General features: G+C 61.7%; 52 protein-coding genes and 1 tRNA gene (2 of these 53 cut by a window edge). 35 read left to right on the forward strand and 18 right to left on the reverse strand.

The features are described 5' to 3' along the window. Both GCN75_RS15725 and GCN75_RS15730 read left to right on the forward strand, forming a co-directional pair. Positions 1 to 730 carry the 3' end of a DHA2 family efflux MFS transporter permease subunit gene (locus GCN75_RS15725; RefSeq protein ID WP_152257518.1) on the forward strand. It extends 869 nt beyond the left edge of the window, so 730 of the gene's 1,599 nt are visible here — the last part of the coding sequence; the start codon falls outside the window, past its left edge; it ends in the stop codon at positions 728 to 730. 40 nt (positions 731 to 770) lie between these two features. Next, positions 771 to 2,234, forward strand: a complete 1,464-nt coding sequence (locus tag GCN75_RS15730; RefSeq protein WP_193317528.1) for an efflux transporter outer membrane subunit — start codon at positions 771 to 773, stop codon at positions 2,232 to 2,234. An 8-nt stretch (positions 2,235 to 2,242) separates the two neighbouring features. Here the strand turns inward: GCN75_RS15730 and GCN75_RS15735 are convergent, their stop codons facing one another. Further along, positions 2,243 to 3,160: a LysR family transcriptional regulator gene (locus GCN75_RS15735; protein ID WP_152283321.1), complete on the reverse strand. Its 918-nt coding sequence runs from the start codon at positions 3,158 to 3,160 to the stop codon at positions 2,243 to 2,245. A 112-nt stretch (positions 3,161 to 3,272) separates the two neighbouring features. Between GCN75_RS15735 and GCN75_RS15740 the strand changes: the two genes are divergently transcribed. The 5 genes from GCN75_RS15740 to GCN75_RS15760 all read left to right on the forward strand — a co-directional run bounded on the left by GCN75_RS15740 (position 3,273) and on the right by GCN75_RS15760 (position 8,900). Continuing rightward, positions 3,273 to 3,872: a short chain dehydrogenase gene (locus tag GCN75_RS15740; protein WP_152283322.1), complete on the forward strand. Its 600-nt coding sequence runs from the start codon at positions 3,273 to 3,275 to the stop codon at positions 3,870 to 3,872. A 111-nt stretch (positions 3,873 to 3,983) separates the two neighbouring features. Further along, positions 3,984 to 5,708: a dipeptidyl-peptidase 3 family protein gene (locus tag GCN75_RS15745; protein ID WP_152283323.1), complete on the forward strand. Its 1,725-nt coding sequence runs from the start codon at positions 3,984 to 3,986 to the stop codon at positions 5,706 to 5,708. A 156-nt stretch (positions 5,709 to 5,864) separates the two neighbouring features. Next, positions 5,865 to 6,557 (forward strand): hypothetical protein, encoded by a 693-nt coding sequence (locus GCN75_RS15750; RefSeq protein ID WP_226941417.1) that lies wholly within the window; start codon positions 5,865 to 5,867, stop codon positions 6,555 to 6,557. Between the two features lie 104 nt (positions 6,558 to 6,661). Further along, positions 6,662 to 7,393 (forward strand): BON domain-containing protein, encoded by a 732-nt coding sequence (locus GCN75_RS15755; protein WP_152283324.1) that lies wholly within the window; start codon positions 6,662 to 6,664, stop codon positions 7,391 to 7,393. Between the two features lie 214 nt (positions 7,394 to 7,607). Further along, positions 7,608 to 8,900: an MFS transporter gene (locus GCN75_RS15760; protein WP_152283325.1), complete on the forward strand. Its 1,293-nt coding sequence runs from the start codon at positions 7,608 to 7,610 to the stop codon at positions 8,898 to 8,900. A 62-nt stretch (positions 8,901 to 8,962) separates the two neighbouring features. Here GCN75_RS15760 and GCN75_RS15765 read toward each other — a convergent pair whose 3' ends face one another. Then, entirely contained in the window at positions 8,963 to 11,122 is a 2,160-nt protein-coding gene (locus tag GCN75_RS15765; protein ID WP_152283326.1) for a dipeptidyl-peptidase 5, read from the reverse strand. Between the two features lie 173 nt (positions 11,123 to 11,295). Here GCN75_RS15765 and GCN75_RS29585 point away from each other — a divergent pair, with 173 nt between their 5' ends. Beyond that, positions 11,296 to 12,342: a lysozyme inhibitor LprI family protein gene (locus GCN75_RS29585; protein WP_226941418.1), complete on the forward strand. Its 1,047-nt coding sequence runs from the start codon at positions 11,296 to 11,298 to the stop codon at positions 12,340 to 12,342. 3 nt (positions 12,343 to 12,345) lie between these two features. Continuing rightward, positions 12,346 to 12,849 (forward strand): hypothetical protein, encoded by a 504-nt coding sequence (locus GCN75_RS15775; protein ID WP_152283327.1) that lies wholly within the window; start codon positions 12,346 to 12,348, stop codon positions 12,847 to 12,849. Between the two features lie 3 nt (positions 12,850 to 12,852). Here GCN75_RS15775 and GCN75_RS15780 read toward each other — a convergent pair whose 3' ends face one another. From GCN75_RS15780 to GCN75_RS15810, 6 genes are all read right to left on the reverse strand, one after another. Then, on the reverse strand, positions 12,853 to 13,263 hold the full coding sequence (locus GCN75_RS15780; RefSeq protein ID WP_152283328.1) for a hypothetical protein: 411 nt from the start codon (positions 13,261 to 13,263) through the stop codon (positions 12,853 to 12,855). Between the two features lie 191 nt (positions 13,264 to 13,454). Next, complete coding sequence (locus tag GCN75_RS15785; protein ID WP_193317529.1) at positions 13,455 to 15,917, reverse strand: BACON domain-containing protein; 2,463 nt, start codon at positions 15,915 to 15,917, stop codon at positions 13,455 to 13,457. Between the two features lie 669 nt (positions 15,918 to 16,586). Beyond that, positions 16,587 to 16,662 (reverse strand) — tRNA-Lys (locus GCN75_RS15795). A gap of 68 nt (positions 16,663 to 16,730) precedes the next feature. Then, the gene (locus GCN75_RS15800) at positions 16,731 to 18,488 is read right to left on the reverse strand and encodes a GspE/PulE family protein (RefSeq protein ID WP_193317530.1); all 1,758 of its coding nucleotides are present in this window, start codon (positions 18,486 to 18,488) and stop codon (positions 16,731 to 16,733) included. 47 nt (positions 18,489 to 18,535) lie between these two features. After that, a complete protein-coding gene (locus GCN75_RS15805; protein WP_152283331.1) occupies positions 18,536 to 19,324 on the reverse strand; it encodes a spermine/spermidine synthase domain-containing protein in 789 nt (262 codons plus the stop codon). 123 nt (positions 19,325 to 19,447) lie between these two features. Continuing rightward, positions 19,448 to 19,960: a glycine zipper 2TM domain-containing protein gene (locus GCN75_RS15810; protein ID WP_034747447.1), complete on the reverse strand. Its 513-nt coding sequence runs from the start codon at positions 19,958 to 19,960 to the stop codon at positions 19,448 to 19,450. 401 nt (positions 19,961 to 20,361) lie between these two features. On the opposite strand from GCN75_RS15810, the gene GCN75_RS15815 reads away from it, so the two are divergent. The 6 genes from GCN75_RS15815 (at position 20,362) to GCN75_RS15840 (ending at position 27,946) form a co-directional block, all read left to right on the forward strand. Further along, positions 20,362 to 20,760: a barstar family protein gene (locus GCN75_RS15815; protein WP_071322292.1), complete on the forward strand. Its 399-nt coding sequence runs from the start codon at positions 20,362 to 20,364 to the stop codon at positions 20,758 to 20,760. 156 nt (positions 20,761 to 20,916) lie between these two features. Continuing rightward, complete coding sequence (gene purN, locus GCN75_RS15820; protein WP_152283332.1) at positions 20,917 to 21,525, forward strand: phosphoribosylglycinamide formyltransferase; 609 nt, start codon at positions 20,917 to 20,919, stop codon at positions 21,523 to 21,525. Between the two features lie 21 nt (positions 21,526 to 21,546). Continuing rightward, positions 21,547 to 22,866, forward strand: a complete 1,320-nt coding sequence (locus GCN75_RS15825) for an RsmB/NOP family class I SAM-dependent RNA methyltransferase (RefSeq protein WP_152283333.1) — start codon at positions 21,547 to 21,549, stop codon at positions 22,864 to 22,866. Positions 22,867 to 22,985: 119 nt separating this feature from the next. Next, positions 22,986 to 24,344 carry a mechanosensitive ion channel family protein gene (locus tag GCN75_RS15830; protein ID WP_152283334.1) on the forward strand — a complete coding sequence of 453 codons (1,359 nt, stop codon included), beginning with the start codon at positions 22,986 to 22,988 and terminating at the stop codon, positions 24,342 to 24,344. A gap of 172 nt (positions 24,345 to 24,516) precedes the next feature. After that, positions 24,517 to 25,686 (forward strand): DesA family fatty acid desaturase, encoded by a 1,170-nt coding sequence (locus GCN75_RS15835; RefSeq protein ID WP_405002819.1) that lies wholly within the window; start codon positions 24,517 to 24,519, stop codon positions 25,684 to 25,686. A gap of 124 nt (positions 25,687 to 25,810) precedes the next feature. Further along, on the forward strand, positions 25,811 to 27,946 hold the full coding sequence (locus GCN75_RS15840; RefSeq protein ID WP_152283336.1) for a PKD domain-containing protein: 2,136 nt from the start codon (positions 25,811 to 25,813) through the stop codon (positions 27,944 to 27,946). Between the two features lie 126 nt (positions 27,947 to 28,072). Here GCN75_RS15840 and rpmG read toward each other — a convergent pair whose 3' ends face one another. From rpmG to radC, 3 genes are all read right to left on the reverse strand, one after another. Beyond that, positions 28,073 to 28,240, reverse strand: coding sequence for a 50S ribosomal protein L33 (rpmG, locus tag GCN75_RS15845; protein ID WP_010400929.1), 168 nt, complete (start codon positions 28,238 to 28,240; stop codon positions 28,073 to 28,075). 22 nt (positions 28,241 to 28,262) lie between these two features. Then, positions 28,263 to 28,499 (reverse strand): 50S ribosomal protein L28, encoded by a 237-nt coding sequence (gene rpmB, locus GCN75_RS15850; protein WP_010400928.1) that lies wholly within the window; start codon positions 28,497 to 28,499, stop codon positions 28,263 to 28,265. Positions 28,500 to 28,746: 247 nt separating this feature from the next. Next, entirely contained in the window at positions 28,747 to 29,421 is a 675-nt protein-coding gene (gene radC / locus GCN75_RS15855) for a RadC family protein (RefSeq protein ID WP_152283337.1), read from the reverse strand. A gap of 245 nt (positions 29,422 to 29,666) precedes the next feature. Between radC and GCN75_RS15860 the strand changes: the two genes are divergently transcribed. From GCN75_RS15860 to GCN75_RS15890, 7 genes are all read left to right on the forward strand, one after another. Beyond that, complete coding sequence (locus tag GCN75_RS15860; RefSeq protein WP_193317531.1) at positions 29,667 to 31,514, forward strand: LamG-like jellyroll fold domain-containing protein; 1,848 nt, start codon at positions 29,667 to 29,669, stop codon at positions 31,512 to 31,514. A 134-nt stretch (positions 31,515 to 31,648) separates the two neighbouring features. Continuing rightward, positions 31,649 to 32,104, forward strand: a complete 456-nt coding sequence (locus GCN75_RS15865) for an FKBP-type peptidyl-prolyl cis-trans isomerase (RefSeq protein WP_152283339.1) — start codon at positions 31,649 to 31,651, stop codon at positions 32,102 to 32,104. Positions 32,105 to 32,114: 10 nt separating this feature from the next. After that, on the forward strand, positions 32,115 to 33,062 hold the full coding sequence (gene ispH, locus GCN75_RS15870; protein ID WP_152257499.1) for a 4-hydroxy-3-methylbut-2-enyl diphosphate reductase: 948 nt from the start codon (positions 32,115 to 32,117) through the stop codon (positions 33,060 to 33,062). 297 nt (positions 33,063 to 33,359) lie between these two features. Then, positions 33,360 to 34,289: a branched-chain amino acid ABC transporter permease gene (locus GCN75_RS15875; RefSeq protein WP_034785168.1), complete on the forward strand. Its 930-nt coding sequence runs from the start codon at positions 33,360 to 33,362 to the stop codon at positions 34,287 to 34,289. A gap of 22 nt (positions 34,290 to 34,311) precedes the next feature. After that, positions 34,312 to 35,529, forward strand: coding sequence for an ABC transporter permease subunit (locus GCN75_RS15880; RefSeq protein WP_152283340.1), 1,218 nt, complete (start codon positions 34,312 to 34,314; stop codon positions 35,527 to 35,529). A gap of 11 nt (positions 35,530 to 35,540) precedes the next feature. After that, positions 35,541 to 36,314 carry an ABC transporter ATP-binding protein gene (locus GCN75_RS15885; protein ID WP_152283341.1) on the forward strand — a complete coding sequence of 258 codons (774 nt, stop codon included), beginning with the start codon at positions 35,541 to 35,543 and terminating at the stop codon, positions 36,312 to 36,314. Next, a complete protein-coding gene (locus GCN75_RS15890) occupies positions 36,311 to 37,030 on the forward strand; it encodes an ABC transporter ATP-binding protein (protein WP_152283342.1) in 720 nt (239 codons plus the stop codon). The genes GCN75_RS15885 and GCN75_RS15890 overlap by 4 nt, the downstream gene beginning before the upstream one ends. 132 nt (positions 37,031 to 37,162) lie before the next feature. Here GCN75_RS15890 and GCN75_RS15895 read toward each other — a convergent pair whose 3' ends face one another. Beyond that, complete coding sequence (locus GCN75_RS15895; RefSeq protein ID WP_046685995.1) at positions 37,163 to 37,729, reverse strand: phasin family protein; 567 nt, start codon at positions 37,727 to 37,729, stop codon at positions 37,163 to 37,165. A 349-nt stretch (positions 37,730 to 38,078) separates the two neighbouring features. On the opposite strand from GCN75_RS15895, the gene GCN75_RS15900 reads away from it, so the two are divergent. From GCN75_RS15900 to pbpG, 3 genes are all read left to right on the forward strand, one after another. Then, positions 38,079 to 39,005, forward strand: a complete 927-nt coding sequence (locus GCN75_RS15900) for a DMT family transporter (RefSeq protein ID WP_152283343.1) — start codon at positions 38,079 to 38,081, stop codon at positions 39,003 to 39,005. 40 nt (positions 39,006 to 39,045) lie between these two features. Continuing rightward, positions 39,046 to 39,765 carry a nitroreductase gene (locus GCN75_RS15905; RefSeq protein ID WP_152283344.1) on the forward strand — a complete coding sequence of 240 codons (720 nt, stop codon included), beginning with the start codon at positions 39,046 to 39,048 and terminating at the stop codon, positions 39,763 to 39,765. A gap of 176 nt (positions 39,766 to 39,941) precedes the next feature. Beyond that, positions 39,942 to 41,015 (forward strand): D-alanyl-D-alanine endopeptidase, encoded by a 1,074-nt coding sequence (gene pbpG / locus GCN75_RS15910; protein WP_152283345.1) that lies wholly within the window; start codon positions 39,942 to 39,944, stop codon positions 41,013 to 41,015. 153 nt (positions 41,016 to 41,168) lie between these two features. On the opposite strand, the gene GCN75_RS15915 is transcribed toward pbpG, so the two are convergent. Then, positions 41,169 to 41,948, reverse strand: coding sequence for an IclR family transcriptional regulator (locus GCN75_RS15915; RefSeq protein ID WP_046685991.1), 780 nt, complete (start codon positions 41,946 to 41,948; stop codon positions 41,169 to 41,171). Positions 41,949 to 42,102: 154 nt separating this feature from the next. Between GCN75_RS15915 and GCN75_RS15920 the strand changes: the two genes are divergently transcribed. The 8 genes from GCN75_RS15920 (at position 42,103) to GCN75_RS15955 (ending at position 49,013) form a co-directional block, all read left to right on the forward strand. Continuing rightward, positions 42,103 to 42,486 (forward strand): diacylglycerol kinase, encoded by a 384-nt coding sequence (locus GCN75_RS15920; protein WP_152283346.1) that lies wholly within the window; start codon positions 42,103 to 42,105, stop codon positions 42,484 to 42,486. Between the two features lie 130 nt (positions 42,487 to 42,616). Further along, complete coding sequence (locus GCN75_RS15925; protein WP_152283347.1) at positions 42,617 to 43,621, forward strand: sulfate ABC transporter substrate-binding protein; 1,005 nt, start codon at positions 42,617 to 42,619, stop codon at positions 43,619 to 43,621. Positions 43,622 to 43,674: 53 nt separating this feature from the next. After that, entirely contained in the window at positions 43,675 to 44,241 is a 567-nt protein-coding gene (locus GCN75_RS15930) for an RBBP9/YdeN family alpha/beta hydrolase (protein WP_034747509.1), read from the forward strand. A gap of 42 nt (positions 44,242 to 44,283) precedes the next feature. Beyond that, positions 44,284 to 44,922 (forward strand): peroxiredoxin, encoded by a 639-nt coding sequence (locus tag GCN75_RS15935; RefSeq protein WP_034747512.1) that lies wholly within the window; start codon positions 44,284 to 44,286, stop codon positions 44,920 to 44,922. Positions 44,923 to 45,197: 275 nt separating this feature from the next. Then, the gene (cysT, locus tag GCN75_RS15940; protein WP_152257489.1) at positions 45,198 to 46,067 is read left to right on the forward strand and encodes a sulfate ABC transporter permease subunit CysT; all 870 of its coding nucleotides are present in this window, start codon (positions 45,198 to 45,200) and stop codon (positions 46,065 to 46,067) included. Beyond that, entirely contained in the window at positions 46,064 to 46,993 is a 930-nt protein-coding gene (gene cysW / locus GCN75_RS15945) for a sulfate ABC transporter permease subunit CysW (protein ID WP_152283348.1), read from the forward strand. The genes cysT and cysW overlap by 4 nt, the downstream gene beginning before the upstream one ends. Positions 46,994 to 46,995: 2 nt before the next feature. Further along, positions 46,996 to 48,066, forward strand: a complete 1,071-nt coding sequence (locus tag GCN75_RS15950; RefSeq protein WP_071075790.1) for a sulfate/molybdate ABC transporter ATP-binding protein — start codon at positions 46,996 to 46,998, stop codon at positions 48,064 to 48,066. 14 nt (positions 48,067 to 48,080) lie between these two features. After that, on the forward strand, positions 48,081 to 49,013 hold the full coding sequence (locus GCN75_RS15955) for a CysB family HTH-type transcriptional regulator (protein WP_152257486.1): 933 nt from the start codon (positions 48,081 to 48,083) through the stop codon (positions 49,011 to 49,013). Here the strand turns inward: GCN75_RS15955 and GCN75_RS15960 are convergent. Together GCN75_RS15960 and GCN75_RS15965 are read right to left on the reverse strand one after the other, a co-directional pair. Continuing rightward, positions 49,010 to 49,369: an MmcQ/YjbR family DNA-binding protein gene (locus tag GCN75_RS15960; protein ID WP_152283349.1), complete on the reverse strand. Its 360-nt coding sequence runs from the start codon at positions 49,367 to 49,369 to the stop codon at positions 49,010 to 49,012. The genes GCN75_RS15955 and GCN75_RS15960 overlap by 4 nt on opposite strands. After that, positions 49,366 to 49,977 (reverse strand): immunity protein Imm33 domain-containing protein, encoded by a 612-nt coding sequence (locus GCN75_RS15965; RefSeq protein WP_152283350.1) that lies wholly within the window; start codon positions 49,975 to 49,977, stop codon positions 49,366 to 49,368. Before GCN75_RS15965 ends, GCN75_RS15960 begins: the two co-directional genes overlap by 4 nt. A gap of 110 nt (positions 49,978 to 50,087) precedes the next feature. Between GCN75_RS15965 and GCN75_RS15970 the strand changes: the two genes are divergently transcribed. Then, entirely contained in the window at positions 50,088 to 50,924 is an 837-nt protein-coding gene (locus tag GCN75_RS15970) for an aldo/keto reductase (RefSeq protein WP_152283351.1), read from the forward strand. Between the two features lie 49 nt (positions 50,925 to 50,973). Here GCN75_RS15970 and GCN75_RS15975 read toward each other — a convergent pair whose 3' ends face one another. The 3 genes from GCN75_RS15975 to GCN75_RS15985 all read right to left on the reverse strand — a co-directional run bounded on the left by GCN75_RS15975 (position 50,974) and on the right by GCN75_RS15985 (position 55,797). Next, positions 50,974 to 53,397: a TonB-dependent receptor plug domain-containing protein gene (locus tag GCN75_RS15975; RefSeq protein ID WP_152283352.1), complete on the reverse strand. Its 2,424-nt coding sequence runs from the start codon at positions 53,395 to 53,397 to the stop codon at positions 50,974 to 50,976. Between the two features lie 294 nt (positions 53,398 to 53,691). Further along, positions 53,692 to 54,738, reverse strand: coding sequence for an aldo/keto reductase (locus GCN75_RS15980; protein WP_152283353.1), 1,047 nt, complete (start codon positions 54,736 to 54,738; stop codon positions 53,692 to 53,694). Positions 54,739 to 54,747: 9 nt separating this feature from the next. Next, positions 54,748 to 55,797, reverse strand: a complete 1,050-nt coding sequence (locus GCN75_RS15985) for a quinone-dependent dihydroorotate dehydrogenase (protein WP_152283354.1) — start codon at positions 55,795 to 55,797, stop codon at positions 54,748 to 54,750. A gap of 221 nt (positions 55,798 to 56,018) precedes the next feature. On the opposite strand from GCN75_RS15985, the gene GCN75_RS15990 reads away from it, so the two are divergent. Beyond that, positions 56,019 to 56,358, forward strand: partial view of a S41 family peptidase gene (locus tag GCN75_RS15990; RefSeq protein WP_226941419.1) — the beginning only. Its footprint extends 2,966 nt past the window's final position; only the first 340 of its 3,306 coding nucleotides appear in the window; its start codon is at positions 56,019 to 56,021; the stop codon falls past the right edge of the window.

Below are 56,358 nucleotides of genomic sequence, written 5' to 3' on the forward strand. Positions count from 1 at the left end.
GTCGGCCGTGACGGGCATGGGCCTGTATGGCTCGGCCTTCCTGCTGCCCCTGTTCCTGGGCCAGATCGCCGGCTATTCGCCCATGCAGATCGGTGAAGTCATCATGTGGGTGGGCTTGCCGCAGCTGTTCATCATGCCCTTCGTCGCCAAGCTGTCTTCCAAGGTGGACAACCGCATCCTGTGCTCGTTCGGCCTCTTGCTGTTCGGCGGTTCGTGCATGATGAATGCGTACATGGATGCGTCCACCGGCTACGATCAGCTGCTGTGGTCGCAGGTGGTGCGCGCGCTGGGCCAGCCCTTCGTCATGCTGACCCTGTCGAACTTCGCCATGAAGGGCATCGCGCCGAAGGACATGCCGTCCGCATCGAGCCTGTTCAACATGACGCGCAACCTGGGCGGTTCCATCGGCATTGCCCTGCTGGCCACGGCCCTGAGCACGCGCGAGCACTTCCACTCGCAGCGCCTGGGTGAGGCGATCAATGCGTATTCCAGCGCCACCCAGCTGCGCATCGACCAATTGACGTCCTCGTTCATGGCCAAGGGCTATGACGCGGTCACGGCCGGCAACCAGGCCTTGCAGGCGATCGACGGCATCGTGCGCCGCGAAGCGTATGTGATGGCCTACAACGATGGCTTCTTCCTGATCGGCGCCATCCTGCTGGCCTGCATCGTGCCCTTGTGGCTGGCCGATAAACTCAAAGCCCCCGGTGGCGGTGGCGGCGGTCATTGACCGTCAACGCAAGCCCTTAAAGAACAAGAAGGTATACACCATGCAAACAGTATTGACGAAAATCGCGCTGGCCGCTTCCCTTGCCGTGGCGCTGTCCGCCTGCGGCACCGTGGGCCAGGATTTCACCGCCCCGGCAAACGTGGCCGGCATCGACAACGCCTCGTTCCGCCACGGCGCGGCCGCGGCCGACGCCGCGCAACTGCCGAAAGAGTGGTGGAGCATCTACGGCGACGCCACCCTGGACCGCCTCGAGCGCAGCGCGCTGCAGGACAATCCCAGTGTCAAAGCGGCGGGCGAACGCCTGCTGCAGGCGCTGGCGCAAAGCGGCACGGCGCGCGCCAACCAGGGCCCGAGCATAAACGTCAGCACGGGCATCTCGAACTCGCGCACCTCGGCCAACACCTCGCAGGGCCTGGCCCTGGGCAACCGCTCCATCAGCGGCAACAATTTTTCCGTGGGCGGTACGCTGTCGTACGAAGTCGACTTGCTGGGCCGCGTGAAACGTCTGGTCGAAGCGGCCGATGCGCAGGCGCTGGCGGCGCAGGCCGACCGCGATGGCGTGCTGCTGATGCTGTCGGCGCAAGTGGCCAGCAACTACTGGCAGCTGCGGGGCCTGGATGCGGAAATGGCCATTTTGAATGGTGCGCTCGATACGCGCCGCGAATCGGCGCAGCTGGTCGAGGCGCGCTTCAATGCGGGCCTGACGAATGAGCTGGACCTGGCGCGCGCGAAAGTGGAACTGTCAAACGCGCAAGCGGACCTGCATGAAGTCAAGCGCCAGCGCAACCAGCTGGAAAACAGCCTGGCTACCCTGACGGGCAAGCCGCCATCGGCGCTGCAATTGCCGGTGGCTGCCGAGCCTTCCAGCTTGCCGCTGCCGCCCGCCATTCCCGTCGGCTTGCCGGCCAGCCTGCTGGCGCACCGCCCCGACCTGATCTCCAGCGTGGCGAACCTGCGTGCGGCAAACGCGCAGGTGGGCGTGGCCGAAGGCGCGTTCTATCCGTCGCTGCAATTGACGGGCAATTTCGGCTACGCGTCGGAAAAGCTGCGCGACCTGGCGCAGGGCGGTTCGCGCCAGTTCAGCTTTGGCCCGCTGGCCCTGTCGCTGCCCATCTTCGACGGCGGCCGCAACCAGGCCAACCTGGATTTGAGCAAGGCGCGCTATGGGGAAGCCGTGGCGAACCACGAAACGAAGCTGCTGACGGCCCTGCGCGAAGTGGAAGACGCCCTGTCCGACGTGGAGCAGCGCCAGTTGCAGGGCGATGCCCAGGCCCTGTCGCAGGCAGCGGCGGCGCGCGCCTACCTGGTGGCGCGCACGCGCTACGAGCGCGGCATCTCGACCTATCTTGACGTCACCGATGCGCAGCGCAGTTCGCTGGCAGCGGACCGCGCCGCCGCGCAGATCAAGACCCAGCGCCTGCTGGCGACGGTGGCCGTGGCCCGTTCCCTGGGCGCCGGCTGGCAGCCGGACGGCGAGCTGGCCAAGCTGGCAAAGGCCAACTGAGTTCTCAGTTACGTGAGCGTGGCCGGCGGCGGTGTCGCCGCCGGCCCGTAGCGTTCCAGCATGAAGTCGATGAAGGTCGTCAGCTTCGGCGTGGGCTGGCGGTCGCGCGGATACAGCAGGTGCATCAGGCGCGGCGCCGGCACGTAATCGCGCAGCAGCGGCACCAGCCGTCCCGCCGCGATATCGTCGGCCAGCAGAATTTCCGCCTGCATCACGATGCCGAAACCGTGCAGGGCCGCCATGCGCAGCGCCTGCCCATTGTTCGAACGGAAGCGGCTCTCGACCGCGGCGCCATCGTGGCGCGCTTCCTTGCCGCTCAGGCGCCAGCGCATGTGGCGCGACCACTGCATGAAATCCACGCATTCGTGCCGTGCCAGATCGTCGGGCGTGCGCGGCGTGCCGTGTTTCGCCAGATAGTCGGGCGAGGCGCAGATGACCATCGCATAGTGCTGCAGGGGCCGCGCCACCATGCCGGAATCCTCGAGCGCGCCGATGCGGATGGCCGCATCGAATCCTTCTTCCACCAGGTCCACCATCCTGTCATTCAGATTGAGCTCCAGGCTCACGTCCGGGTAGGCCGCCAGGTATTCGGCCATCAGCGGCGCGATGCGTTCGCTGCCGAAGGACACGGGCGCCGTGATTTTCAGCTTGCCGCGCGGCGTGGCCCGCATCGCTTCCGCGCCCGTTTCGGCGGCCGCGATCTGCGCCAGGATCTGGCGGCATTGTTCCACATACTGCTGGCCGATTTCCGTCAGGCTCTGCCGGCGCGTGGTGCGCGCCAGCAAGCGCGTGCCCAGCCGCTCTTCCAGCTGCCGGATGTGCTTGCCTACCATCACGGGCGAGATGCGGAAGGTTTCGGCGGCGGCCGTAAAACTGCCCTGGTCGACGACGGAGACGAAGATTTCCATGCTGCGCAATTTATCCATACGCCTCGATTGCAAATTGTGGGTTAGTAATCTTGTAAATTCTAGCGTATTTATTCCTTTTTGGAAGCGGCGCATACTGGCTCCATCGTTCAACCCCAGACAAGGAAGCAGCATGAAAATCGTCATCATCGGCGCCAGCGGCACCATCGGCACGGCCGTCGCCGCACAACTGGCGCAGCGCCATGAAATCATCGCAGTGGGCAGCCGCAGCGGCACGCACCAGGCCGACATGGGCGACATCGCGCAAGTGCGGGCCCTGTTCAAACGCATCGGCAAGGTCGACGCCGTCGTCGTCACGGCCGGCAAGCTGCATTTCGGCCCCCTGGCGGAATTTACTCCTGAGCAATTCCAGCTGGGCCTGGACAGCAAGCTGATGGGCCAGGTCAACGTGGCGCTGGTGGCGCAGGAATACCTGAACGACGGTGGCTCGATCACCCTCACCAGCGGCATCGTGGCCGAACAGCCCATCCGCTTCGGCGCGGCCGCCAGCATGACGAATGCGGCCGTGGAAGGCTTCGTGCGGGGCGCCGCCATCGAGTTGCAGCGCGGCGTGCGCATCAATGTCGTCAGCCCCACGGTGCTGGAAGAGTCGCTGGAGTCGTATGGCCCGTTCTTCTACGGCTTCGAACCGGCCGCCGCCAGCCGCGTGGCGCTCGCTTACAGCCGCAGCGTGGAAGGGGCGCAGACGGGGCAGGTGTACAGGGTCTGGTAAGCCGCTTGCCATGCCATGGGGCAGGTGGGACAATCGCAGGCTGAACAAGGAAGCGGCCGCGCCGTGATGGTGCGGGGCGCTTGCTTGCTGTGAACCATACACCGAGGCCCCATGAAAAACATCCTGATTCCCCTGCTGATGGCTGCCGCCGTCGGCAGCGCCTGCGCCGCGCCGCAAGCGGCAACACCGGCCACCGCCGCGCAACTGACGGCCATGAGCGCCCGTTACGCGCCCGTCGAGCTGACTGCCGACACCTCCCACCTGTCCGCAGGCGACCGCCAGGCCATCGCCAAGCTGGTCGAAGCGGCCAAGCTGGTCGACGTGCTGCAGCTGCGCCAGCGCTGGTCCGGCAATGAAGCCCTGTGGGCCGCCCTGAAGAAGGACAAATCAACGCTGGGCCAGGCCCGCCTGAATTATTTCTGGATCAACAAGGGCCCATGGTCCGTGCTCGATGCCCACGCCTCGTTCATGCCGGCCAGCTATGCAGGCATCGCCATTCCCGCGCACAAGCCGGAAGCGGGCAATTTCTATCCGCAGGGCGCCACCAAGGCCGGCCTGGAAACGTGGATGAATGGCCTGTCGGCGGACGACAAGCAGCAGGCGCAATGGTTCTTCACGACCATCCGCGCGGGCAAGGATGGCAAGTACCAGACCGTCAAGTATTCGGACGAGTACAAGGTGGAACTGAAGCAATTGGCGAAACTGCTCGACGAGGCGGCCGCCGCCACGGACAATGCGTCCCTGAAGAAATTCCTGACCCTGCGCGCCAAGGCTTTCCTCGACAACGACTACCTGCCGTCCGACTTCGCCTGGATGGACCTCGACTCGCCCGTCGACATCACCATCGGCCCGTACGAAACGTATAACGACGAGCTGTTCGGCTACAAGGCCGCGTTCGAGGCGTATGTGAACATCCGCGACCAGGCGGAAACGCAGAAGCTGAACTTCTTCGCCAAGCACATGCAGGAGCTGGAAGACAACCTGCCGCTCGATGCCCAGTACCGCAACCCGAAAGTGGGCGCGCTGGCGCCGATGGTGGTGGTCAACCAGGTGTATGGCGCGGGCGACGGCAACATGGCCGTGCAGACGGCCGCCTACAACTTGCCGAACGACGAGCGCATCATCAGCGCGCGCGGTTCGAAGCGCGTGATGCTGAAAAACGTGCAGGAAGCCAAGTTCAAGGCTACCCTGACGCCGATCTCGAAACTGGTGCTCACGCCCGAGGCGCAGCAGGACGTGGATTTCAATTCCTTCTTCACGCACATCCTCGCGCATGAAATCATGCACGGCCTGGGCCCGCATGCCACCGTCATCGACGGCAAGCCCTCGACGCCGCGCCAGGACTTGAAGGAAGCGTATTCGACCATCGAAGAAGCCAAGGCCGACATCACGGGCCTATACGCGCTGCGCTACATGATGGACAAGGGCCAGCTCAACGACACCCTGGGCCAGGGCGACGTGGCCGAGCGCAAGCTGTACAACACCTTCCTTGCCTCCGGTTTCCGCACCCTGCATTTCGGCCTGACGGATTCGCATGCGCGCGGCATGGCCATCCAGATGAATTACATCCTCGACAAGGGCGGTTTTGTCTCGCTGGGCGACGGCAAGTTTGGCGTCGATTTCGGCAAGATCAAGCAAGCCGTGATCGATCTGGACCGTGAATTCCTGACCATCGAAGCGACGGGCGACTACGCGCGCGCGAAAGCGCTGATGACCAAGTACGTGGTCATCCGTCCTGACGTGCAGGTGGCGCTCGACAAGATGAAGGCCGTGCCGAACGATATCCGCCCGGCATTTGTCACGGCGCGCGCGCTGGACCAGGCGGCGAAGAAATAACTGCCTTGCTGGCTATTGTCAGTGTGAAAAGCCGGTGCTTGCACCGGTTTTTTTTCGCCTTTTTTTCTGAAAAGTTGCCAGTTTTTCCTTGCGGAAATATCTTCGCCGCTTACTCTGCAATGGTTGCCTTCCGCTTTCCTTTAGCCCGCCGATCCCATGCCGAATCGCCTCTTGCTGATGAGTTTGCTCATCGCTCTCTCTCCCTTGCCCGCCGTGGGCGCCGCCAGGCTCACGGATCTGGAAAACCGCTGGCTGCAGGCGGGCCAGCCCGTCATCGCGTTTGCGCGCGCGCAAGGTTTGCCCATCGATATCATCGTGCAGCCGCAGGACGCGCCCGGCGCCGTGCCGCTGGCGCTCGGTTACGAAGCGGGGCGCTGCAAGCTGGTGCTGTCGCTGCGCGGCAATGCGCAGGCGGAGGGGATCTTGCAAGAGGTCTTGCCTGCGCGCCAGGGCGTGATGATGGAAGCGATGATGGCGCACGAGATCGGCCATTGCCAGCGCTATGCGCAGGGCGACTGGCATGCCTTGCCACGGGGCTTTGTCGAGCCGCCCAGCATGCAGCGTGGCAAGCAGGCACAGCTGGCGCAGGAGCTGCGCGAGACGCGCCGCGAAGAGGCGTATGCGGACCTGGTGGCCCTGGCCTGGATGCATGGGCGCCACCCCGGGCAGTACCAGGAGGTGCTGGCCTGGATGCGCGGCGTGCGCGCCGGCGGCGACAGCGCGGGCGCTTCGCACGCCACGCAGGCATGGCTGGCGCTGGCCGATGGCGACGGCGCATTTGATGGGTCTGCTTCACCATTTGAACAGGCGCAAGTATTGTGGCGGAAGGGCTTGAGCAGCGACAAATAAACGCTGATTTATGCCCGGATGGCCTGTCAGCGTGTGCTGTCGCACGGAGCTTTGCGGCGGGCAGGGGTCTAATCTGGGCATCAACTAACCAGAGAGGAACCATCATGAACAAAATGATCGCACTCATGCTGGCCGCCAGTGCCAGCGCCCTGCTTGCCGCCACGCCCGCGTACGCGCAGGATGCCTCGTACAAGAGTTTGACGGACAAGGCATCGGCCGACTACAAGCAGGCCAAGGCCGCCTGCGACAGCCACAGCGGCAATGCAAAAAAAGTCTGCGTGGAAGAAGCCAGGGTGGCGCGCGCCAAGGCCGATTCGGACGCCGTGGCCCAGTACCGCAACACGCCGCGCGAACTGGGCAAGGCCCGCAAGGATGTCGCCAATGCCGAGTATGACCTGGCCAAGGCCAAGTGCGGCGACCGCACGGGCGCCGATAAAACCACGTGCATGAACGATGCCAAGGCGGCGAAAACGGCCGCGCTGGCCGACGCCAGCACGGGCGCCAGGGCCGGCACCAACGTGGCGCAGAATCCGCCCGCCACGACGAAGGAAAACTGCGACGCCATGGATGCGACGGCCAAGGCTGCCTGCGTGACGCGCAATGCGGCCAGCAGCACCAAGACGGCCATGTCCGACTCCGTCATCACCACCAAGATCAAGGCAGACCTCGTCAAGGACAATGACTTGAAAGCGCTGGACGTGCACGTGGAAACGGTCAACGGCGTCGTCATGCTCAGCGGCTTCGTGCCTTCCCAGGCGCAAGTGAAAAAAGCGGCCGACCTGGCCCGTGGCGTGGAAGGTGTGACGGACGTGAAGAATGGCTTGAAAGTGAAGTAATGGAAGGGGGCAGACTCGCCCGGGGGCATGCGTCCCGGCACGCATGCCGATCACGCAGCGACTGCCCCCGTTTCACCCGCCTGACGCCAGGATGGGAGCCGTACGCAGCAGTGCGGCTCCCATTTTTTGATTGTATAAATTACGATCATAATATAACATGGAAAAAAGCCCGCCACCTGGTGGTGCCTTGGTATTCTTTTTTCATGAGGGCAGCATGCTTTCCTATCCTTTTTCGCAATGGCTGGACCGGCGCGGCATCCACTTTGCCTGGGTCATCGTCGCCATCACCTTCCTCACCGCCTTGACCTCGTCTGCAGCGCTGGGCTTGCCCGGGGCGCTGATGCAGCCCTTGAGCCGCGAGTTCGGCTGGGATGCCGAGCAGATTTCTTCGGCCCTGGCCGTGCGCTTCGTGCTGTTTGGCTTGATGGGGCCGTTTGCGGCCATCCTGATGGAGCGCTTCGGCTTGCGCAATATCATCTGCGTGGCCCTGGGCCTGATCGCCGCCGGCATGCTGCTGGCCACGCGCATGACGCAGTTCTGGCACCTGGTCGCCCTGTGGGGCATCTTGCTGGGGCTTGGGTCGGGCATGACGGCGCTGGTGCTCAGTGCCGTGGTGGCGAACCGCTGGTTCGAGACGCACCGGGGCCTGGTGGTGGGCGTGCTGACGGCCAGCTCGGCCACGGGCCAGCTGCTGTTCCTGCCCGTGGGCGCCTGGCTGATCGAGCACTTCGGCTGGCGCACGGCCGTCATGCCCGTGTTTGCCAGCTGCGCCATCGTCGCCGTGCTGGCCTTCCTGTGCATGCGCAACCGGCCGCAGGACGTGGCCTTGCGTCCGTATGGCGCCGACCCGGCCACGCCCCTGGCGGTGGCGCCTGCGGCGAAGATGACGTTTGCCACGCCGTTCGTGATTCTGCGCAGCGTGGCGGCAAACCGCACCTTCTGGATACTGTTTGGCACGTTTTTCATCTGTGGCCTCAGCACCAACGGCCTGATCCAGACGCATTTCATTTCGCTGTGCGGCGACTCGGGCTTGTCCGCCGTGCCGGCCGCGTCCGTGCTGGCCATGATGGGGGCGTTCGACCTGTTCGGCACGATCCTGTCGGGCTGGCTGTCGGACCGCTATGACAACCGCAAACTGCTGTTCTGGTATTACGGCTTGCGGGGCTTGTCCCTGTTCTGGCTGCCGTATTCGGAATTTACCCTGTACGGCCTGTCGCTGTTCGCCATGTTCTACGGCCTGGACTGGATCGCCACCGTACCGCCCACCGTGAAACTGGTGGGGGCCACGTTTGGGCGGGAGCGGGCGGGCATGGTGTTTGGCTGGATCTTCGCGGGCCACCAGCTGGGCGCCGCCGTGGCCGCGTATGGCGCGGGCCGCATCCGCACCCTGATGCTGACCTACAACCCGGCCCTGTTTGCGGCCGGTGCCGCCTGCCTCGTGGCCGCGCTGATGGTGCTGGCGATCCAGCGGCAGAAAGCGGCCGTGGCCGCCGCCCAGCCTGCATGAAAAAAGCCAGGCCCGCGTGAGCGGAGCCTGGCTTTTTCATTTTTTCAAGAACGTTTCAGGACTTATTTGAGGTACTTGGCCAGCCATCCTTCGACTTCGCTGTAGAAGAAGCGGCTGTTCTCGCCCTTCAAAATCCAATGGTTTTCGTCCGGGAACACCAGCAATTTCGCCGGCACGTTCAGGCGCTGTTGCACGGCAAAGTTCATCAAGGCATTGTTGGCCGGCACGCGGTAATCGAGTTCGCCCACGGTGATCAGGATGGGCGTGGTAAAGCCCGTGCCTTTTTCGTGGTTGCCCGCTTGCATGACGGGGCTTTGGTCGCGCCACACGGGCAGGTTCGACCAGACGGGGCCGCCTGCATTCGTTTCACGGCCGAAGCCGCCATCGCTGGTGCCCCACTGCATGATCAGATCCATTTCGCCCGCGTGCGAGACGATGGCCTTGTAGCGCGTGGTGGTCGCCTGCAGCCAGTTGGCCAGGTGGCCGCCATAGCTGGCGCCGCCGGCAGCCAGTTTCGTGCTGTCGATAAAGGGATACTTCTTGATGGCTTCATCGACACCCTGGTTGACTTCGTCGCCTGGGCCCTTCAATGGGTCGAATTGAATCGAGCGCGCAAATTCCTCGCCATAGCCGGTGGAGCCCTTGTAGTCCGTCAGCAGTACGACATAGCCGGGCTTGGCCAGCAAGTGATAGTTCCAGCGCAGCACGAACTGGTCGCGCCACATGCTGGCCGCGCCGCCGTGGATGACGGTAAACAGCGGGTATTTCTTGTTCGGGTCAAAGTTGGCCGGCTTGACGAGCATATTGTGGATCCGGCGGCCGTCGGCCGTGGTGAACCAGAAGTGCTCGGGCGCCTGCCAGTCGATTTTGCTTGCCTTGTCCGTATTGAAAGCCGTCAGGCGTTTCGGCTGCTTGCCGTTGAACGCATAGATTTCCGGCGGGTTGATGGCGGACTCCCACACGCCCACCAAGGCCTTGCCGCCGCTGCTCAGCGAATTGATGGTACCCGTCGGCGAGGATGGTTCTTCGCGCACGTCGCCGCCCTTGGCATCGATCGAGTACAGCTTTTCCAGGCCCGCATGTTCATAGCTGAAGATGACGCGCTTGCCGCCTTCGGGCAGCACGAAGCGCGAAATTGAACGGTCCAGCTTGGCCGTCAGGATCGTTGGCGCAGGGTTGCTCATCGGCCAGGCAAAGCTGGCCAGGCGCTTCACGTCATACACTTTGCCCGGCGTTTGCGCGTCGCTCAGGGCAAACAGGGTCTTGCCGTCGGCGGCAAATTTCAAGGAACCGTAGCTATGCTTGTCCTGCGTCAAACGCTGCGCTTCGCCGCCGGCCACTGGCAGCAAGTACAGCTGCGAAACCACGGCTTCGCGCTGCGCCGCATCGCGGTTGGTGGCCGCGTTGAAGACGACGGCCTTGCCGTCCGGCGTCCAGACGGCGTCCAGCGATTGTCCTTCGTCGCCCTGGCCGCCGCCAAAGCCCGGCAGGGTGACCAGTTGCGTGCCCGACAGGATGTCGCGCGGCGTGTTTTCACCTTTCGTCTCAGGCTGGGCATCGACGATGAACAACCGCACCTGCTTGTCGGTCAGCCACTTGTCGAAGTAGCGGGGCGCCGTCGTTTCATACGAACGGGCGCTGTACTTGCGGTCCTTGCGCTCTTTCGCGCTTTGCTTGACGTCGGCTTCCGTCTTGTTGCCCGGATAGATGTCGCTGATGAACAGCAGCTGCTTGCCGTCCGGGCTCCATTTCGGCATGCGCGCGCCCAGGGTCAATGACGTCAGGCGCTGCGCTTCGCCGCCGCTGGCCACGTCGAGGCGGTAGATCTGGCCCGCGTCATCGCCGTCGCGCTTGGCGACGAACACCAGCTGGCGGCTGTCCGGCGACCAGGCCACGGCGCCTTCGCCGCCCTTGGAAAACGTCAGGCGGCGCGGGGCGCTGTCGTCAAGCAGGGACTTGATCCACAGGTCAGACCATTGGTCTTGGCTAGAGTAGGCGCTGTCGACAACGGAAAACACGGCCCACTTGCCGTCCGGGCTGGCGACGGGCGCGCCCACCCGTTTCATCAGCCACACGTCTTCATGCGTGATGGCGTGTTTGGCATTGGCTTGCGTGGCGGCAACTGGCGATGCCGGCGTGGTAGCGGCGGCATGGGCCAGCGAGGCGCAGGCTGCTGCGATCAGCAGAGAGCCGAGGGAACGGCGAAGACGGGGTAGGGTCATGGGCGTGGTCCGGGAAGTGAAAAAAGTACAGCGGGCAACATTATTGCCCATCGTTTCCTCCACTGCCAAGGCCGTGTACCGTAACTTACCAGGCGGGACAGCCACGTATCGGGCGGCGCGCCATGGCCGATCAGTTAAACTTGTTCTTTTACTGACGCTGGCGCTGGCCGACCATGAAAATTAGTCTACCCTTATTGAAAACGTTCTTGCTGGGCGCGAGCTGCCTGCTGGCCGCCCCGGTCTTTGCCGCTGCTGCCGCCCCGTACCCGAATACCAGCGCCATGGGCGTGGGCCACGCGGAAAGCACGGCCTGGTATGCGGGCTGCCTGAAGGTCAAGGATGCAGCGCCGCCGCCGGCCGACCTGCCGGCGCCATCCGCCGTGGCGGCCTTGCAGCAGTGCCAGGCGACGGACCTGTATTACGATACCAAGAGTATGTCCTCGGCCAAGCCGGCCGACTGGCGTCCCGTGCGCCATTGCGCCATGGTCACGCACAACAGCGCCGTGCTGATGATGCTGTACCAGAATGGACAGGGCGTGCAGAAAGACCCGCAGCTGGCGCTCAAGTATGCGTGCAGCATCGATGCGGCGCCGGCCGAGATGCAGGGCCGCATCGAGCACTTGCAGCAGATCAATGCCAGCGGGCGGGGCATGATCGACTTGTGCGACGACATCACCAGCGGCTACATGATGGGCGTGTGCAGCGCCATCGATGCGCGCCAGAAACAGCGCTTGCGCACGCAGGCGACAGGCAAGGCCAGCGACGCCATGCCGGCCGCGGCGCAGGCGTCGCTGCAAAAGCTGCAGGCGGCCGTCAGCAAGTTTGCCGACGCGCGCGCGGCCAATGAAACGGATTTGAGCGGCACGGCGCGCGCCGCCCTGAGCATCGCCGCCCGCACGGCCGAGCTCGATCTGCTGGCGCGGGACGTGCGCGAATACGAAGGAGGCAAGCTGCCGCCGGCCCTGTCGAAGGCGCAGCTGGCGGCGCTCGACAAGGAGCTCAACGCCATCTACGGCAAGCTGATGAAAAAACCGGCGGAACCCTATGCGGGCGCCGTGGGCAAGGATGGCATCCGCGCCACCCAGCGCCTGTGGCTGGCATACCGCGATGCCTGGATCAGCTTTGGCGCCGTGCGCTATCCGTCCGTCACCAGCGACACTTGGGCCGGCCTGCTGACGGCGCGGCGCAATGCGCAACTGCAAGATTTGCTGGGGAATTAAGGCATGCGCGAAGCCTATTATCACGAAGACGACTTTTGCATGATTGAACTGCTGCCATTGGATAACTTGCAGCACTGCCTGAGCCAGATGGGCGAGCAGCAGGTGTTTGCCGATGCGCACCGCAGCGGCGCCGGCTGGACGGACATGTATGTGATCGAGGCGCCGCCGTCGCCGCTGTCCGCCCTGGGCATGACGGCCGGGCAGCTGCGGCTGGCGCTGGCCGAGGTCTTGCCGCCCTACGACGCCGTCTACACGGGCTACGGCAGTTACCGCGTGGCATGCAAGAATGTGCTGGCCTTTGGCGGCGACAGCACGGAAACCCTGTTTGCCGGCCTGGACGACAAGGGCATCGTGTGCGACCTGTGGTGCAGCGACGGCATGCCCGGGCTGATGTTGCTGCCCCTGAAGGAACAGTTGCTGCTGGCGGACTGGGGCGCGGGGTTTGCCTGCCCGCTGGCCGATGGGGAACTGTTTGCCCGGTATCTGCAGGAATACGAACTGGGCTAGCGTTTACTCGCAGGCGATGGCGTTCGGTTGCGCCACTTTGACGACCGACGCCAGGCGCGCCATGTCGTTGCCGTCGCCTTGCTCCACATACGGTTGATACGTATCAATGATGATGCGCGCGCGGGCTTGCCAGCCGCAATTGTCGGCCTGGCGCGCAGGCACGCGCAGCAAGCGCCGCGCCTCGGCGTCGTTGCTGAAGCAAAACCATGCATCGTGCGTGGCGGCAGGGCGGGGCAGGCGCCCCCACTGCGCCTTGTCGGGCGCGAAACAGACGCGCTTGCCGATGATTTCCAGGCTCATCTCGTCCGTGCGCGCGCTGTACTGGCCGTCGAGCACGATGGGCGATTGCGCTTGGGCAAGCAGAGGCAATGTGCACAGCAGGAGATGGGTGGACAGCAGGGCGGCAAGTTTCACGGTGTATCTTTCCGGATCGGCATGGGACGCACCAGTATAGCTGCACTGGCGGCGCATGATTGCGCCGGCTGCGGTGAAAACAGCTTGCCTCTGCTTGAATTTACGCAAAAAAAAGGTTGGCAAATGGTGGTTTGCCAACCTTGTCTGTACTGCTGTATCCGAAGCAGGAAATACTTTCGCCGTTAATGCTCTTATGGGCCGACTGGTACAAATACCAGCAGGGGGTCGTCTGTCTGGCCCACCATCATGAGTCCATCAGCGGAAATACCCAGGGTGCGGGTCAGGAGGTTCTTCGCGTATCCCGCAAACTTGAAACTCTTGAGCAGTGCGCTGTTTGCGTCGTGCACCCATACATCGGCGCTCGAATACGCGCCTGAGATGCCGCAGTAAACGCGGTCATCGCTGCCCACCTCGACGTTGTTGGGGTAGGTATCGCCGCCGCTGAGGCTGCCGATGAAGCTCAGGTCCGACGGTTTTACGCTGCTGCAGCGGTAAGGCGCCCCCGAAGCGACATACAGGCGCATGCCGTCAGCGCTGACCGCGATGTCCTGTCCATTCGATGCGCCGTTGATGAAGCCGGCGGAGGCTGCCGAAGCGCTGAACAGGGCGCCGCCACCGATATCGGCGTAGTCAACGGCGATTGCGCTTACCGATGCCGGGCTGTTGCCCGAATCTTGCAAGTAGAGGCGGCTTCCATCGCTCGATGCTGCCATGCTGTCGCCGTTACCGATCATGCCCGCCACGGCGCCTGTGCTGGCCACGTATGCCTTGCCGTCGGCTGCGGCCACAATCTCTACGCCATTGGGCCGCAGGGCCAGCAAGGCCGACGATTGATCGACTGCTGCCGCCAATGGCCAACTGTTTTTTTTCGTCAGGGTAGCCAGGTCCACGACGATGATATTCCGATTGGCGGTATCGTAGGTGTAAAGATGCTGGCCATTCGGACTGATGGTCATGTCTCCCATCGCACCACCGAGATTGCTGATGGTGCCGACCTGGGTGGCGGAATAGATGTTATACACATCGATATTGCTTGCACCGTTGTTTGCATACAGCAAAGGCCGGATCGGATCGGTCTTGAGATGGCTGTAGGTCTTCGTTAACTTCGTCGTGACGGCTGGCGTGACGCTTCCTTTCCAGATCGCAACATGCAACTGCTCGGAAGTCTGAATGCCATTCTCGCTGGCCAGGCTGACGGTGGCATAGCTGGTGGCGTCGATCGGTAAAGTGGATGGATCGGCGGTCAGTGTCAGCGCATTTCCGCTGCGTTGCACTGTCAGCCATGCCTTGTCTGAACTGGCCGTCCATGCAGGGGCCAGCCCAAAATTGTCCCGCACGGTGACCTTGCGGGACAGGCGTGACCAGCCTGGGGTGGACGACAGTCCGACGCCGACTTCCGAGAACAGCAATTTGCGCGTATCGCGCTGGGCGGTGATGGTGACCGGTACCGAGATGGTATCGCCATTGACCTGCGTGCTTGCGATCAAGGTCGTGGTACTGGTTCCGATGGGCTGGCTGGCGCCGATTTGCGAAAACACAATGCTGCTGCCAGCCTGATTCACCGTACCGCTGGTAGTGCTTGCGCCCAGCCATGCAGGCAGTGCCGAGAACGACCAGGGATAAGCGTTCGCCATGGTGTTGAGGTTCAGCGTCAGGCTTGCTGTCGACGCAGGCGAGCGGCCATAGGGTCCGCCGATCGTGATGCTGTCAAACGATGGCGTCAAGGTGGCTTTGGTCAAGTACAGGGTGACAGGAACTTTGCTGTCGCTGACGTTCGGTGCGGTGATCGTTAGCGTTGCATCGTGCCGGCCGCTGGCAAGCTTGCCGTTCGCCGGATCCACATATACCGATGCAAGCGCAGGCGTGGTGCCGCTTGTCGGCGTCACGCCTAGCCATGCCGCACTGGCGGCGGCTTTCCAGTTCGTTGCCAGGTTGGCTACCGTAAAATTGACGGGCGCTGCCGCAATGGGTGCGCCGTTGATGCCATTGAAGGTGATCTGGCCGTGATCGATTGAGAAAGCGGCAGGCAGCAATTCGGCACTTACAGGCAGCGAGGCGATTTGCCCATCGCTGCTCGTGACTACGACAGTGCCCGTCTGAACGCCAAGGGCCAGGGCGGAAACATCGTAGCCGACAGTAAACGAGCTGACTCCGCTGCCTGCTGCCGTCGAGAGTTTGATCCATGCCGCGTTCGTGCTCACAGTCCATGTGCGGCTTTTCGCGTTGACGTTGACAGTGACGGGCGCTGGTGCCGGATTTCCCGCGGAAATGGTCGCGCTGAGACGGCCAAGTGGCGCCACAGTCATTGGTGACAAGGGGATCGGCACCACAGTGATCGCATATGGCAACTGCATCGGTGAACCGGGGAAGTGTTGCGTACAAGCGGCATCCTTGCAAACTTTGACTGAAAAAGTGCCTGTATGTTTTCCGATGGGCAGCGTCGGCGCAGTCTGCAGCAGAATGCTGTAACTGCTTGCGCTTAACTGGGAAAACCGTACCTCCGGCAGTATCACGCCTGTCGTATCGATGACGTAGGCAAACACACTGTTTGCATTTTGAAAATCCGATGGCGTGTTCACAGTCGCCAGCAGCGACAATGCCTTCGTGCTCCCCTCATCGGCGGTGGCGGCGGCCGTCGGCGCGCTGAATGTCAATGTTGGCGTGGGCGTTGGAACAACTGGGACAGGAACAACTGGCACCGGGACAACTGGCACGGGGACAACTGGTACCGGAGGGGCAACGCCGCTGCCGCCGTCGCCTCCACCGCTTGAGCCGCCACCGCCGCAGCCAGCCATTAATATGGTAGCGAGCAAGTAGGTCAGTGCGCGCGAAGTGCTGTACTTGGAAAGAACGGACGCCATTTTTAGTTGGATATAATTAAGAGAGAGGCATTATTGCTTATTTTAAATTGCTTGAATAGCATTTAATTTCTAATAATTAATTTTTGTTTCTTTCCTTTTTCGCTAATGGCAGCCTTCTCGCCGCATTGCCTGTATGGCATCGTTGAAGCGGGCGAGCTCGATGGGCTGGCGGCGGGAATGCGCGCGCGGCATGTTCAACGAGCAGGTTGACATCGCGGTGGCGCGCCATTGCAAAGGGGATGCGCCTGATGTCACCACGGACTTGGGAGCATTGCGCAAGGTACAGTCAAATGCGTGCTTGTCCATCCTGCAGAAGCAGGAGCCAGGGCAGCGCGGGGAGCGTTTCTGCGCTTGGCGGTGGCTTCGGCACATTATTCCCGTGTGGACAATAGTGCCGATAAAGACGCAAAAAAGGGTTAGCAAACGGTAGTTTGCTAACCCTGATCTGTACTGCTGTATTCGTGGTAGGCCGTGCGGGATTCGAACCTGCGACCAACGGATTAAAAGTCCGCTGCTCTACCAGCTGAGCTAACGACCCGAAAGAGGCCGCATTATATATCAGTTGAAAAAGAATGCAAAGCATTCATGCGAGAAAGTGCAAGCCCGCTAATGCAGGGCTGCCGTGAGCTTCAGCACTTCGTCGATGCTGGTCGTGCCGTCGACGATCTTGCGCGCGCCGGCGATGCGCAGCGGCGTCATGCCATCGAGGATGCTCTGGCGGCGCAGCGCGTGCAGGTCGGCGCCTGCCTTGACCAGCTGGCCGAACGTTTCCGTCACGCTCAGCAGTTCATAGATGCCGGCACGCCCCAGGTAGCCGCTGTGCCGGCACTGGGGGCAGCCGACGGGGCGGTACGTGGCTTCCGGCCGTTCCAGCTGGCCGCCCGTCAGGCGTTGCCAGGACGCGGCGCCCGGGGCGGCGTCCGGCTGCTTGCAGCCCGGACACAGGCAGCGCAGCAGGCGCTGTGCCAGCACGCCGACCAGGCACGCTTCCAGCAGATAGGCGGGCAAACCCAGTTCCAGCAGGCGCATGACGGCCGAGGGCGCATCGTTGGTGTGCAGGGTCGACAGTACCAGGTGGCCCGTCAGCGCCGCCTGGATGGCCATCTCGGCCGTGGCCAGGTCGCGGATTTCCCCCACCATGATGATGTCGGGATCTTGCCGCATCAGCGCCCGCACGCCGTCGGCAAACGACAGTTCGATGCCGGCCTGGGTTTGCACCTGCATCTGGTTGAAGGCCGGTTCCACCATTTCGATGGGGTCTTCCACCGTGCACACATTGACTTCGCTGCCGGCCAGCGCCTTCAAGGTGCTGTACAGGGTGCTGGTCTTGCCCGAGCCCGTGGGGCCCGTCACCAGCACGATGCCGTGCGTGCGCGCCGTCAGTTGCCGCCAGCGTTCGGCGTCCGCGGGCGGAAAGCCCAGCTCGGACAGGCTCCTGACGGCGATTTCCGGGTCGAAGATGCGCATGACGAGCTTTTCGCCGAAGGCCGTGGGCAAGGTCGACAGGCGCAGCTCGATTTCCTGCCCCTGCGCATTGCGCGTCTTGATGCGGCCATCCTGGGGGCGGCGCTTTTCCACCACGTCCATGCGCCCGAGCAACTTGATGCGCGCCGTCATGGCCAGCAAGACCACGGGCGGCAGCTGGTAGGCCTGGTGCAGGCGGCCGTCGATGCGCAGGCGCACGAGGCCCGCGTCGCGCTTCGGTTCCAGGTGGATGTCGGACGCGCGCTGGGCAAACGCGTATTGCCACAGCCAGTCGACGATGCGCACCACGTGCTGGTCGTTGGCGTCGAGGCTGGCCTTGTTGCGCCCCAGCTCCACCAGCTGTTCAAAATTGTGGCGCAGCGCCAGGTCTTGCGTGGAGGCCTGGCGGGCCACCTTGACGGAACTGGCCAGGCTGAAAAATTGCGCGATGGCATCGGCGATGTGCAGCGGATTGGCGATGACGAGGCTCAGCTTGCGCGGCGTCAGATTCCCCAGCTGCGCCTGCCAAGCGAGCGCGTACGGTTGGGCTGTGGCGATGACGATGCGGTCATGCGTGCTTTCCACGGGCAGGATATTGAAGCGGGCCGCATAGCCGGCCGTCATGACGTCGGCCACCTGGCTGAAATCGATGTGCAAGGGATCGATGCGCATGTACGGCAGGCTGGCACGTTGCGCCAGCCACGCGCACAGGGTGTCGAGCGTCAGCGCGCCGTGGGCGATGCTGCATAGCGGATGGAGGGCAGGCGCCGGCAGCCGGGCGGCTTGCGCGCCGATGGCGGCCGCCTGCGCCGCATCGAGCACGCCGTCTTCCTGCAGCCAGGCCAGCAATTGCGGCAGTTCCAGCGGCGTGTCGGGAGAAGCGGGCGGGGAAGCGGGCATGGCCGGTGCCTTTCAGGGCTGCCGGCCTTGCATGGAGGTGCCGGCGGTTACAAGGTGCTGGCGATGCCCTTGACCCAGGTCTTGGCGGGCAGCTTGGTCTCGGCGACGATCTGTTTGGCCCGTTCCAGCAGGACGGCTTGCGCTTCGGTATCGAGTGCCACTTTTGTCTTGAAAGCGATCGCCACCACGTTCCCATCATGGACTTCCGGCAGGCAGATCACCTGTTCAAACGCAAACTTCATCGCCTTGATGTTCTTTGCGTAGCTGGGATGGTCGCCAAACAGGTTGACCGTCATGATGCCGTGCGGCGCCAGGCAGGTGCAGCAGGCGGCATAGAACTCGGCGCTGTCGAGCACGGGACCGCGCGCCGTGGCGTCATACAGGTCCACCTGCAGGGCGTCCAGGGTGCCGTGCTTGGCCTCGTCGTTGACGTAGTCGAGCGCATCCATCTCGCGCACGTGCAGGCGCTCGTCGTTGGGCGGCAGCTTGAACATCGATGCGCAGATGGTGATGACGGACGGGTTCAGTTCGATGGCCTCGACCTGTGCCTGCGGGAACTGGCGGTAGCAGAACTTGGTCAGCGCGGCCGTGCCCAGGCCCAGCTGGGCGAGGCGCTGCGGTTGTTCGATCCACAGCATCCACGCCATCATCTGCTGCGCGTATTCGAGTTCCGGCCAGTCCGGCTTGCGGATGCGCATGGCGCCCTGCACCCATTCCGTGCCGAAATGCAGATAGCGCACGCCATCCATTTCGGACAGGGTGACGGGGGCGTAGCGGGGCTTGCGCGCAGGGCGCGAGGATTCGACTTGTTCGATGGATTTTCGTTTGATAAGCATAAGGCGGCCTGAAAGTGTGCCGCATTATAGCCCGCGCCGGGGCGCCATAAAAAATGCCGGCCCCATGAGAACGACTGGGACCGGCATTTTAAATTGCTGTGCAACGACAGCTGATGTCAGGCCTTACTGTTGAGCAGGCTCGATCGAGACGCGCAGGCGGATGCGCTCGCCCGGATCGTAGGACATGATGCTCGTGTAGTTGCGGCCGCGGTAGTCATACGTGACCTGGTAGCCATTGTTGCGCGATTCCCAGTGGTCGACCTGGCGGCATTGCTTGACGGCTTGTTCCTGCACGCCACCCTGGTAATTGTTCTGGTTGTCGACGCGGTCGCCGACGACGGCACCGGCAATCGCGCCAGCCGCGGCTGCGGCCGTGCGGCCATTGCCGCCGCCTACCTGGCTGCCGAGCAGGGCGCCGGCGATACCGCCCACGATGGAACCGCCCGCGCTGCGCTGTTGCGGCGGCGCCTGCACTTGCACGTATTCCGTACGGCATTCCTGGCGTGGACGATTGATCTGTTCCACTTGCGGCACGACGCGCACGACCTTGCCGAAATCTTCAAAGTCGGCGGCCTGGGCGAGTGGCAATGCACCGATACAAAGGGCTGACATCATCAATTTGGCTTGCAAGTTCATTTCTAACCTCATTATGTAGAGAATCTTTCAGGGTATTTTTTACAACTTGGGACTATAGTAATCCCGCCAGCCTGCGGCAAGTGTTTCGCGTGGCAACAAAATGTAACAGCCCAAGCCCCTTGCCCCACAGTCTGTAACATGCACTTTCAATCGATACAAGATGTTGAAATGACTTGAAACCGGCGGTTTGTAACAAATCTTGCGTTTGACATCATATTCGGGTTGATTCATACAGGACAACACGTTACCCTAATACGCGTATGGCTTATATAAAATCGCACTGAATCGCATAAAAGTTGATACAGATCGAATCACCGCGTGCGCATTGACCCGCGTGCGGGGATGCAATAAGACGAGCAGTTAGAACAGATCCATACATAACAGGTCGATTTGAGGGAAAAATGAGTTTGTTACTAACCGTGCCGCCCAACCTTGTCCAGTCCATCCGTGCCTTTCGCGTGACCGAATTACAAGACGAGGCGATCCGTCTCGGGCAGCACTTTTTATATGCGCATTGCAACGCTGGACAGACCAAACAACAAGTCATCGGCATTATTGCAGAAGCATTCCTGTTTCCGAAAAATCTGGCGAAGAATTTCGATGCGCTGCGCCTGTGCCTGACGGACACCATGTACAAGGCGGGTCCGCAAACGGGTTTCCTGGTGGTGCTCGAGCAATTGCCAAATACGCAAAAATTCGACAAGGAAGCGCGCGAAATCCTGCTCGACGTATTCCGCGACGCGGCCGACTACTGGGCCGAGAAGAAAGTCCCGTTCCGCGTCTTCTATTCGTTCGAGTAAATACTTACTCTTGCCGCGGCGCCGTCAAACCGGCCTCCCGCGCAGGTAAAAACCAGCATCGCCGGGCGGCTGCGGCGCGCCGGCGCCCATGTTGCGCCGCAACAATAATACCGGCCTTTCTAGATTCGCATCGCCATAGCGGGTACAATGCGCGCTATGAAAAATATCGTTATCCTCATTTCCGGACGCGGCAGCAACATGGAAGCGGTCGTCCGCGCGGCGCAAGCCGAGCAATGGCCAGCCCGTATTGCCGCCGTCATCAGTAACCGGGCTGACGCCCAGGGATTGATTTTTGCCGCGGAACATGGGATAGCGACGGCAGTCGTTGCCAACAAGGATTATGCCAGCCGCGAACAGTTCGATGCGGCGCTGCAAGCCGTGATCGACGGCTTCGCCCCCGACCTGGTCGTGCTGGCCGGTTTCATGCGCATCCTGACGCCGCCCTTCGTCGACCACTACGCGGGGCGCATGCTCAATATCCACCCGTCGCTGCTGCCGCTGTTCCCGGGCATGGCGACGCACCGCCAGGCGCTCGAGGCGGGCGTGACGGAACACGGCGCGACCGTGCATTTCGTGACTGCCGAGCTTGACCATGGCCCGGCCGTGGCGAGCGCGACAGTCCCCGTCTTGCCAGGCGACACAGAAGACAGCTTATCGGCGCGCGTGCTGGTACAGGAACATCTGCTTTACCCGCGCGCCATCCGCCTGTTCATTGACGATAAACTGTCAGTCGAGCATGGTCAGGTCCGCGTGGACCCTCAATAAGATATTACAGGAAGAATAACAATGAGATTGCCACCAGCGATACTTGCCAATGCTGAAGAAGTATTGCGCGAAATTTTACGTTTCACGGCCCCGGCCGACACCACCCTGTCGCGCTATTTCCGCGACCATCCGCGCCTCGGTTCGCGCGAACGCGGCGCCATCGCCGAAGGCATTTATGCCGTCCTGCGCAACAAATCGTTCTTCACGGACTTCGCCGAAGCGGGCAGTGGCCCCACCATGCGCCGCCTGACCATCCTCGGCCTGGCCGAAGCGGTGGGCGCCGACTCCCTGGGCGGCCTGACGGAAGAAGAAGTGGAATGGCTGGAACGCATCACGCAGATCGACCGCAGCCTGATGCCGGCGAACATGCGCGCCAACATGCCGACCTGGCTGTTCGACAAGCTGATCGCCCAGTTCGGCGAAGCGGAAACCATGAAGCTGGCCGATGCGCTGAACGCGCCGGCGCCGCTGGACTTGCGCGTCAATTCGCTCAAGGCCACGCGCGACGACGTGATGCTGGCCCTGGCCGAAGCGCCTATTCTCAGCACGCCGACGCCGTATGCCCCGCTGGGATTGCGCGTGATCAAGAAGCCATCGTTGCAAAACCTGCCCCTGTTCCAGAGCGGCGCCATCGAAGTGCAAGATGAAGGCAGCCAGATCCTGTCGCAGATCGTCGGCGCCAAGCGCGGCGAGATGGTCGTCGACTTCTGTGCCGGCGCGGGCGGCAAGACCCTGGCGCTGGGCGCGCTCATGCGCAACACGGGCCGTTTGTACGCGTTCGACGTGTCGGAAAAACGCTTGGCCAAGCTGAAGCCGCGCATGGCCCGCAGCGGCCTGTCGAACGTGCATCCGGTGCAGATCGCGCATGAGCGCGATGCCAAGATCAAGCGCCTTGCCGGCAAGATCGACCGCGTGCTCGTCGATGCCCCGTGCAGCGGCCTGGGCACCCTGCGCCGCAATCCGGACGTGAAATGGCGCCAGCAGCCGAACTCCATCGTGGAGCTGCAAGCCAAGCAGGCAGCCATCCTGGCCGGCGCCGCGCGCCTGGTCAAGGGCGGCGGCCGCCTGGTGTACGCCACCTGCAGCTTCCTGAACGAAGAAAACGATCAAATCGCCGAGCAATTCCTGGCCGCCAACCCCGACTTCACCCTGGTGCCGATGCACAAGGTGCTGGCCGAGCAGAAGATCGAGCTGGAAATGGGCGACTACCTGAAATTGTTGCCGCACTTGCACCAGACCGACGGCTTCTTCGCTGCCGTGTTCGAGCGCAAGGTCATGCCGAAAAAAGTCTACGCCGATGAAAAGCCGGCCGACGACGTTGACGCCGACCAAGCCGAGTAAGCCGTCACCGGCCGCCGCTGCACCTTGCAGTGGCGGCTTTCAATGCCGCCAGCCCGCCTGGCGGCATGGGCCTAGCCCCTCCGTATCACCTCCGTCCCACCTTTCGGACCGCATCCGCCATGAATGAAACCCCGCTGCTCAACCTGATCACTGATTTTGTCAATGATTTCCGTCAACCGGCCATCCTGTGGCAAGCGCTGGTCATCGTCGCCTGCCTGGCCTTGAGCTGGCTGCTGGTGCGGCAGTTGCGCGTGTTCCTGCACAAGCGGGCGGAAGCGGCCACGGTCCCGGCCACGCCGGAAACCTTGCAGCGCACGGATAGCTTTATTCGCATCCTGACGCCCGTGCTGGCGGCCATGCTGCTGGGCATTGCGCAACATTTCCTGGCCAAGTTCCAGTCCGTGAACCTGCTCAGCATTGCCATTCCCCTGTGCACGTCGATGGCGCTGGTGCGCTTCGGGTTCTATGTGCTGCGCCGCATTTTTGCCCGCCACGGCGACATCAGCCCCACCATGTTGTTGCTGGAAAAGATCTTTACCGTCGTGGTGTGGGCCGGCATGGCCCTGTATATCACGGGCCTGTGGCCGGAATTGCATGAATTCCTGGAAAGCATCGTCGTGCCGCTGGGACGCAACAAGGTGTCCGTGGCTGCCATCTTGCAAGCCGCAATTTCGGTGGCCGTGCTGCTGGTGCTGGCCATGTGGGCGGGCACCTCGCTCGACGAGCGCCTGATGAAAATGCAGGGTCTGCACACCTCCCTGCGCGTGGTGCTGTCGCGCATGGGCCGCGCCGTGCTGATCCTCGTTTCTGTGCTGGTCAGCCTGTCGCTGGTGGGCATCGACCTGACGGTGCTGTCCGTGTTTGGCGGCGCCTTCGGCGTGGCGCTGGGCTTTGGCTTGCAAAAGATCGCCGCGAACTTCGTGTCCGGTTTCATCATCCTGCTGGACCGCAGCCTGACCATCGGCGACATGATCACGGTGGGTCAATTCACGGGCAAGGTCACGCAAATCAATACGCGCTATACTGTGTTATTGGGTGGCGATGGCATTGAATCCATCGTGCCGAATGAAATGCTGATTTCTGGCGGCGTGCAGAACATGTCGCTGAGCAACCGCATGGTCTGGCTGTCGACGGCCGTGTCGGTTGGCTATGAGACGGATCTCGATGTCATCTTCCCCTTGCTGGAAGCGGCGACGGCCAAGGTGCCGCGTGTGTCGCAAAGCAATCCGCCATCGGCCACCCTCGTGCGTTTCGGCGCCGACGGCCTTGATGTGCAGATCGGCTTCTGGATCGCGGACCCGGAAAACGGCACCGGCGGCGTGAAGTCGAATGTGAACCGCGCCATCTGGCGCACCTTGCAGGAACATAAGGTCACTGTACCGTTTCCGCAACGCGAATTGCGTATTGTTGGTACGCCTCCTGCCCCGCTCGCTGGCGCGGTAGACGGTGAGTCCGCGCCCTCCGGCACCCAGCCTTAACCTCGCTGCCTGCCTCCGTTTTTGCCTGACCGCACCCATTAGGGCGTACAATCACGCCTAAAATTAACTCTGCCGGACCTCCAGAGTCACTGGAGCGACCGCGCGCTTGCCCTGTCCATTTGGAGTAGTAGTAATGACATTGAGTTCCGTTTTACACGACGTTTTGCAGTTCATGGCAACTGGCATTACCGATCTGTCCGCATGGCAAGTTTTCCTCTACACCATGGTGGTCACGCATATCACGATCGCCAGCGTCACGATTTACCTGCACCGCCACCAGGCCCACCGGGCACTGGAATTGCATGCGATTCCCAGCCATTTCTTCCGTTTCTGGCTGTGGCTGACGACGGGCCAGGTCACCAAGGAGTGGGCAGCCATCCACCGCAAGCACCACGCCAAGTGCGATACGGAAGAAGATCCGCACAGCCCCGTGACGCGCGGCATCAAGAAAGTGTTCTGGGAAGGCGCCGAGCTGTACCGCGCTGAATCGAAGAACATGGAAACCATGGCCAAGTACGGCCACGGCACGCCGACGGACTGGATCGAGCGCAACCTGTACACCAAATACAGCTGGCTGGGTGTGGTGTCGCTGTTCGTCATCAATTTCATCCTGTTCGGCGTGATCGGCATTTCCGTGTGGGCCGTGCAAATGATGTGGATTCCGATCACGGCAGCCGGCATCATCAACGGCATCGGCCACTACTGGGGCTACCGCAACTATGACTGCGCGGACGCGGCCACCAACATCATTCCCTTCGGCATACTGATCGGCGGTGAAGAGTTGCACAATAATCACCACACGTATGCGACGTCGGCCAAGCTGTCGTCGAAATGGTATGAAATCGATATTGGCTGGGCGTATATCCGCGCGCTGGAAATGCTGGGCCTGGCCAAGGTGAAGAAGCTGGCGCCGGCGCCGAAGTTCTCGCACGGCAAGCTGGAAGCGGACTTCGAGACTTTGCAATCGGTCATCGCCAACCGCTACGACGTGATGGCCAAGTATGCGAAATCGATCAAGCATGCCTGGAAGGAAGAGCTGGAGCACCTGAAGCACAAGGCCGAGCTGGAAAAACGCTTCCTGAAATCGTCGCGCAAGCTGATGCAGCGCGAGCCGGGCAAGCTGGCCGATGCGCATCACGAGCAGCTGTCGGAATTGTTCCAGCACAGTAAGGCGCTGGAAACCATGCACCACATGCGCGTGGAACTGGGCGCCATCTGGGAGCGTTCCCACTTTACGCGCGAGCAATTGCTGCACAAGCTGCAAGACTGGTGCACGCGCGCCGAAGCGTCGGGCATCAAGTCGCTGCAAGACTTTTCACTGCGCTTACGCAGCTATGCTTGATCGCGTGTTGATTTGAAACAGTGGCTCCGCTTGCGGGGCCATTTTTTTTGCCCTGGCTGGTTTGCTAAGATAGTAATTGTATGAAATACTTTCCTTGTAAATTAATCAAAATAGGAAAGTTTGCATGTTAATGTTGATGCGAAATGCAGTAATGGGATGTGTCGTTCTGGCGGCGCTCGCCGCATGTGGCGGCGGTTCCTCTTCGCCAGAGCCGATGAATCCCAATCCTGGCAATCCGAATCCCCCTCCCGTTGGGAAAAGCAGTCTCACGCTCAGCGGTACGGCGGCAACCGGTCTGGCGATCGTCGATGCATCGATTCAGGCGAAATGCCAGGCGGGCAGTGCGCAAGTGCTGAGCGGTCCCGATGGCACTTATAAAATGGAGATTGTCGAAGGAAAATTTCCTTGCGTTTTACAATTGACGACACCCGTCACTGGCGTCAGGCTGCATTCCGTCGTCGTAGGGACGGGCAATGCGGCAACGGTCCATATCACGCCACTGACCGACATGCTCACCGCACGGTTGTTTGGCCGCGATGTGGCTGGTTTGTTCCCGAACGTTGATGCGGCCTCGCTGGTCAATACGATCAATGCAGCCAATGTGCTTGCCGTACAGGCAGATGTGACCGCGCTACTGCAAGACCGGTTCAATATCAGCTTCTTGCAGGATTTTATAGGCGCGCCATTGAGGGCGGCCACCGCAGCCGACAAGGCAGGAGGGGATGCGCACGACAAGTTGCTCGATAAGGTCAGCGCTTATTTTAATCCCGTTCAGCTTGGACTGATTAACAAGGCGCTGGCATCGACTCAAACCGTTGCTGATATAAAAAAGCTGCTCGTTGAACTCAAGGCCGCACCCGTCGCCAATGCTGGCCTGCCGCAGGCGGTCGCAACGGGGGCGACAGTATTGCTCGATGCCAGTGCCAGCCAGGCCGCACCCGGTGTCGTGCCGAATTTTCGCTGGAAAATTATTGGCAAGCCGGCCACAAGTGTGGCGGAGTTGAGCTTGGCGAATACGGCGAAGCCAAGCTTTGTCGCGGATAAGCCCGGAAGCTACATGTTCAGTGTTATGGTCGATTATCCCGGCGAGCGTTATGCCAGCAGTGCCGTTGTTGAGGTAACGGCGCAGCTGGATGCGCCTTACCAGACCACGCCAGCCGTCAGCGGCGCGCCGAATGGTGGCGTGTATGGAGAATACTGGAAGCTGGAATTTAGCGGGACGAATGCCGGTTTTTGCGATGTCCTGTTTGTGTCTCCCTCTGGCGGCAGCTATACGCCGGGTATGTGTATTTCCAACGGCAAACTGTTGGGCGACTTTGCACTGCGCGGCGACGTGGAAAAAACTGGAAGCGTTACGCTGAATATGCAGGTCAATCCGCATCTCCCCGAAAGTACGCAAACTGCCGCCATCTTTCGTGGCGTATTCAGGCAGGACGGGACCGGAGCGGGAACCTGGGGCATTCCAAACAGCGCTGCAAACGGTGCCTGGACCGCAACGCGCTATATTGGCCGGCAGACCTATCGCAGCGTGACACTGGCAAATCCCGATGCGGGCTCATTCGCCTCCGGAGCCGATGGCGCGGCAGGTGTCTGGCGGCGCCCATCGACGAAAAACTATCCCGAATTCGCATTGATATTGCCCAATGGTGAAACGGCCTGGCAAACCGGCTCGCCATTTTCAAGCGGGATGGTGCATGTATTTGGCGAGTTCCTCAGCGACGGTGCTACGTGGCAGCTTGGTAATAAGAGCACGGTTCATACCTCCACGTTGATCGAGGGCGTTCAGGCATCTGGCAGCATCGTGCCGAAAACGCGCATTGTGGGCACCATGTCTGCCGCTGCTGGCAAGACGGTGACCTTGTCCTTTGATTCTTATAGTATCGAGAATGCGCTGGCGTTGAGCCTGGCCGATATCAGCGGCACCTACGTTGCTGGCGGCGCCAGTTACATTGCGCCAGACGGCAGCATCAGCGGTACGACAGAGGCTGGCTGCCGGATCCAGGGGCGTATTGCCCCCGTTTCTCCCGATTCGAAGGCCAACCTGTTCCGCCTGAAGCTGACATTCTATGGCCCTGCGTCCAACCCGGCAGCGTGCTACGAAACGCAAATGGGGCCGGACTATGATGGTTATGCATTCATGACGGTATCGGAGGGCGAGCGCTATTTCTATACCTTGTTAAGGTCAAGCGGTGTACCTGTCGGCTATGCCACGCCAGCCAGTTTCTATCCACGCTATATTCTGGGCACGAAGATTCGCTAGCATCGGACTGCGGGGGGGCGTACAGCGTATGTCCCCGCTTCGATGCGCGGTAGCTGCAGCCTGAGCGATTGGGCAATAAAAAAAACCGCTCATCGGAGCGGCTCTTTTTGCAGAACACAATATCAATTACTTGATCTTGGTTTCTTTGTACGTTACGTGCTTGCGTGCTTTAGGATCAAATTTCATGATCTCCATTTTCGCAGGCGTCGTACGCTTGTTTTTGGTGGTCGTGTAGAAGTGACCCGTACCGGCGGTCGATTCTAACTTGATTTTGTCGCGGCCTGATTTTGCCATGATAGCTCCCTTATTCTGCTAATTAGACTTTTTCGCCACGAGCGCGCATATCGACCAATACGGCGTCGATGCCGACTTTATCGATGACGCGCAGACCGGCGTTGGACAAACGCAGGGAGACCCAGCGGTTTTCAGATTCAACAAAAATACGACGATTCTGCAAGTTAGGCAAAAAACGACGTTTGGTTTTGTTGTTTGCATGGGAAACATTGTTGCCGACCATCGGCTTCTTCCCAGTGACTTGGCAAACACGTGCCATGGCGCACTCCTTAAAGATATTCCAAATTGGAAAAACGAGAGTATATCCAAAATAAGCCGATTTATCAATGACTTGCGAAAAACAATTGTGTCATGTTGTTGTGAATTTATTTAACAATTTCGGGTTTGCCCATTCCTCATAGGGAAAACGCTGGTAAACAGACTTGTTTACTGCTAGATAAGTGTCCCGCCAGCGTCACGTATGTCCTTGTTTACACATGGTTAACTGTCGCCGGGCCGGGGCTGGCCTAGATCTGGCCATGTTCCGCAAACGAGTGCACTTGCCGGCCGGCCACGACGAAATGGTCGAGGATGCGCACGTCCACCAGCGACAGGGCTTGCACCAGCGCGCGCGTCAGCAGCAAGTCCGATTCGCTGGGCTCGGGCGTGCCGGACGGGTGGTTGTGGGCCAGCATGACGCTGGCTGCATTGTGCAGCAGCGCCTGCTTGACCACTTCGCGCGGATACACGCTCGTGTGGGTGAGGGTGCCGCGAAACATTTCCCGGGTCGTGATCAAGCGGTTCTTGACGTCTAAAAACAACACGTGGAACGCTTCATGCGCGAGGTTGCCCAGGGTCAGGCGCAAATAATCTTTGACGGCGTGCGGCGAATTGAGGGCCTGGCCCGTCTGCAAGTCCTCGATGATGGCGCGCCGCGCCAGTTCCAGCACAGCTTGCAGCTGGGCAAACTTGGCGCTGCCCATGCCGTGTACGGCTGAAAAGCTCACGAGGCTGGCGCCGAACAGGCCCCGCAAGGAGCCGAAGTGCTCGACCGTGTCGCGCGCCAGCTCCACGGCGCTCTTGCCGCGCACGCCCGTGCGCAGGAAGACGGCCAGCAATTCCGCGTCCGACAGCGAGTGCGCGCCATCCTCGATCAGGCGTTCGCGCGGCCGTTCGCCGGCCGGCCAATCCTTGATGCCCATGCTGCCTCCCGTTCGCGCCCGGCTGGTCGTGGCGCCTGCCGACGATTGTCGCGCCTTCCCCGGGCGGCCATGCTGCGCTAGCTCGTCTTCACTGTAAATCGTAGTAAAAAAACAAAAGCCAAGATGCCCGGCCCGCGCATTTTCAGACGCTATCATTTGCCTGTCGTTGCACTTCATGCAAGTTGCAGCGGCGGGGAGTCAGGGCCCTGAACTCAATGTCTTCCACTTGTCTTACAGGAGTCGTCATGCCTTATATCAAAGTTATCAATGGAGTCATGCAAGAGTTCAACGCCGCCGGCGTCAACACGGGCAAGGTCAGCGGCATCGGCCTCAATGCGCACGCGTATCTGGAACACCGTAACTGGAGCGTTACCGCACCGCTGACGCCGGACGTGAACAATCCCGATTACAGCACCGATTTTCCGTATCTTGCGGCCAACGGCTTCAAGTACCTCCAGGTGATGCTGGCGCCTTTCAACGGCAAGGATGGCGGTTGGAACTGGGGCGAGGTCGTTGGCAAGCCCGATTTCGCAAGCGACAACACCCTGACCGCACTCAATATCAAGCCCGAATACTGGGCCGCGATCCAGGCGCTGCTCGATTGCGCGCTGGCCAATGGCATCGGCATCATCGCCTGCCCATTCTGGAATCCCTACGCCGTGCCGCAACTGGTGGGCGAGGCGGGCCCTGCGGGCGCTACAAAAGACGAGCAGGCCGTCGCCGCGCGCGTTGCACTGGCCAATCCGCAGTCGAGAACACGCCGCTACATGCGTGCCTTTGCGCAGGCTTTTGCGCAGCACTACAGCAACCACGCCGGCATCGCCGCCTGGATGGCAGCGCAGGAACTGAAGGGCGTGACGAAGATGAGCTTGAGCGTTTGCCGGGAAATCATCCAGGAGACGGCGCAATTGCTGCGTGATAACGATGGCCTGGCACGCATGATTTCTTCCGGTAACGCGGGCATTGCCCATACTTCGCCCCGGCAAGGCTCGTTGCAGCAATACGTCACGGAAACCCTGCCATTGATGAATCCGGACCCGGTCGACTGCCTTTGTGAAAACCTGTTCCCAGGTAATGAATACGTGAGCAGCGCCCTGGACAACGGCGCGGATCTGCCGGCCGACTTCGTCTCGTCTTCGCTCGCTTACCTGCAAGTGATGCAGCGCGCGGCCAAGGCCTTGGGCAAGCCGTATTACCTTGGCAGCTTTTGCCTGTCGGAAAAGCAGGAGCAGGCGTTGCAAGATACCGAACGGCAAGACAACTTGCACGCCTTGCTGAGCGCCATACGCCGTACGGGCGTGCAACTGGCATGCTATTGGGACTGGAACGGCGGCAAGTCCATGCAGGACGACGGTCTGAACCTGGTGGAGACACCGGCCTACAGCAACGGACGCAAGGCCGTCTGGGACGCCTTGCGCGGCGACGACGCCGTCCGACAGGCGCCGCCCACGCCTTGCTTCGGCGTCAAGAAAACCGTGCAGTTCCAGCCTGGCCTCCTGCTCACCGTGCCGTCATCCGTGCGTTACGAGAGCGCCGATTTTTCGCTGTCGTATTGCATCCGGCAGCAGGCATTTTCCACGATGGTGGGCCGGGGCGGGGCGTTTGTCGCGCGCCAGGCGAACCTGAAAGGATGGACGCTGCTGACGCAGGATATCCAGACGTTCCTGTTCCTGCGCGACAGTGCCGGCGCGGGCTTCAATAACAATGGTCACGGCGTGAACGTGGATAGCGCCAACCGCTGGTTTCGCTGCACCTACACCGTCAAGCATGATGGTTCCATCAGCCTGTACGTCGACGATTTCCTGATGTCGCAGGGTAACAAGATGGTGACGCCATTCGTGCAGGCCATCGGCGCGCCCCTGGTGATCGGCCGCACCGTAGATGCGCTGGAGCAGGGTGCGCCCGCCTGGCAGTTGTCGGACGTCATCCTCTACGACCGCGTGCTGACGCCCAAGGAAGTGTATGACTATGGCCAGTACGGCATCGTGCACCGGCCCGTGGGGCGCTGGAAGCTCGACGGCAACCTGGAAGACAGCTCCGGCTTCGGCAATCATGCCAGCACGGCGGGCGGGTTGACGTACGTCAACGTCTGATTCGCTGATCCGTCGCCGGATGTGTTGCGCGGCCATGTTTTTTGACAAAAGCATGGCCGCGCCGAGATGGCATGGGGCGCGCTGGCTCAGGGTGGCTTACAATATCGTTTTGCACCAGTTACTTGAAAACTACTATGTCCAACGAGCAACCAGCAGTCGTCACCGAAGCGGCTTACCTCACCCTGCATTATCGTCTTGCCACTGTTGACGGTACTGACATTGTCACGACCTTCAGCGGCAATCCCGCGACCTTGATGCTGGGACAGGGCCAGCTGGCGCCGTTCCTCGAGCAGCGCTTGCTGGGCTTGCCTGAGGGCACGCACCAGACGTTCGAGCTGGCTGCCGGCGAAGGCTTCGGCGAACGCAATCCCGAGCTGGTGCAGTCCGTCTCGCGCGCCACGCTGGACGAGAATTCCGTGCCGGGCGCCGACTACAAGATCGGCGACCTGGTCGACTTCGCCGCGCCGGGCGGCGGCCGCTTTGCCGGCGTGCTGCGCGAAATGCGCGAGGACTCGGCCCTGTTCGACTTCAACCATCCGCTGGCCGGCCAGCCGCTGTGCTTTGAAGTCAAGCTCATTTCGGTGCTGTGAAGGAATAGCGATGGATAAAGAACTGTTACTGGCCCAGCCCCGCGGTTTCTGCGCTGGCGTCGACCGGGCGATCGAGATCGTCGAGCGCGCCTTGCAGCAATTTGGCGCACCGATCTACGTGCGCCATGAAATCGTCCACAACGCCTATGTGGTGGCCGACTTGCGCAACAAGGGCGCCATCTTCATCGACGACCTCGATGATGTGCCTGCTGGCAATACGCTCGTGTTTTCCGCCCATGGCGTGTCGAAAGCCGTGCGCGCCGAGGCGGAATCGCGCGGCCTGAGCATTTTTGATGCCACGTGCCCGCTCGTCACCAAGGTGCACATGGAAGTGGGCAAGATGCGCCGCGAAGGCCGCGAGATCATCATGATCGGCCACGATGGCCATCCCGAGGTGGAAGGCACGATGGGCCAGGCCGACATGGGCATGCATCTGGTGGAAACGCTCGATGATGTGGCGAAATTGCAGGTTGCCAATCCGGACAGCGTGGCCTATGTTTCGCAAACAACGTTGTCAGTTGACGACACTCGCGACATTATCGAGGCCCTGAAGCAGAAATATCCGAATATCGCCGAGCCGAAAAAAGGCGACATCTGCTACGCCACCACCAACCGCCAGGAAGCCGTGAAATTCATGGCGCCGCTGGTGGAAGTGGTGATCGTCGTGGGTAGCCCGAACAGCTCGAATTCGAACCGCCTGCGCGAAGTGGCCGACAAGATGGGGACGCCTGCCTACATGGTCGACAATGCCTCGCAAATCGACCCCGCCTGGCTGGAAGGCAAGCTGCGCGTGGGTGTGACGGCCGGCGCCTCGGCGCCCGAGGTGCTGGTGCAAGCCGTCATCGACCGCTTGAAAGAGTGCGGCGTGAAGAGCGTGCGCCCGCTCGACGGTGTGCAGGAAGCCGTCACTTTCCCGATGCCGAAAGGCCTCGATGGCATCAAGCGCGACGTCGCCTGAGTCTGCATGGCTGCTGAGTATCGATGAAATAGTTACCTCAAAACCGAATTTAATTCGGAAATGATCGATTTATTCCAAGCTTAGTTTTTGCAAAAGATCGTTATGATTGCCTCAAGCTTGAATATGTTGTCGTTATGACTAAGCAAGGGTGCGCCCGTTTTTAGTGCGTGCACCATGCTGGTGAGAACGGTCCAGGGATGGCACTGCAGGAATTCTTCCTCCGGTGCCGTTTTTGTATCAGCGACCCATGTTCTGGTGGAAGTTGTTCCCGAAAAATGCATATTTGATAGGGCAATCATGGATACATTCATCCAGCAGATCATTAACGGCTTGGTGCTGGGCAGCATGTATGCCTTAGTCGCCCTCGGTTACACGATGGTGTATGGCGTCTTGAATCTGATCAACTTCGCCCACGGCGACGTACTCATGATCGGCGCCATGGTGGGCTTGACCATCCTCAAGCTGCTGGGCATTTATGTACCGGACTGGCCCGGCTACCTGAAACTGGCCACCGCCATCCTCGGCGCCATTCCCATCTGTATTCTGGTCAACATCATCATCGAGCGGGTCGCCTACCGCCGCCTGCGCAACGCCCCCCGCCTCGCCCCCCTGATTACCGCCATCGGCGTCTCCATCCTGCTGCAAACCTTTGCCATGATGATCTGGACGCGCAATCCCTTGCCCTTCCCGCAATTGCTGTCGACCGACCCCATCAACATAGGGGGCGCCGTGATTTCGCAAACGCAAGTGCTGCTGCTGGCCCTGGCCGCCCTGTCGATGGGGGGATTGGTGTTGCTGGTGGAAAAAACGAAAATGGGCCGCGCCATGCGCGCCACGGCGGAAAACCCCCGCGTGGCGGGCCTTATGGGCGTCGATTCCGACAAGGTCATCGTCGCCACCTTTGCCATCGGCGCCGCGCTGGCGGCGGTGGCGGGTGTGATGTGGGGCGCCAACTATGCATCCATCCAGTTTTCCATGGGGGCCATCCCCGGCTTGAAGGCATTTTGCGCGGCCGTGCTGGGTGGCATCGGCAATATCTATGGCGCCATGCTGGGCGGTATCTTGCTGGGCATTATCGAGAGCCTGGGCGCCGGCTATATCGGCGACATCACGGGCGGTTTCCTGGGCAGCCACTACCAGGATATCTTTGCCTTCGTCGTGCTGATCATCGTGCTGACCCTGCGCCCGTCCGGCATCATGGGCGAACGCGTAGCCGACCGTGCCTGATGTGAAACTGGGAGATTAAATCATGGCATTACTCGATTTCGATGCAAAAAAGAATCCCGCCAAGGCCTACGCCGGCATGCTGGGCCTGGCCGCGCTGCTGATGGTGTTCCCGTTTTTTGCCGCCCAGTTCGGCAACTCGTGGGTACGCATCATCGACATGGCCTTGCTGTACATCATGCTGGCCCTGGGCTTGAACATCGTCGTCGGCTTTGCCGGCCTGCTCGACCTGGGCTACATCGCCTTCTATGCCGTGGGCGCCTACCTGACGGCCTTGCTGGCGTCGCCCCAGTTCGCCATCCTGCTTGAATCGGTGGTGAATCAATACCCGGTGCTGGGCGAAACCCTGGTGCAACTGATGGGGCCGGAAATCCGCGAAAACGGCATCCATTTGTCGATCTGGCTCATCGTGCCGCTGGCCGCGGCCGTCGCGGGCCTGTTTGGCGCCCTGCTGGGCGCGCCCACCTTGAAACTGCGCGGCGACTACCTGGCCATCGTGACCTTGGGCTTTGGCGAGATCATCCGCATCTTCATGAACAATTTGAACGACCCGATCAATTTCACGAATGGTCCGCAAGGCATCAATTTGATCGACCCCATCCGCATCTTCGGCGTCAACCTCGCGGGCGAGGCGGGCACCAACAGCACCGTCGTGGTGGGCGGCTTTTCCATGCCGTCCGTGAACGCCTATTACTTTTTGTTCCTGTTCCTGTGCATCGCCGTCGTGTTCGTCACCAAGCGGCTCCAGCATTCGCGCCTGGGCCGCGCCTGGGTGGCCATCCGCGAAGACGAGATCGCCGCCAAGGCCATGGGCATCAACACGCGCAACGTCAAACTGCTGGCCTTTTCCATGGGCGCCTCGTTCGGCGGCGTGGCTGGCGCCATGTTTGCCTCGTTCCAGGGCTTTGTTTCGCCGGAATCGTTCTCGCTGACGGAATCGATCGCCGTGCTGGCCATGGTGGTGCTGGGCGGCATCGGCCATATCCCTGGCGTGATCCTCGGCGGCGTCATCCTTGCCTCGATACCGGAAGTGCTGCGCCATGTGGTGGAACCGGCCCAGCAGGCGCTGTTCGGCCATGTGGTGATCGAGGCGGAAGTGCTGCGCCAGCTGCTGTACGGCCTGGCGATGGTGTTGATCATGCTCAACCGTCCTGCCGGCTTGTGGCCATCGCCGAAGCACGAGGACCGGCCCGACCACGACGTCGACCAGCCGAACAAGTCAACCGGCGTCGTGTCCGCTTAAGGGAGGATAGTATGAGCGAACAGATCATTCTCAATATCGCCGGCGTGAACAAGCGTTTCGGTGGCTTGCAGGCGCTGACCGACGTGGGCATCACCATCCGGCAAGGCCAGATCTACGGCTTGATCGGGCCGAACGGCGCCGGCAAGACGACGTTTTTCAACGTGATCACGGGCCTGTACCAGCCCGACACGGGCACCTTCGAGCTGGCCGGCAAGCCGTATTCGCCGTCCGCGCCGCACAAGGTGGCCAAGGCGGGCATCGCCCGCACCTTCCAGAACATCCGTTTATTTGGCGACATGACGGCACTGGAAAACGTCATGGTGGGGCGCCATGTGCGCTCGCACCAGGGCGTGTTCGGCGCCATCTTCCGCCACAAGGCGGCGCGCGAGGAAGAGGCGTCCATCCGCCGGCGGGCCATGGAGCTGCTCGACTTCGTCGGGATCGCCCAGTTCGCCAACCGCACGGCCCGTTTCCTGTCGTATGGCGACCAGCGGCGCCTGGAAATCGCCCGCGCGCTGGCCACCGATCCGCAACTGCTGGCCCTCGACGAGCCGGCGGCCGGCATGAATGCGACGGAAAAGCTGGCCCTGCGCGAGTTGCTGGTGAAAATCAAGGCCGAAGGCAAGACCGTGCTGTTGATCGAGCACGACGTGAAACTGATGATGGGACTGTGCGACCGCATCACGGTGCTCGAGTATGGCAAGCGCATCGCGGAAGGCTTGCCGGCCGAAATACAACAAAACCAGGCCGTCATCGAGGCTTACCTGGGGGGATCGCACGCATGAGCAATATATTGAAGGTGGCGGGCCTGCACGTGGCCTACGGCGGCATCAAGGCGGTGAAAGGCATCGATCTGGAAGTGAACGAGGGCGAGTTGATCGCCCTGATCGGCGCGAACGGCGCCGGCAAGACGACAACCTTGAAAGCCATCACGGGCACTTTGCCTGAGTGCAAGGTCGAAGGCACGATCAGCTACCTGGGCGAGTCGCTCAAGGGCACGAAATCGTTTCACCTGGTGGAAAGAAAGCTGGCCATGGTGCCGGAAGGGCGGGGCGTGTTTACGCGCATGTCGATCCGCGAAAACCTGATGATGGGGGCTTACACGCGTACGGATGCGAGGGGCGTCGAGGATGATATCGCTCGCTGGTTCGACGTGTTTCCCCGCCTGAAGGAACGGGCCGCGCAGATGGCCGGCACGCTGTCGGGCGGCGAGCAGCAGATGCTGGCCATGGCGCGGGCACTGATGAGCCATCCGAAGCTGCTGCTGCTCGACGAGCCATCGATGGGCTTGTCGCCCATCATGGTCGAGAAAATCTTCGAGGTGATCCGCAAGGTCTCGTCCGAAGGCATCACGATCTTGCTGGTCGAACAGAATGCCCGCTTGGCCCTGCAGGCGGCGCACCGCGGCTATGTGATGGATTCCGGCCTGGTCACCATGGGCGGCAACGCGGCCGCCATGCTGGACGACCCGCGCGTGAAGGCCGCGTATCTGGGGGAGTAGGAGGGTACGGGAAGCTTGCGGGCATAAAAAATGCCCCAGCTGGGCTGGGGCATAATGGCATCCGTCGGGGAAGTGCGGGATGGACGCCTGGAGGAGCTGGTAACAGCGGCCGCCGCAGCGGCCGTTTGGTAATTACTTGGCGGCAGCGCGCGGCACGACTTTTTCAGCCGCTTGCGTGAACTGGTTCACGGCCGATGCCAGGTTTGCTTCGATGGCTTCGACGGCTTGCTTGCTGGTTTTCGAGAATTGCTCGTAGCCTGCATTGGCGTTGCCGATGGCGCTTTTCAGGATGGCAACAGCGTTTTCCGAACCGGCTGGGGCATTCTTGGTGACTTCTTCCACCAGCGAGATGACTTTGCGGTTGGTTTCAGCGATTTGCGATTCAGCCGCTTTGCTGAATTCAGCTTGCGTGCCGGATGTGATGGCAGCCAGGTGGCGGCCGTAGGCGATGGCTTTTTCGGCGCTAGGCTGGGCTTGAGCAGCGCTCAGCGAGAAGAATTCTTGTGGATCTTTTGCCGACAGCAATTGCTTGGCGGCGGCGGTCGATTCTTCCAAGGTTGCCTTGGCAGCGGTCAGGTTCAGTTCGACGATCTTTTCGATGCCTTCGAAGGCCTTGCCCGTCAGCGACGAGAACAGGGCGAATTGGGCTTCCAGGTTGGCTTTGGTAGCGGACGAAAATTGCTCAGGAATTGAAAACATATAAATCTCCAAAAAATCGAAATCTGGTTAATTTGATGCTGCGTGTACCGTTTGGGAAAGCAGGTGAATCTAAATTTTTCAAGCTGAACAAGAATTGTGCAACGCAACAAACCCTATTCTACGGTTAAAAAAAACGAAGTCAAGCGATTCTTGTGCGATGCAACAATTGAATAGATTTGGGTCAAAAGCCATTGTTTCTAAAGAGAAATATTTGATTTCTGAGTGTTAATGGTTTAGCCCTAAACCATTATTTCCCCGCCTTTCAGGACGGGTGCGGCGCAGCATGCTAGACTTTGGCTCCCGCACCGGCGCACCGCCCCGGTGAGTATCCGTTTCCCGAGTCGATACCATGTCCAATCTTCCCGCCGCGGCTGGCGCCAGTGGCCAAGCCCCCAAAGCTTCTTTCCTGACCACCGTGGCGCCGATGGCCTTGCCCGCTTTCTTCGTGTTGTTATGGAGCACAGGTTTTATCGTGGCCAAGTTCGGCTTGCCGTACGCGCCGCCGCTGACCTTTTTGCTGCTGCGTTTCCTGGGCGTGCTGGTCATTTTGCTGCCGCTGGTGCTGATCTTGCGCGCGCCGTGGCCCGTGGGGCAGTTCCGCCAGATTGCCGTGGCCGGCATTTTGATGCAGGCCGGCTACCTGGCCGGCGTCTGGTGCGCCATCAAGCTGGGCATGCCGGCCGGCCTCTCTGCGCTAATCGTCGGCATGCAACCCGTGCTGACGGCCTGCGCCGCGCCCCTGATCGGCGAATCCGTGCGCCCGCGCCAGTGGCTGGGCCTGTTCTTTGGCTTGCTGGGCGTGGCGTTGGTGGTGTACGCGAAGATCAACCTCGTGGGCCTGACCGTGGAAAGCGTGCTGCTGTGCGTGTTCGCGCTGCTGTCGATGACGGCTGGCACCATGTATCAAAAACGCCACTGCCCGCAGTTCGACTTGCGCACGGGCACGGTGGTGCAGTTTGCCGCTTCCATCGTCGTGGTGTTGCCGTTCGCCCTGTATTACGAAGGGCTGGACCTGCATTTCAGCAATGTGCAATGGACGGCGAACTTCATCGGCGCCTTGCTGTGGTCGGTACTCGTGCTGTCCATCGGCGCCATCTTCCTGCTGTTTGCCCTGATCCGCCGCAGCGACGCGACGAAAGTGACGGGCTTGCTTTACCTGACGCCGCCCACGACGGCCGTGATGGCCTGGCTGATGTTTGGCGAAGCCTTTAATATGCTGGGCATCGCCGGCATGCTGGTGGCCGTGGTCGGCGTGGTATTCGTGGTCAAGAAATAGCGCATGACAGTCAGTCGAGAACAAGCAGGAGAGCAGGGCAGTGAACAAGCAAGCATCTGAAACACCGTCGGCGCAGCAAGCCGTCGACGCCGTCATCGTGTCGCGCCGGTCGGTGCGCGCCTTTTTGCCCACGCCGGTAGCGCAGTACGATATCGCGCGCATCCTGGAAGTGGCGGCGCGCGCGCCGTCGGGCGCCAATATGCAGCCGTGGAAAGTGTATGTGCTGTCGGGCGAGGCGCGCCTGCGCCTGTCGCGCCGCATCCTGGCCGCCTACGACGCGCCCAAGGCACCCGATGCGCCCGCGCGAACGGCGTCGTATACTTATTACCCGCGCCAGTGGACGGCGCCATTCATCGAGCGCCGCCGCAAGATCGGCCTGGACCTGTATCAGCTGCTGGGCCTGGAACGGGGCGACACGGCGGGCATGGCGGCCCAGCACGGACGCAATTTCCAGTTTTTCGATGCACCTGTGGGCCTGATCTTCACTATCGAACGCGTGCTGGAACAGGGGTCCTGGCTCGATTACGGCATGTTCTTGCAAAACATCATGCTGGCGGCCCGTGCGCGGGGCCTCGATACCTGCCCGCAAGCGGCCTTCATCCATTACCATGACATCATCCGCGACGAACTGGGCGTGCCGGCCAGCGAAATGGTGGTGTGCGGCATGGCCCTCGGCTATGCCGATCCGGACAAGATCGAGAACCGCCTGAGCACGGAACGCGAGCCGCTGGCCGGCTTTGTTAAATTCATGGACAAATAGACATTGCCGCGATCGGCACAGGCAAACAGCTGGTTAAGGATGAGCTTGTTTGCTGATCGCCAACGATTTGTATTCCATTGCTGCAATAAATACTGTCCTAACTGTTAAATAGGCTTGCGATTGCTCTGCATTTCGCTACACTGCAATAAGGCAACAGCTTCACGGGGAATTATCGAATGGCTAAGTTTAAACTTGCGCTGGGTGTCCTGGCTTCCCTGCTGTTTGCGCTGGCGCCGGCTGCGGCCGTGCACGCCAAGGACGCGAACGGCAAATCCTCAGCCTCCAAGAAACACAATACCAAGAAAGTCAAAGTCGTGCTGCGCAAGGGCGCGACGGCCGCGCCGCGCGAAAAGACCGTGCGCCGGGTCGTCATGGTGCGCGGCAAGCGCAAGGTCATCTATCAAAAAGTCAGCAGCGTGGCCGTACCCATGGCGGCACCGATGCCCACCATGGGCGACCTGGCGGGCCTGAACCTCACGCGCGATCCGCTCGACCTGAAATCCAGCGTGGCGCTGGTGCTGGACCAGGCCAATTCGGAAGTGCTGTTTGAAAAGAATTCCAATGTCGCCTTGCCCATCGCCTCCATCACCAAGATGATGACGGGCCTGGTGGTGGTCGAAGCGCACCAGGACATGGATGAAGTGCTGACGATCACGGACGAGGACGTCGACCGCGCCAAGTTCAGCAGCTCACGCCTGAAAGTGGGCTCGCAATTGACGCGCGCCAATATGCTGCACATCGCCCTGATGAGTTCGGAAAACCGCGCCGCCTCGGCCCTGGGTCGCAATTATCCGGGCGGCTTGCCCGCGTTTGTCGATGCGATGAACAGCAAGGCGCGCCAGCTGGGCATGATGGATACGCATTACGTCGATTCCAGCGGCTTGTCGAAAATGAACGTGGCCAGCGCACGCGACCTGGGCAAGCTGGCCATGGCCGCCTTCCGCCATCCGCTGCTGCGCGAGTACTCGACGGACCCGAAAGCCATCGTGGAAGCCAGCGGCCAGCCCATGCAGTTTGGCAATACGAATCACCTGGTGGCCAATCCCGGCTGGGAGATCGGCTTGCAAAAGACGGGTTTCATCAATGAGGCGGGACGTTGCCTGATGATGCAGGCCGTCATCGAAGGACGGGCCGTGATCATGGTCTTCCTCGATTCCAAGGGCAAACAGTCGCGCACGGCCGATGCGGGACGCATGCGCAAGTGGCTGGAAGCACTCAAGCCTGCCAACATGAGTCTGCCCGGCGGTTAATGCACAAGGCTATCGTTACGACGCCTGACAAAACCGTAGCGAGCGGTAGTGATTTGTGGCTAAGAAGCGCAACCGTACTCTGTACGGGGGCGCCGAGCCGGTGAGCATCGCAGGCCGCAAAGCGCGCCGCGTAGCAGGTTTGGTCAGGCGCTCTCAGTCTTGGGGAATGAATCCCAAGGTCACGGAAATCTGGTTCGCCGTCTCCACCAGGTCCACCAGCCACTCATCCTGCAAGCGGTCGGCCGGTGCCGAGATCGACAGGCCGGCAATCAGCTTGCCGGAGTCGTCGCGGATGCCGGCGGCCATGCAGCGCACGCCCAGTTCCAGCTCTTCATTGTCGCGCGCATAGCCGCGCTCGCGCACCAGGCTCAGCTCGCGCTCGAGCTTTTGCAGATCCGTGATGGAATTCTTGTTGTGCCCGGCCAGGCCCGTGCGCGTGGCGTAGGCGCGGATGGCTTTCGGCTCGTCCACGGACAGGAACAGCTTGCCCGTCGAGGTCAGGTGCAGCGGGCCGCGCCCGCCGATGGCGCGCACCACCTGCATGCCCGAGCGCTCGGAAAATGCGCGGTCGATGTAGACGATCTCGTCGCCCTGGCGCACGGACAGGTTGATCGTTTGCTGGGTTTTCTTGTGCAGCTGGCGCATGAAGTCCAGCGCCGCTTCGCGCACGCTGAGGCGGCTTTTCACCACATTGCCCAGTTCCAGCAGGCGCATGCCCAGCCGGTAGGTGCCCGGTTCGATGCGGTCGACAAAGCGCGTCAGCACCATGTCGTTGAGGATGCGGTGCGCCGTTGAAGGGTGCAGCCCGGAAACTTTCGACAATTCCTTCAGGCTGACCGGGTCGGAATATTTGGCCAGGGCATCGAGCAGGGCGACCATGCGTTCGATCACCTGGATCGTCGTCTTCGGGGCAGCGACCGGTTCAATTTTCATGATGGATTTGGTGCAATGCAGTATTCATGCATCTTTATACCATGATGTGAAAAAATAGTGAAATGTTCCGAGATATTCAGCGAAAAAATTGTCACAATTCCTATTTCGGCCCCCATAATGTGGACATCGCACTCGCTGGATACCGTGGAAAACTATGCAACCTGTAAATGAATTCAAGAGTAAAAGTGGCTTGAAACGGATTTTTTCCGCCTTTTTCTACTCGCTCGATGGCTTGAAGGCGGCCTGGCGCCATGAACACGCGTTTCGCCAGGAACTGGGCCTGTTTGTCGTCGGCACCGTGATCGCCTTGCTGCTGCGTATCTCCGCCTTTGAAAAACTGGTGCTGATCGGCGTGCTGCTGCTGGTCCTGATCGTCGAACTGATCAATTCCGCGCTGGAAGCCGTGGTCGACCGCATTTCGCTGGACCGCCACCCGCTGTCGAAAAACGCCAAGGACTTCGGCAGCGCCGCCGTGCTGCTCACCTGCATCCTGGCCTTCGCCACGTGGGCTGTCGTATTATTTAACCGTTTCTATTAACCGCTTTATCCCCGTTGCGCGCCGTCCATATGCTAAAAGTGTATATCAAACGGCGAAACGCTTCGTTCTCTTTGCGGCCGTTGCGCCGTAATCTGGTGGCTCTGAAAGTTCAACCACACGGGGATCTTAGATGCTGTCGAAAAAAATCATCATTGCCGCCGCCATCAGCGCGTTTGCCATTCTGCAAACGGCGCAGGCTGCCGATATCACCCTGCTCAACGTGTCGTATGACCCGACACGCGAGCTGTACCAGGATGTGAACACGGCATTTGCCAAGGAATGGAAAGGCAAGACGGGCGACAACGTCAAGATCAAGCAATCGCACGGCGGTTCCGGCAAGCAGGCGCGCGCCGTCATCGACGGCCTGGAAGCGGACGTGGTCACCTTGGCCCTGGCCTATGACATCGATGCGCTGGCCGAGCACAAGCTGCTCGCGGCCGACTGGCAAAAGCGCCTGGCGCACAACAGCTCGCCGTACACCTCGACCATCGTGTTTCTCGTGCGCAAGGGCAATCCGAAAGGCATCAAGGATTGGAATGACCTGATCAAGCCGGGCGTCTCCGTCATCACGCCGAATCCGAAAACCTCGGGCGGCGCCCGGTGGAACCATCTGGCGGCCTGGGGCTACGCGCTGCGCCAGCCGGGCGGCAATGAAGCGAAGGCCAAGGATTTCCTGGGCAAACTGTACAAGAACGTGCCCGTGCTCGATTCCGGCGCGCGCGGCGCCACCACCACCTTCGTCGAACGGGGCATCGGCGACGTGCTGATCGCCTGGGAAAACGAAGCTTACCTGGCCGTCAAGGAACTGGGTCCGACCAAGTTCGACATCATCACGCCTTCCGTGAGCATCCTGGCCGAGCCGCCCGTCGCCGTCGTCGACAAGTTTGCCGACAAGCACGGTACGCGCAAGGTGGCCGAGGCTTACCTGAACTACCTGTACACGGACGAAGCGCAAGACATCATCGCCAAGAACTACTACCGTCCGGCAACGGACAAGGCGGCGAAGAAGTACGCGTCCCAATTTGCCAAGGTCAACCTGTTCACGATCGAGCAAGTGGCGGGCGGCTGGACGGCAGCACAGAAGGCGCACTTTGCCGACGGCGGCATCTTCGACCAGATCTATCAGCCGAAGTAATCTTCACCGGCAGGCGGCAACGCTTGCCGGAATCGATCACGCAAGGACACATCATGGCGCTGCGCAGCTTTTCCGATTACCGGGTATTGATCGTACCGGGCTTGCATAACAGCGGTCCCGAGCATTGGCAAAGCCGCTGGCAGCGCCTGTATCCGCAATTCGAGCGGGTCGAGCAGGATGACTGGAACGCTCCCGACCTGGCTACCTGGTCGGCGCGCCTGGACCAGGTGCGGCGCCAGGATGCGCGTCCGACCCTGATCGTCGCCCACAGCTTCGGCTGCCTGACGACGGCGCACAGCCTGGCCCGCGACCCGCAGGGCGTGGCCGGCGTGCTGCTGGTGGGACCGGCCGATCCGGACAAGTTCGGCGTGGCGAAGGCCTTGCCGCAAAAGCGCCTGCCTTGCCCCGGCATCCTGATCGCCAGCCAGACGGACCCGTGGATGACGGCCGAACACGCGGCCCAGTGGGCACGGCGCTGGAATTGCAAGTATATTGATGGCGGTGCGCTGGGCCATATCAACGCCGAGTCGCGCCTTGGCGACTGGGTCTACGGCCAGGCGCAGCTGCAAACGCTGTTTGATCTGGCGCAAAGCGACAAGCGCCACCGTCAGGCAGCCTGAGACGACGAACATTCCGCTACACAACCTCACAAGGAGATCACGATGACTTTACGCCTGGGCGATGTCGCCCCTGATTTTGAACAAGACAGCTCGATCGGCCCGCTCAAGTTCCACGAGTGGGCTGGCAATTCCTGGGTGGTGCTGTTTTCCCACCCGGCCGACTTTACCCCCGTGTGCACGACGGAACTGGGCTTGACGGCCAAGCTCAAGCCGGAATTCGACAAGCGCAACGTGAAGGCCATCGCCCTGTCCGTGGACGCGGCCGAGTCGCACAAGAGCTGGATCAAGGATATCGAAGAGACGCAGAACACGGTGGTGGGCTTCCCCATCATCGCCGACGTCGACAAGAAAGTGTCGGTGCTGTACGACATGATTCACCCGGAGCAATCCGTCACGGCCACCGTGCGTTCCGTGTTCATCATCGACCCGAACAAGAAAGTGCGGCTGATCCTCACGTATCCGCTGAGCACGGGCCGCAACTTCAATGAAATCCTGCGCGTCATCGACGCCCTGCAACTGACGGACGGCTATACCGTGGCCACGCCCGGCAACTGGAAAGATGGCGACGACGTCATCATTCCATTGACCGTGCAAGACCCGGATGTGATCAAGCAGAAATATCCGAAGGGATTTACGGCAGCCAAGCCTTATCTGCGCCTGACGCCGCAGCCGAACAAATAAGAGCACCGTAAGACCAGGGTCAGTTGCTTCGCAATCGGAATGCGTCCCATTGGGACGCATTCCCCCTCGGGGTCTGACCCCAGCATTTGTCTCGGGTATGAATATGTCTAAGAAGCAAAAACGCACCTGTCCGGTGCGTTTTTTTTCGCCCGTGCCATTTGCTGCCAAGTATGCAAAATCCATCTAAGCAAATGAGAAATGGTTAGTTCTTTTTATAACGATTGCATGTGAATATTGCACTCTATAACTCAAAAATGTAATAAGAAGGAGTTTCTATGTCTGCAGTATCAGCATCAGCAGCGCCGCTCAAGGCGCGCGGCGCGCCGTTTCGGGTCATGCCGGGGTTTAAGCTGTCACTGGGCTTCACGCTCTTTTACCTGGCCCTGATCGTTCTCATTCCGCTGTCGTCGGTATTCCTGAAAACCTTCACCATGACGTGGGACGCCTTCTTCAGCGCCGTCACGTCCGACCGCGTGATGGCCTCGTACCGGCTGACGTTTGGCGCCTCGCTGATCGCTGCCCTGCTGAACGTGGTGTTCGGCGGCATCCTGGCTTGGGTGCTCGTGCGTTACAAATTCCCCGGCAAGCGCATCATCGACGCGCTGGTCGACCTGCCGTTCGCCTTGCCGACGGCCGTGGCCGGCATCACCCTGACGGCCCTGTATTCGTCGAACGGCTGGTTTGGCCAGTTCATCGAAGGCGTGCTGGGCATCAAGGTGGCGTTCACGCCGCTGGGCGTGGTGGTGGCGCTGACCTTCATCGGCTTGCCCTTCGTCGTGCGCACCGTGCAACCGGTGCTGGAAGACGCGGAAAAGGAACTGGAAGAAGCGGCCGCCAGCCTGGGCGCCAATTCCCTGCAGACGTTTATCCGCGTCATCTTCCCCACCATTTTGCCATCGTTGCTGACGGGCTTTGCGCTGGCGTTTGCCCGCGCCACGGGCGAGTACGGTTCCGTGATCTTTATCGCCGGCAATATGCCCATGGTGTCGGAAATCACGCCGCTGTTCATTATTACCAAGCTGGAACAATACGATTACGCGGGCGCCACGGCCATTGCCGTGGTGATGCTGGTGGTGTCCTTCCTGCTGTTGTTGACGATTAACCTGCTGCAAGCATGGACGCGCGGAAAGGCGAAGAAATCATGAGTACGAATATTACTGCCGTCGCCAGCGCGGAAGATGCGCTGCCCAAAGCGGCGCGCCGTTTCGAGCCGAATGTCGGCCCCGTCGTACTGGAACCGTTGTGGGTGCGCACGGTCCTGATCACCGTCGCCCTGCTGTTCCTGACGGCGTTCCTCATCGTGCCCCTGGTGGCCGTGTTTGCGGAAGCGTTCAAGAAGGGCTGGGAAGCGTATATCGCCGCCATCATCGATCCGGACGCGATTTCCGCCATTAAATTGACCCTGATCACGGCCGCCATCGCCGTGCCGCTGAACCTGGTGTTCGGCGTGGCTGCGTCATGGTGCATCGCCAAGTTCGACTTCCGCGGCAAGAGCATCCTGCTGACCCTGATCGACTTGCCGTTTTCCGTCTCGCCCGTGATTTCCGGCCTGATCTATGTGCTGATGTTTGGCGCCCAGGGCTGGTTCGGTCCGTGGCTGCAGGCGCACGACATCAAGATCCTGTTTGCCGTGCCCGGCATCGTGCTGGCCACCATCTTCATCACCTTCCCGTTTGTGGCGCGCGAGCTGATCCCGCTGATGCAGTCGCAGGGCAGCGAAGAGGAAGAGGCCGCCATCGTGCTGGGCGCCTCGGGCTGGAACACTTTCCGCCGCGTGACGTTGCCGAACATCAAGTGGGGCTTGCTGTACGGCGTGATCCTGTGTAACGCCCGCGCCATGGGCGAGTTCGGCGCCGTGTCCGTGGTATCCGGCCATATCCGCGGTGAAACGAACACCATGCCGCTGCAGGTGGAGATTCTGTACAACGAGTACAACTTTGCCGCCGCGTTTGCCGTCGCCTCCCTGCTGGCCCTGCTGGCCCTGGTGACCCTGGCCCTGAAAGCCTTTATTGAGTGGCGTTTGAACGAGAGCAACGCCGACGATTCCGCCTTACGTTCCACGGAGCACTGATCATGACCATCGCAGTTAAAAACATCCACAAGCGCTTCGGCGATTTCGTCGCCCTCGACAATATCTCGCTGGACTTTCCCGCCGGCGAACTGACGGCTTTGCTGGGCCCGTCCGGTTGCGGCAAGACCACCTTGCTGCGCATCATCGCCGGCCTCGAACATCCGGACAGCGGCCAGGTGCTGCTGGACGCGGAAGATGCGTCGAACCGCCATGTGCGCGAGCGGCAAGTGGGTTTCGTGTTCCAGCATTACGCGCTGTTCAAGCACATGACCGTGTTCGAGAACGTGGCGTTTGGCTTGCGCGTGAAGTCGCGCAGCGAGCGCCCGTCGGAAGACCAGATCCGCCGCAAAGTGAAGGATTTGCTGGAACTGGTGCAGCTGGACTGGCTGGCCGACCGCTATCCGCCGCAATTGTCGGGCGGCCAGCGCCAGCGCATCGCCCTGGCGCGCGCCCTGGCCGTCGAGCCCCGCGTGCTGCTGCTGGACGAACCGTTCGGCGCCCTCGATGCCAAGGTGCGCAAGGAATTGCGCCGCTGGCTGCGCCGCCTGCATGACGACTTGCACGTCACCAGTATTTTCGTCACGCATGACCAGGAAGAAGCGCTGGAAGTGGCGGACCAGGTGGTGCTGATGAACAAGGGCACCGTCGAGCAGCTCGGTTCGCCGGAGCAAGTCTACAACCACCCCGCGTCGCCGTTCGTGTACGGCTTCCTCGGTAACGTCAACCTGTTCCACGGCCGCGTGCATGACGGCGTGATGGCCACGGGCGACGCCAGCTTCGAGGTACCCGATTACGCGGGCGTGAGCGACAGCAAGGGCACGGCCTATGTGCGTCCGCACGACCTGGAAATCGACCGCTACACGCAGGGCGCGGAAGGCATCGTCGTGAAACTGAGCCGCGCCCATGCCATCGGCCCGCTGGCCCAGCTGGACTTGCAGCGCGTCGATAACAGCGAACTGATCGAAGCGGTGATGTCGAACGAGCGTTTCAGCCATCTGCAACTGAAGGAAGGCGAGACCCTGGTCGTGCGCCCGAAACGATTACACGTGTTCGTCGAACCGACAAGAACCTAAAGGCTGGAACCAATATGAACTTTCAACAACTGCGATCGATCCGCGAAGCGGCCCGCCGCGGCTATAACCTGACGGAAGTGGCCAACGCCCTGTTCACGTCGCAGCCGGGCGTGAGCCGGCAGATCCGCGAACTGGAAGACGAGCTGGGCGTGGTCATCTTCGAGCGCAACGGCAAGCGATTGACGGGCTTGACGGAGCCGGGCAAGGGCATCCTGAAAATCGTCGACCGCCTCTTGATCGAAGCGGAAAACCTGCAGCAGGCCAGCCTCGAATACAGCGGCCAGACCAGCGGCACCCTGTCCGTGGCGGCCACGCACACGCAGGCGCGCTATGCGCTGCCGAAAGTGGTGCAGGGTTTCCGCGCCGCCTTCCCCGACGTGCGTATTGCGCTACAACAAAGCGCGCCCGAGCACATCGCGGAATGGGTGTTGTCGGGCAAGACCGATATCGGCATCGCCACGGAAGGCCTGAGCCAGTTCCCCGACCTCGTGTCGTTCCCGTGCTACCGCTGGAGCCATCTGATCGTCGTGCCGGACGGCCACCCGCTGCTCGAGCATTCGCCCATCCGCCTGGAAGACCTGGCGAAATATCCCTTGATTACCTACGACAAGGGTTTCACGGGCCGCGGCCATATCGACGATGCGTTCGCCAAGGCGGGCGTGGCCACCGACATCATCCTGACGGCCATGGATTCGGACGTCATCAAGCAATACGTGGCGCTGGGCCTGGGCGTGGGCATCGTTGCCTCCATGGCCTTCGACCACGGCCGCGACAAGGGACTGCGGGCCGTGGAAGCGTCGCATCTGTTCGCCACCAACACGACGCGCCTGGCCGTGCGCCGCGGCGCCTACCTGCGCGCGTATGCCTACGAGTTCATCCTGCAGCTGGCGCCGGACCTGACGCGCGAAGACATCGACCGCGCCATGGCGGGCGAAGAGCCGCTTTAAGCTGGGGCGAGCGCGGCCCGCTGCGCGCGCGTCAGGCTGGCCACGGCGCGCGCGTGGGAATCCTGCACCAGTTCCAGCAGGTAATCGGCGGGGAAGCGCGCCACGTCGACGATGGTCACCCAGTGAAAGCGGCCCATGTAGCGGGCCGGCTTGACGCCCGGCATGTCCGTCAGTTCGATGAAGCGCTCGGCGCTGGCGCGCAGGCTGAAGCGCCACTGCTCGGGGGCGCTGGTCTTAAAATAGGCAAATTTCTTGCCGCTCACTTCATATACGAGGATGTTCGACGGCGGGCCGTACAGCACGGCTTGCGCGCCGGGCAGGGCTGCGCAAACGTCTTTCAGTTCATCACTTGTCATTCGTCAACCGCCATGAATTGTTGGGTGTTATGGTCGAAGGCATAGGCCGCGCCGGTGGGCGCGTCCAGCAGCGCAATGAAACGGTCATCCACGCTGAGCACGGCGCCCAGCGACACGAGGGCCACGTTGGCGCTGTCGTTGATGTAGTCGTCGCTCTCGTCGTTGGCCGTGAAGCGCCAGCCGCTGTCGTCGGCGGTGTCCGGCTCCTCGCGGTACAGGTAGCCGACGGGCGCGCCGTCTTCCAGCACTCTTTTCGTGACGAAGCACAGGCCCGCGTAGCGGTTGACGAGGTTATCGTCATCGTCGTGCTGCGTATTGATGATGTGGCGTGCCGCGAAGGCGATGGGGTCTTGCGCGTGCAGGTCGCGGATGTAGCCGGGCGTGTTGTCGAGCTTGCCCGTGAAATGGCCGCCGGCGTCCACCGTATCGACCAGCACCCACATGCGTTCGGCGCCCGGCGCGTGCGGATCGTCGCTGTGGAAGGCGAAGATCAGCTTGACCACGTCGCCGGGGCGCACCTGGGCGATGGCCTCGGGCGGCGATTTATAGAAGGTGTAGGGATGGCGCACCGCCAGTTCGGCTGCGTCGGCCAGGTACCAGCTGGGCATGGTGATCCGTCGTCAGGAAAGAAAGCCCATGGTAGCCGATTGCACGCCTGAAAGCACGCCGCGCGCGCAAGCCGTATGATGGCCGTTCCCCCTCTCACACAAGGACAGGCATGACGGACGCAACGATCCCCCATTTACCCCTCAACGATGGCCGGCGCATCGCGCAGATCGGCTTTGGCACCTGGCCGCTCGACGATGCGCTGGCGGAGACGGTCGTGCAGGCGGCACTGGCCTGCGGCTACCGCCTGATCGATACGGCGGCCCGCTACGGCAATGAAACGGGCGTGGGCCGCGGCATCGCCGCCAGCGGTCTGCCGCGCAGCGAGGTGGCGATCACCAGCAAGCTGCGCGGCAGCGAACACGGTTACGAGACGACCTTGCGCGCCTTCGACGCCACCATGGCCGCGCTGGGCACCGACTACCTCGACCTGTACCTGATCCATTGGCCGCTACCCATGCGGGACCTGTATGTGGACACGTGGCGCGCCTTCGTGCGCCTGCGCGAGGAAGGGCGCATCCGCTCGATCGGCGTGTCGAACTTCCAGCCCGCGCATATCGAACGCCTGCTGGCGGAGACGGGCGTGCTGCCCGCCGTGAACCAGCTCGAGCTGCACCCGGACTTCACGCAGGCAGCCTTGCGCGCCTGGCATGCGCGGCAGGGCATCGTCATCGAGTCATGGAGTCCGCTGGGACGCGGCGCGCTGCTGCAGGACGCTACCGTGCTGCGCCTGGCGCAAAAGCACGGGCGCTCGGCCGCGCAAATCCTGCTGCGCTGGCATGTGCAGCACGGCCTGGTGGCGATCCCGAAATCGCAGGACCCGGCACGCATGGCACAAAACCTGGCCGTCTTCGACTTTGCCCTCGACGGTGACGATCTGGCGGCGCTGGCGCTGCTCGACGGCGATCATCGCCAGGGCGGCGATCCCGATACCAACGACGAACGGTAAACGAAAAAAGGGAGGCGCGAGGCCTCCCTTTGCATTGCTGCGGCAGCGCTTACCAGCTGTAGCCAGCCTTGGCGTAGTAGTAGCGGCCGTTGAAACCGTTCGGCGCGAAGATGCTGTAGGGCTGCGTGCCGTTGACGTTCAGGTTGCCGTTGCTGGTCACTTGCGCCGGGTAGCGGTTGGTGACGTTGTCGATGCCGGCCACCAGGCGCCAGTTCTTGTCCAGCTTCACGGAACCGGACAGGTCCAGCACCCATTGCGGGTCATACGTCTGGTCCAGCTTGACGTCGTTTTGCGGCACGGTGAAGCTGCCGTAGCGCGTTACGACGCCGTGCGCATTCCAGATGCCGAAGCTGTAGTCGGCGGCCAGGCTGAACTTGTCCTTCGGCGACGCCACCGTGATGCGGTCGATGCTCTGGCGGTCGATCAGTTTCAGGTTGTTGGCCGTCAGGATGGCCGGATTGTCGGCGATTTTTTGTACCGTGCTCTTGTTGTGGTTGTACGCCGCGGTGAGGTCCAGGCGGTTCTTGTCCTGCAGGTCGATGCGGTAGGTGCTGACGATGTCCACGCCTTCCGTGCGCGTATCGACGGCGTTGGTGAAGTAGCGCGCCGCGCCGACGGGCGTGCCTTGCGCCGCCAGCTGGCTCTTGAGCTTGTCGTTCAGCGCCAGGTTGGCCGAGAACAGGATGCGGTTGTCGATGTCGATGCGGTAGGCGTCGATGCTGGTGGTGAAGTTGCGGTTGGGCTGGAACTGCAGGCCCAGGCTGTAGTTGCGGGCCTTTTCCGGTTTCAGGTCCTGTGCGCCGAGGGCGCGCGCCTGCGGCGTGTTGACGGCAAAGGTACCCGTCTCGATGGCCGTATTGGTGCCATTGACGACCTGGAAGTTGGTGGTGGTGATGGTGTAGTACTGCTGCGCCAGCGACGGCGCGCGGAAGCCGCTCGACACGGTGCCGCGCAGGGACAGGGCGTCCGTGAACGCGTAGCGGGCCGAACCCTTGGCCGAGGTGGTGCTGCCGAAATCGCTGTAGCGCTCATGGCGCAGCGCCACGCCGCCGGACAGGTTTTTCGTCGCTTCCGCTTCCAGGTTTACATAGACCGATTCGTTGTGGCGCGAGTGGCTGCCTGCGTTGGCAGGACGGAAGCCGGCAAAGCCTTGCGAGCCGCCCCCCGTGTACGACGCTGCGTCGCCGGCGCCGATGCTGTATTTCTCATGGCGCGCTTCGGCGCCCACGGCTACCGTCAGCGGGCCGGAGAAAGCGGCGACGGGGAATTCGCGCGCCGCATCGAGGTTGAAGACGGTCTGCTCGTTTTTCAGCGAGCCGGCATAGAAATGCGTGGGGCTGTTCGCGCCCAGCGACTGGTTGACCGTGTTGTCCAGGTCCAGCTCGAACTTGTTGCTGCCGTAGTTCAGGCTGGCATCCCAGCGCCAGCCGGCCGCTTCGCCGCGCAAGCCCGTGACGAGGGACTGGTCCGTCAGCGTGCTGTTTTGCAACGGCAAAAAGCCTTCCGGGAAGAGCGGCGTGCGCTGCACGAACAGTTTCGCATTGTTCGGGTCCGGGATCAGGGCCGTGCGCCACGTGGCGGCGGCCGAGGTGTCGCGCTTGCCGTAATTGCCGAAGGCGTACCAGTCCACACTGTCATTGATGCGGTATTCGCTGTTGAGGAAAATCGTCGCCGGCTTGCTTTCCGGGTCGCCATAGCGCTGGTTGACCTTGCCGTAGCGCGGTTCCAGCGGATTGCGGAAATCGGCGCCGGCGCGGTTGGTCGGATCGCGTTCCGCCACTTCGGCCGAGACGCGCACCCAGCCGTCGTCGCCCAGCTTGAAGCCGGCCGAACCCTTGATGGATTTCTGCTTGCCGTCGCGTTCCTGCGTCTGGCCATAGCCCACTTCGATATCGCCGCCGGCCGCGCCTTTTTTCAGGATGATGTTGATCACGCCGGCAATCGCGTCGGAGCCGTACTGGGCCGCGGCGCCGTCGCGCAGCACTTCCACGTGGTCGATGGCGGCCAGGGGAATGGCGTTCAGGTCGACGGGCGCCGAGCCGCGGCCCAGCGAACCGTTGACGTTGACGACGGCCGAGGTATAGCGGCGCTTGCCGTTCACCAGCACCAGGGTCTGGTCGGGCGACAGGCCGCGCAGCTGGGCCGGACGCACGGCGTCGCTGGCGTCGGCGCCCGTGGCGCGGGCAAAGTTCAGCGATGGCAGCAGGCGCGCCAGCACGGTGGCCAGTTCGGCCGAACCCGTGCTTTGCAGGTCGCGCGAGGTGAGGATGTCGATCGGCGATTCGGAATCGATGGTGCGGCGGTTCTTGGCGAAGGTGCCGGTGACCACCACCGATTGCAATTCGCCTTCGGCCGGCAGCTCTTGCTGCGCTTGCGCCTGCATGGGCAGGCTGAAGCAGGCGATCAGGCTGGCGGCGATAACGGTTTTCACGGGCAGGGCGGGAAGCTGGGAGCGGACAGTGCTTGAACTCATCGACGATATCTCTTCGGTTAGGGGATGCACGGACCATGGCGGTCCGGTGATGAAATCAGATTAACAGCGGGCACGTGGCGTGCTTACGAATCCTTATGTCTATCGATATGCAATAAATATCTGATACACGTAGAAATGACGCGAGTAGCGCATATGGCCTCGTTTCCAGCATACGACCGGGCATGGCAAGGCTGCAATGCTGCAAAGCAGTAAATTGCCAGCTGTTGTATAAATACGACTATCTGCGATGAGAGTGGGTAGCCTGGCGGCGGCGTGCGTCGCCAGGCGGGGCGTCTACTGGCCCGGATTGGGTATCTGGGCGTGGATGGCGTCGACGGCCGCCACCAGTTCCGGCGACAGCGTGAGCTGGTGGGCGTCGATATTCTGTCGCAACTGCTCCACGCTGGTGGCGCCGATGATGGTCGAGGCGACGAACCAGCGCGTATAGCACCAGGCCAGCGCCAGCTGCGCCGGCGTCAAGCCATGCGCGCGGGCCAGCGCCGCATATTGCGTGGCCGCTTCGATGGTGGCGGGGCGCACGTAGCGGGGACTCCAGCCGGCCGGGAAGCGCGTCAGGCGGCCCTGGGCTTGCGGATCGTCGATGTATTTCGCCGTCAGCTGGCCGAATGCCAGGGGGCTGTAGGCCAGCAAGCCCACATTTTCCCGGTGGCAAGTCTCGTCCAGCAAGCTCGTTTCAAAATGGCGCGCCGTCAGGTTGTACAGGTTCTGGATGGAGGCGATGCGGGGCAAGCCTTTCAGCTCGGCCTGCTTGATGAACTCGCTCACGCCCCACGACGATTCGTTCGACACGCCGATGTGGCCGATCTTGCCTTCGTCGACCAGCTTGCCCAGCACGGCCAGGGTGTCTTCGATGGCGACCGAGGCGTGCTCCTTGCGGGGGTTGTACACGCTGGCGCCGAAGATGGGCAGGTTGCGGCTGGGCCAGTGCAACTGGTACAGGTCGATGTGCTCCGTCTGCAGCCGGCGCAGGCTGTCTTCGACGGCGGCGCGGATGTTGGCCGCGTCGTGGTCCGTCTTGCCCTTGCGTATCCAGTGCATGCGCGAGTTCGGCCCGGCCACCTTGCTGGCCAGCACGATGTCGCCGCGCCTGCCGCTTTTCTTCAACCAGCTGCCGATATGGCGTTCCGTGCTGCCCTGCGTCTGCGCGCTGGCCATCACGGGATACATCTCGGCCGTATCGATGAAGTTGATGCCCCGCTCCAGCGCGTAATCGAGCTGGCTGTGCGCTTCGGCTTCCGTGTTCTGTTCGCCGAAGGTCATCGTGCCCAGGCAGATCCTGCTCACTTCCAGGCTGCTGGCGCCCAGCTTGATCTTTTCCATGCGCCGTCCTTAGCGTGCCTGCTTGCCGCGCAGCGCGCGCGCGCAATCCTTGATCAGCGCGGGACCGGCGTAGATCAGGCCGCTGTACAGCTGCACCAGCTGCGCGCCCGCCTCGAACTTGGCCACGGCGTCGCTGCCCTGCATGATGCCGCCCACGCCGATGATGGGCAGGGCGTCGCCCAGTTCCGCCTTCAGCAGGCGGATCACATTGTTCGACAGTTCGAACACGGGCGCGCCCGACAGGCCGCCCGCTTCCGCGCCGTGCGGCATGCCTTCCACGGCGCTGCGCGACAGGGTCGTGTTGGTGGCAATGACGCCGTCGATCTGGTGGCGCGTGAGCGACCCGGCGATGTTTTTCACCTGTTCGCCATCCATATCCGGGGCGATCTTGAGGGCCAGCGGCACGTAGCGCTTGTGCTTGTCCGCCAGGCGCGCCTGGGCATCTTTGAGCTGCGACAGCAGGGCGTCGAGTTCCGACGCGCCCTGCAGCTGGCGCAGGTTTTTCGTGTTCGGCGACGAGATGTTCACCGTCACATAGCTGGCGTAGGGATAGACTTTTTCCAGGCACAGCAGATAGTCGTCGGCCGCCCGCTCGATGGGCGTGTCGGCGTTCTTGCCGATGTTCAGGCCCAGCACGCCGGCGCGCTCCTGGTAGAACTTCGACGCCTGCACGTTGGCGACAAACGCGTCCACGCCGCCATTGTTAAAGCCCATGCGGTTGATGATGCCCTGCGCCTGCGGCAGGCGGAACATGCGCGGTTTCGGGTTGCCCGCCTGCGCGCGGGGCGTGACGGTGCCCACTTCGATGGAGCCAAACCCCAGGTCGGCCAGCGCGTCGATGTAGGCGCCATCCTTGTCCAGGCCGGCGGCCAGGCCCACGGGATTGGGAAAGGTGATGCCCATCACCGTGCGCGGGTCGGCTGCCGGTTTGCCGGCCAGCTTCGTCAGGCCCAGCGCGGCGGCGCGTTTCAGGGCGGGCAGGGTGAGATGGTGGGCCGCTTCGGCATCCATCGAAAACAGCAGCGGGCGGGCGAGGGAGTACAGGAATTTTTCAGACATGGGGCGCTTTGAGTAGGTGTGCGGGCAGCCGGGAACGGCTGGCGGCGCGCGGAATAAGTGCCGTATTTTACCGTGTTCCACGCAGCGGTCGGGTGTATAGTTCTTGTTGGCCAAATGCAATATTGATCCATTGATAATCCGCATCCGGCCTTGGACTTTCCTGTTTCTTCTCTGTTCTGTTTACTTCATAAGCGAGACATCGATTGAAAAAGACACGCATCTTGACGGCCATCGCAGCCACCAGCGCACTGCTGCTGAGCCACCCGGCCCTGGCACTGCCCAATACGCAAGACACCCGCATGCTCAGCGAACCGGCCGTCTCCAGCCGCCACGTCGCCTTCATCTATGCGGGCGACCTGTGGCTATCGAACCTCGACGGCGGCGGCGCGCGGCGCCTGACCTCGGACCTGGGCGACAAGTCCAACCCCGTCTTCTCGCCCGACGGCAGCCTGATCGCGTATAGCGCGAACATCGACGGCAATGTGGATGTGTATGTGATCGCGGCGGCGGGCGGCGTGCCGCGCCGCCTGACCTTCCACCCGGGCGCGGACCTGGCGCAGG

The organism is Janthinobacterium violaceinigrum (genome assembly GCF_009208555.1).
Taxonomy (GTDB): Bacteria; Pseudomonadota; Gammaproteobacteria; order Burkholderiales; family Burkholderiaceae_D; genus Janthinobacterium; species Janthinobacterium violaceinigrum.

Excerpts from the sequence above, each read along its gene's own strand:
- GCN75_RS15730 (WP_193317528.1), top strand. The coding sequence starts at position 771 with ATGCAAACAGTATTGACGAAAATCGCGCTGGCCGCTTCCCTTGCCGTG.
- GCN75_RS15735 (WP_152283321.1), bottom strand. The coding sequence starts at position 3,160 with ATGGATAAATTGCGCAGCATGGAAATCTTCGTCTCCGTCGTCGACCAG.
- GCN75_RS15740 (WP_152283322.1), top strand. The coding sequence starts at position 3,273 with ATGAAAATCGTCATCATCGGCGCCAGCGGCACCATCGGCACGGCCGTC.
- GCN75_RS15745 (WP_152283323.1), top strand. The coding sequence starts at position 3,984 with ATGAAAAACATCCTGATTCCCCTGCTGATGGCTGCCGCCGTCGGCAGC.
- GCN75_RS15750 (WP_226941417.1), top strand. The coding sequence starts at position 5,865 with ATGCCGAATCGCCTCTTGCTGATGAGTTTGCTCATCGCTCTCTCTCCC.
- GCN75_RS15755 (WP_152283324.1), top strand. The coding sequence starts at position 6,662 with ATGAACAAAATGATCGCACTCATGCTGGCCGCCAGTGCCAGCGCCCTG.
- GCN75_RS15760 (WP_152283325.1), top strand. The coding sequence starts at position 7,608 with ATGCTTTCCTATCCTTTTTCGCAATGGCTGGACCGGCGCGGCATCCAC.
- GCN75_RS15765 (WP_152283326.1), bottom strand. The coding sequence starts at position 11,122 with ATGACCCTACCCCGTCTTCGCCGTTCCCTCGGCTCTCTGCTGATCGCA.
- GCN75_RS29585 (WP_226941418.1), top strand. The coding sequence starts at position 11,296 with ATGAAAATTAGTCTACCCTTATTGAAAACGTTCTTGCTGGGCGCGAGC.
- GCN75_RS15775 (WP_152283327.1), top strand. The coding sequence starts at position 12,346 with ATGCGCGAAGCCTATTATCACGAAGACGACTTTTGCATGATTGAACTG.
- GCN75_RS15800 (WP_193317530.1), bottom strand. The coding sequence starts at position 18,488 with ATGCCCGCTTCCCCGCCCGCTTCTCCCGACACGCCGCTGGAACTGCCG.
- GCN75_RS15805 (WP_152283331.1), bottom strand. The coding sequence starts at position 19,324 with ATGCTTATCAAACGAAAATCCATCGAACAAGTCGAATCCTCGCGCCCT.
- GCN75_RS15810 (WP_034747447.1), bottom strand. The coding sequence starts at position 19,960 with ATGAACTTGCAAGCCAAATTGATGATGTCAGCCCTTTGTATCGGTGCA.
- GCN75_RS15815 (WP_071322292.1), top strand. The coding sequence starts at position 20,362 with ATGAGTTTGTTACTAACCGTGCCGCCCAACCTTGTCCAGTCCATCCGT.
- purN (WP_152283332.1), top strand. The coding sequence starts at position 20,917 with ATGAAAAATATCGTTATCCTCATTTCCGGACGCGGCAGCAACATGGAA.
- GCN75_RS15825 (WP_152283333.1), top strand. The coding sequence starts at position 21,547 with ATGAGATTGCCACCAGCGATACTTGCCAATGCTGAAGAAGTATTGCGC.
- GCN75_RS15830 (WP_152283334.1), top strand. The coding sequence starts at position 22,986 with ATGAATGAAACCCCGCTGCTCAACCTGATCACTGATTTTGTCAATGAT.
- GCN75_RS15835 (WP_405002819.1), top strand. The coding sequence starts at position 24,517 with ATGGCAACTGGCATTACCGATCTGTCCGCATGGCAAGTTTTCCTCTAC.
- GCN75_RS15840 (WP_152283336.1), top strand. The coding sequence starts at position 25,811 with ATGTTAATGTTGATGCGAAATGCAGTAATGGGATGTGTCGTTCTGGCG.
- rpmG (WP_010400929.1), bottom strand. The coding sequence starts at position 28,240 with ATGGCAAAATCAGGCCGCGACAAAATCAAGTTAGAATCGACCGCCGGT.
- rpmB (WP_010400928.1), bottom strand. The coding sequence starts at position 28,499 with ATGGCACGTGTTTGCCAAGTCACTGGGAAGAAGCCGATGGTCGGCAAC.
- radC (WP_152283337.1), bottom strand. The coding sequence starts at position 29,421 with ATGGGCATCAAGGATTGGCCGGCCGGCGAACGGCCGCGCGAACGCCTG.
- GCN75_RS15860 (WP_193317531.1), top strand. The coding sequence starts at position 29,667 with ATGCCTTATATCAAAGTTATCAATGGAGTCATGCAAGAGTTCAACGCC.
- GCN75_RS15865 (WP_152283339.1), top strand. The coding sequence starts at position 31,649 with ATGTCCAACGAGCAACCAGCAGTCGTCACCGAAGCGGCTTACCTCACC.
- ispH (WP_152257499.1), top strand. The coding sequence starts at position 32,115 with ATGGATAAAGAACTGTTACTGGCCCAGCCCCGCGGTTTCTGCGCTGGC.
- GCN75_RS15875 (WP_034785168.1), top strand. The coding sequence starts at position 33,360 with ATGGATACATTCATCCAGCAGATCATTAACGGCTTGGTGCTGGGCAGC.
- GCN75_RS15880 (WP_152283340.1), top strand. The coding sequence starts at position 34,312 with ATGGCATTACTCGATTTCGATGCAAAAAAGAATCCCGCCAAGGCCTAC.
- GCN75_RS15885 (WP_152283341.1), top strand. The coding sequence starts at position 35,541 with ATGAGCGAACAGATCATTCTCAATATCGCCGGCGTGAACAAGCGTTTC.
- GCN75_RS15890 (WP_152283342.1), top strand. The coding sequence starts at position 36,311 with ATGAGCAATATATTGAAGGTGGCGGGCCTGCACGTGGCCTACGGCGGC.
- GCN75_RS15895 (WP_046685995.1), bottom strand. The coding sequence starts at position 37,729 with ATGTTTTCAATTCCTGAGCAATTTTCGTCCGCTACCAAAGCCAACCTG.
- GCN75_RS15900 (WP_152283343.1), top strand. The coding sequence starts at position 38,079 with ATGTCCAATCTTCCCGCCGCGGCTGGCGCCAGTGGCCAAGCCCCCAAA.
- pbpG (WP_152283345.1), top strand. The coding sequence starts at position 39,942 with ATGGCTAAGTTTAAACTTGCGCTGGGTGTCCTGGCTTCCCTGCTGTTT.
- GCN75_RS15915 (WP_046685991.1), bottom strand. The coding sequence starts at position 41,948 with ATGAAAATTGAACCGGTCGCTGCCCCGAAGACGACGATCCAGGTGATC.
- GCN75_RS15920 (WP_152283346.1), top strand. The coding sequence starts at position 42,103 with ATGCAACCTGTAAATGAATTCAAGAGTAAAAGTGGCTTGAAACGGATT.
- GCN75_RS15925 (WP_152283347.1), top strand. The coding sequence starts at position 42,617 with ATGCTGTCGAAAAAAATCATCATTGCCGCCGCCATCAGCGCGTTTGCC.
- GCN75_RS15930 (WP_034747509.1), top strand. The coding sequence starts at position 43,675 with ATGGCGCTGCGCAGCTTTTCCGATTACCGGGTATTGATCGTACCGGGC.
- GCN75_RS15935 (WP_034747512.1), top strand. The coding sequence starts at position 44,284 with ATGACTTTACGCCTGGGCGATGTCGCCCCTGATTTTGAACAAGACAGC.
- cysT (WP_152257489.1), top strand. The coding sequence starts at position 45,198 with ATGTCTGCAGTATCAGCATCAGCAGCGCCGCTCAAGGCGCGCGGCGCG.
- cysW (WP_152283348.1), top strand. The coding sequence starts at position 46,064 with ATGAGTACGAATATTACTGCCGTCGCCAGCGCGGAAGATGCGCTGCCC.
- GCN75_RS15950 (WP_071075790.1), top strand. The coding sequence starts at position 46,996 with ATGACCATCGCAGTTAAAAACATCCACAAGCGCTTCGGCGATTTCGTC.
- GCN75_RS15955 (WP_152257486.1), top strand. The coding sequence starts at position 48,081 with ATGAACTTTCAACAACTGCGATCGATCCGCGAAGCGGCCCGCCGCGGC.
- GCN75_RS15960 (WP_152283349.1), bottom strand. The coding sequence starts at position 49,369 with ATGACAAGTGATGAACTGAAAGACGTTTGCGCAGCCCTGCCCGGCGCG.
- GCN75_RS15965 (WP_152283350.1), bottom strand. The coding sequence starts at position 49,977 with ATGCCCAGCTGGTACCTGGCCGACGCAGCCGAACTGGCGGTGCGCCAT.
- GCN75_RS15970 (WP_152283351.1), top strand. The coding sequence starts at position 50,088 with ATGACGGACGCAACGATCCCCCATTTACCCCTCAACGATGGCCGGCGC.
- GCN75_RS15975 (WP_152283352.1), bottom strand. The coding sequence starts at position 53,397 with ATGAGTTCAAGCACTGTCCGCTCCCAGCTTCCCGCCCTGCCCGTGAAA.
- GCN75_RS15980 (WP_152283353.1), bottom strand. The coding sequence starts at position 54,738 with ATGGAAAAGATCAAGCTGGGCGCCAGCAGCCTGGAAGTGAGCAGGATC.
- GCN75_RS15985 (WP_152283354.1), bottom strand. The coding sequence starts at position 55,797 with ATGTCTGAAAAATTCCTGTACTCCCTCGCCCGCCCGCTGCTGTTTTCG.